General features: G+C 43.8%; 50 protein-coding genes. 37 read left to right on the top strand and 13 right to left on the bottom strand.

The features are described 5' to 3' along the window. The 13 genes from AB4589_RS13840 to AB4589_RS13780 form a co-directional block, all read left to right on the top strand. Positions 1–913 (top strand): chemotaxis protein CheW (locus tag AB4589_RS13840; RefSeq protein ID WP_372100827.1); only part of this gene is annotated, 913 nt, incomplete at its 5' end. 70 nt (positions 914–983) lie between these two features. Beyond that, positions 984–1,478 (top strand): chemotaxis protein CheW, encoded by a 495-nt coding sequence (locus tag AB4589_RS13835; RefSeq protein WP_372100825.1) that lies wholly within the window; start codon positions 984–986, stop codon positions 1,476–1,478. Then, positions 1,478–1,990, top strand: a complete 513-nt coding sequence (locus tag AB4589_RS13830) for a DUF2802 domain-containing protein (protein ID WP_009848529.1) — start codon at positions 1,478–1,480, stop codon at positions 1,988–1,990. The genes AB4589_RS13835 and AB4589_RS13830 overlap by 1 nt, the downstream gene beginning before the upstream one ends. 278 nt (positions 1,991–2,268) lie before the next feature. Next, positions 2,269–2,886: a cytochrome c biogenesis heme-transporting ATPase CcmA gene (gene ccmA, locus AB4589_RS13825; RefSeq protein WP_012603450.1), complete on the top strand. Its 618-nt coding sequence runs from the start codon at positions 2,269–2,271 to the stop codon at positions 2,884–2,886. 1 nt (position 2,887) lies between these two features. Next, positions 2,888–3,556 (top strand): heme exporter protein CcmB, encoded by a 669-nt coding sequence (gene ccmB, locus AB4589_RS13820; RefSeq protein ID WP_009848527.1) that lies wholly within the window; start codon positions 2,888–2,890, stop codon positions 3,554–3,556. Positions 3,557–3,730: 174 nt separating this feature from the next. After that, positions 3,731–4,471 carry a heme ABC transporter permease gene (locus AB4589_RS13815; RefSeq protein ID WP_009848526.1) on the top strand — a complete coding sequence of 247 codons (741 nt, stop codon included), beginning with the start codon at positions 3,731–3,733 and terminating at the stop codon, positions 4,469–4,471. A 14-nt stretch (positions 4,472–4,485) separates the two neighbouring features. Next, positions 4,486–4,692 (top strand): heme exporter protein CcmD, encoded by a 207-nt coding sequence (gene ccmD, locus AB4589_RS13810; protein ID WP_009848525.1) that lies wholly within the window; start codon positions 4,486–4,488, stop codon positions 4,690–4,692. Then, positions 4,689–5,171: a cytochrome c maturation protein CcmE gene (ccmE, locus tag AB4589_RS13805; protein WP_009848524.1), complete on the top strand. Its 483-nt coding sequence runs from the start codon at positions 4,689–4,691 to the stop codon at positions 5,169–5,171. Before ccmD ends, ccmE begins: the two co-directional genes overlap by 4 nt. Next, positions 5,168–7,138, top strand: a complete 1,971-nt coding sequence (locus tag AB4589_RS13800) for a heme lyase CcmF/NrfE family subunit (RefSeq protein WP_009848523.1) — start codon at positions 5,168–5,170, stop codon at positions 7,136–7,138. Before ccmE ends, AB4589_RS13800 begins: the two co-directional genes overlap by 4 nt. Positions 7,139–7,143: 5 nt before the next feature. Then, positions 7,144–7,695: a DsbE family thiol:disulfide interchange protein gene (locus AB4589_RS13795; protein ID WP_009848522.1), complete on the top strand. Its 552-nt coding sequence runs from the start codon at positions 7,144–7,146 to the stop codon at positions 7,693–7,695. Next, positions 7,692–8,180, top strand: coding sequence for a cytochrome c-type biogenesis protein (locus AB4589_RS13790; RefSeq protein ID WP_009848521.1), 489 nt, complete (start codon positions 7,692–7,694; stop codon positions 8,178–8,180). Before AB4589_RS13795 ends, AB4589_RS13790 begins: the two co-directional genes overlap by 4 nt. Next, positions 8,180–9,400, top strand: coding sequence for a c-type cytochrome biogenesis protein CcmI (gene ccmI / locus AB4589_RS13785; RefSeq protein WP_012603452.1), 1,221 nt, complete (start codon positions 8,180–8,182; stop codon positions 9,398–9,400). The genes AB4589_RS13790 and ccmI overlap by 1 nt, the downstream gene beginning before the upstream one ends. Before the next feature lie 118 nt (positions 9,401–9,518). Then, positions 9,519–10,304 carry a VacJ family lipoprotein gene (locus AB4589_RS13780; protein WP_009848519.1) on the top strand — a complete coding sequence of 262 codons (786 nt, stop codon included), beginning with the start codon at positions 9,519–9,521 and terminating at the stop codon, positions 10,302–10,304. A gap of 114 nt (positions 10,305–10,418) precedes the next feature. Here AB4589_RS13780 and AB4589_RS13775 read toward each other — a convergent pair whose 3' ends face one another. The 4 genes from AB4589_RS13775 to AB4589_RS13760 form a co-directional block, all read right to left on the bottom strand. After that, positions 10,419–11,699, bottom strand: a complete 1,281-nt coding sequence (locus AB4589_RS13775) for an outer membrane protein transport protein (RefSeq protein ID WP_135381269.1) — start codon at positions 11,697–11,699, stop codon at positions 10,419–10,421. 296 nt (positions 11,700–11,995) lie between these two features. Continuing rightward, entirely contained in the window at positions 11,996–13,249 is a 1,254-nt protein-coding gene (locus AB4589_RS13770) for an outer membrane protein transport protein (RefSeq protein ID WP_135384028.1), read from the bottom strand. 297 nt (positions 13,250–13,546) lie between these two features. Further along, the gene (locus AB4589_RS13765) at positions 13,547–14,275 is read right to left on the bottom strand and encodes a DUF3379 domain-containing protein (RefSeq protein ID WP_371707236.1); all 729 of its coding nucleotides are present in this window, start codon (positions 14,273–14,275) and stop codon (positions 13,547–13,549) included. Further along, on the bottom strand, positions 14,268–14,816 hold the full coding sequence (locus AB4589_RS13760) for a sigma-70 family RNA polymerase sigma factor (RefSeq protein WP_009848515.1): 549 nt from the start codon (positions 14,814–14,816) through the stop codon (positions 14,268–14,270). Before AB4589_RS13760 ends, AB4589_RS13765 begins: the two co-directional genes overlap by 8 nt. A gap of 559 nt (positions 14,817–15,375) precedes the next feature. Between AB4589_RS13760 and fadI the strand changes: the two genes are divergently transcribed. Then, the gene (fadI, locus tag AB4589_RS13755; protein WP_372100822.1) at positions 15,376–16,683 is read left to right on the top strand and encodes an acetyl-CoA C-acyltransferase FadI; all 1,308 of its coding nucleotides are present in this window, start codon (positions 15,376–15,378) and stop codon (positions 16,681–16,683) included. After that, positions 16,683–18,929, top strand: a complete 2,247-nt coding sequence (gene fadJ, locus AB4589_RS13750; protein WP_269337136.1) for a fatty acid oxidation complex subunit alpha FadJ — start codon at positions 16,683–16,685, stop codon at positions 18,927–18,929. Before fadI ends, fadJ begins: the two co-directional genes overlap by 1 nt. A 317-nt stretch (positions 18,930–19,246) precedes the next feature. Here the strand turns inward: fadJ and AB4589_RS13745 are convergent, their stop codons facing one another. Continuing rightward, positions 19,247–22,024, bottom strand: a complete 2,778-nt coding sequence (locus tag AB4589_RS13745; RefSeq protein WP_372100820.1) for an insulinase family protein — start codon at positions 22,022–22,024, stop codon at positions 19,247–19,249. Positions 22,025–22,328: 304 nt separating this feature from the next. On the opposite strand from AB4589_RS13745, the gene sixA reads away from it, so the two are divergent. Then, positions 22,329–22,793: a phosphohistidine phosphatase SixA gene (gene sixA, locus AB4589_RS13740; RefSeq protein WP_012603460.1), complete on the top strand. Its 465-nt coding sequence runs from the start codon at positions 22,329–22,331 to the stop codon at positions 22,791–22,793. 135 nt (positions 22,794–22,928) lie between these two features. On the opposite strand, the gene smrB is transcribed toward sixA, so the two are convergent. Then, entirely contained in the window at positions 22,929–23,459 is a 531-nt protein-coding gene (smrB, locus tag AB4589_RS13735) for an endonuclease SmrB (RefSeq protein ID WP_009848510.1), read from the bottom strand. A gap of 62 nt (positions 23,460–23,521) precedes the next feature. On the opposite strand from smrB, the gene prmB reads away from it, so the two are divergent. The 10 genes from prmB (at position 23,522) to hflX (ending at position 35,845) form a co-directional block, all read left to right on the top strand. Then, positions 23,522–24,454: a 50S ribosomal protein L3 N(5)-glutamine methyltransferase gene (prmB, locus tag AB4589_RS13730; RefSeq protein WP_009848509.1), complete on the top strand. Its 933-nt coding sequence runs from the start codon at positions 23,522–23,524 to the stop codon at positions 24,452–24,454. Between the two features lie 274 nt (positions 24,455–24,728). Beyond that, a complete protein-coding gene (locus tag AB4589_RS13725) occupies positions 24,729–25,370 on the top strand; it encodes a LysE family translocator (protein WP_102582668.1) in 642 nt (213 codons plus the stop codon). 515 nt (positions 25,371–25,885) lie between these two features. Continuing rightward, positions 25,886–27,343 carry a protein adenylyltransferase SelO gene (locus tag AB4589_RS13720; RefSeq protein ID WP_372100817.1) on the top strand — a complete coding sequence of 486 codons (1,458 nt, stop codon included), beginning with the start codon at positions 25,886–25,888 and terminating at the stop codon, positions 27,341–27,343. 157 nt (positions 27,344–27,500) lie between these two features. Next, complete coding sequence (locus AB4589_RS13715; RefSeq protein ID WP_009848506.1) at positions 27,501–28,229, top strand: response regulator; 729 nt, start codon at positions 27,501–27,503, stop codon at positions 28,227–28,229. Between the two features lie 72 nt (positions 28,230–28,301). After that, positions 28,302–29,747 (top strand): ATP-binding protein, encoded by a 1,446-nt coding sequence (locus AB4589_RS13710; RefSeq protein ID WP_372100816.1) that lies wholly within the window; start codon positions 28,302–28,304, stop codon positions 29,745–29,747. A gap of 110 nt (positions 29,748–29,857) precedes the next feature. Then, entirely contained in the window at positions 29,858–31,105 is a 1,248-nt protein-coding gene (locus AB4589_RS13705; protein WP_009848504.1) for an ABC transporter substrate-binding protein, read from the top strand. A gap of 181 nt (positions 31,106–31,286) precedes the next feature. After that, entirely contained in the window at positions 31,287–32,225 is a 939-nt protein-coding gene (locus AB4589_RS13700; protein WP_009848503.1) for a carbohydrate ABC transporter permease, read from the top strand. Further along, positions 32,222–33,079 (top strand): carbohydrate ABC transporter permease, encoded by an 858-nt coding sequence (locus AB4589_RS13695; protein ID WP_009848502.1) that lies wholly within the window; start codon positions 32,222–32,224, stop codon positions 33,077–33,079. The genes AB4589_RS13700 and AB4589_RS13695 overlap by 4 nt, the downstream gene beginning before the upstream one ends. Before the next feature lie 6 nt (positions 33,080–33,085). Next, positions 33,086–34,198: an ABC transporter ATP-binding protein gene (locus tag AB4589_RS13690; RefSeq protein WP_009848501.1), complete on the top strand. Its 1,113-nt coding sequence runs from the start codon at positions 33,086–33,088 to the stop codon at positions 34,196–34,198. Between the two features lie 279 nt (positions 34,199–34,477). Next, positions 34,478–35,845, top strand: coding sequence for a GTPase HflX (hflX, locus tag AB4589_RS13685; RefSeq protein WP_009848500.1), 1,368 nt, complete (start codon positions 34,478–34,480; stop codon positions 35,843–35,845). A 95-nt stretch (positions 35,846–35,940) separates the two neighbouring features. On the opposite strand, the gene minE is transcribed toward hflX, so the two are convergent. Genes minE through minC form a run of 3 tightly spaced genes read right to left on the bottom strand, consistent with a single transcriptional unit; the run spans position 35,941 to position 37,708 of the window. Continuing rightward, complete coding sequence (minE, locus tag AB4589_RS13680) at positions 35,941–36,204, bottom strand: cell division topological specificity factor MinE (protein ID WP_009848499.1); 264 nt, start codon at positions 36,202–36,204, stop codon at positions 35,941–35,943. A gap of 6 nt (positions 36,205–36,210) precedes the next feature. Continuing rightward, positions 36,211–37,023 (bottom strand): septum site-determining protein MinD, encoded by an 813-nt coding sequence (minD, locus tag AB4589_RS13675; RefSeq protein WP_009848498.1) that lies wholly within the window; start codon positions 37,021–37,023, stop codon positions 36,211–36,213. A 22-nt stretch (positions 37,024–37,045) separates the two neighbouring features. After that, the gene (gene minC, locus AB4589_RS13670; protein ID WP_371710316.1) at positions 37,046–37,708 is read right to left on the bottom strand and encodes a septum site-determining protein MinC; all 663 of its coding nucleotides are present in this window, start codon (positions 37,706–37,708) and stop codon (positions 37,046–37,048) included. A 219-nt stretch (positions 37,709–37,927) separates the two neighbouring features. Between minC and AB4589_RS13665 the strand changes: the two genes are divergently transcribed. The 5 genes from AB4589_RS13665 to AB4589_RS13645 all read left to right on the top strand — a co-directional run bounded on the left by AB4589_RS13665 (position 37,928) and on the right by AB4589_RS13645 (position 43,761). After that, positions 37,928–38,218, top strand: coding sequence for a YcgL domain-containing protein (locus AB4589_RS13665; RefSeq protein WP_009848496.1), 291 nt, complete (start codon positions 37,928–37,930; stop codon positions 38,216–38,218). A 30-nt stretch (positions 38,219–38,248) separates the two neighbouring features. Then, positions 38,249–39,247 (top strand): lytic transglycosylase domain-containing protein, encoded by a 999-nt coding sequence (locus AB4589_RS13660; RefSeq protein WP_009848495.1) that lies wholly within the window; start codon positions 38,249–38,251, stop codon positions 39,245–39,247. 188 nt (positions 39,248–39,435) lie between these two features. Then, entirely contained in the window at positions 39,436–40,356 is a 921-nt protein-coding gene (locus tag AB4589_RS13655) for a LysR family transcriptional regulator (protein WP_371710327.1), read from the top strand. Positions 40,357–40,561: 205 nt separating this feature from the next. Beyond that, on the top strand, positions 40,562–41,761 hold the full coding sequence (locus tag AB4589_RS13650; protein WP_009848493.1) for a NupC/NupG family nucleoside CNT transporter: 1,200 nt from the start codon (positions 40,562–40,564) through the stop codon (positions 41,759–41,761). A 185-nt stretch (positions 41,762–41,946) separates the two neighbouring features. Further along, a complete protein-coding gene (locus AB4589_RS13645; RefSeq protein WP_372100813.1) occupies positions 41,947–43,761 on the top strand; it encodes a cation:proton antiporter in 1,815 nt (604 codons plus the stop codon). Between the two features lie 135 nt (positions 43,762–43,896). On the opposite strand, the gene folD is transcribed toward AB4589_RS13645, so the two are convergent. After that, complete coding sequence (folD, locus tag AB4589_RS13640) at positions 43,897–44,754, bottom strand: bifunctional methylenetetrahydrofolate dehydrogenase/methenyltetrahydrofolate cyclohydrolase FolD (RefSeq protein ID WP_012603477.1); 858 nt, start codon at positions 44,752–44,754, stop codon at positions 43,897–43,899. A gap of 651 nt (positions 44,755–45,405) precedes the next feature. On the opposite strand from folD, the gene AB4589_RS13635 reads away from it, so the two are divergent. The 6 genes from AB4589_RS13635 (at position 45,406) to AB4589_RS13610 (ending at position 54,374) form a co-directional block, all read left to right on the top strand. Next, entirely contained in the window at positions 45,406–46,827 is a 1,422-nt protein-coding gene (locus tag AB4589_RS13635; protein WP_372100811.1) for a tyrosine-type recombinase/integrase, read from the top strand. 217 nt (positions 46,828–47,044) lie between these two features. Next, positions 47,045–50,206 carry a hypothetical protein gene (locus tag AB4589_RS13630; RefSeq protein WP_372100809.1) on the top strand — a complete coding sequence of 1,054 codons (3,162 nt, stop codon included), beginning with the start codon at positions 47,045–47,047 and terminating at the stop codon, positions 50,204–50,206. Continuing rightward, positions 50,199–50,843 carry a hypothetical protein gene (locus tag AB4589_RS13625; protein WP_102542934.1) on the top strand — a complete coding sequence of 215 codons (645 nt, stop codon included), beginning with the start codon at positions 50,199–50,201 and terminating at the stop codon, positions 50,841–50,843. The genes AB4589_RS13630 and AB4589_RS13625 overlap by 8 nt, the downstream gene beginning before the upstream one ends. A 5-nt stretch (positions 50,844–50,848) precedes the next feature. Further along, positions 50,849–51,382: a hypothetical protein gene (locus tag AB4589_RS13620; RefSeq protein WP_102542936.1), complete on the top strand. Its 534-nt coding sequence runs from the start codon at positions 50,849–50,851 to the stop codon at positions 51,380–51,382. Beyond that, positions 51,315–53,549, top strand: a complete 2,235-nt coding sequence (locus tag AB4589_RS13615; RefSeq protein ID WP_372100806.1) for an AAA family ATPase — start codon at positions 51,315–51,317, stop codon at positions 53,547–53,549. The genes AB4589_RS13620 and AB4589_RS13615 overlap by 68 nt, the downstream gene beginning before the upstream one ends. 327 nt (positions 53,550–53,876) lie before the next feature. Continuing rightward, the gene (locus AB4589_RS13610; RefSeq protein ID WP_102542940.1) at positions 53,877–54,374 is read left to right on the top strand and encodes a hypothetical protein; all 498 of its coding nucleotides are present in this window, start codon (positions 53,877–53,879) and stop codon (positions 54,372–54,374) included. Positions 54,375–54,961: 587 nt separating this feature from the next. Here the strand turns inward: AB4589_RS13610 and AB4589_RS13605 are convergent. The 3 genes from AB4589_RS13605 to AB4589_RS13595 all read right to left on the bottom strand — a co-directional run. Next, positions 54,962–55,870, bottom strand: a complete 909-nt coding sequence (locus AB4589_RS13605) for an IS5 family transposase (protein ID WP_017065109.1) — start codon at positions 55,868–55,870, stop codon at positions 54,962–54,964. A 130-nt stretch (positions 55,871–56,000) separates the two neighbouring features. After that, complete coding sequence (locus AB4589_RS13600) at positions 56,001–56,264, bottom strand: helix-turn-helix transcriptional regulator (protein WP_372100805.1); 264 nt, start codon at positions 56,262–56,264, stop codon at positions 56,001–56,003. A gap of 222 nt (positions 56,265–56,486) precedes the next feature. After that, positions 56,487–56,937 (bottom strand): hypothetical protein (locus tag AB4589_RS13595; RefSeq protein ID WP_372100803.1); only part of this gene is annotated, 451 nt, incomplete at its 5' end.

The raw sequence follows: 56,937 nt of genomic DNA, 5'->3' as shown, positions 1-56,937 counted from the left end.
AGAGCCAGAGCCAGAGCCACAATTAACGACAAGTCATTATTCAAGCTACGCCGAAATACGCGCTGCAGAATTTGAAGTGCCGAATCTTGAGGATGTTCAGAAACTTCTGAGTCGTTTAGAAGCGACTAATGTTGTCGATGAGCTGAATCTAGATGAGTTGATGGATCGGAACACACAGCAAATTGCTCAGCAGGCAGACATGCAAATGTTTGACGCTGCAGTAGAGTCTGTAGATCCTGAAATTCAAGATTGGGATCTTCCAGAACCTGATTTATCAATTGCTGTAGAGCCACCTGTTGAATCGCAGCAAATTGAAGAGTTACAAGCTGAATCGCTGGAGACGGAGCAAGTAGAAGTTAAGGCTACTGAACCCGATCTTGAATCTCCTCAAATTGAGCCATTTACCGAACTTGAAACTCAAGCTGGTGGAGCCGGTCAGTTTACATCATGGGAAACGACGGCTAGAACTGAAGATTTTCAAGTGCTGTATTTTGATGTGAACGGTGTGACGTTTGCTGTGCCACTTGATGAGCTCGGGGGTATTCATCGCCTTGAAGAGTTAAGTCATATTATTGGCAAACCTGCTTGGTATTTGGGGTTGCAAACTAATCGAGATAGTAAGCTAGACGTGGTTGATACCGCCAAATGGGTGATGCCTGAAAAGCTATTATGTGATGATTATAAAGAAAATTATCAATATATAGTCATGCTTGGCGAAAGCTTGTGGGGGCTTGCGAGCACAGAGCTTAAAGGTACCGAGCTGCTTAATACAGATAAAGTACGCTGGCGAGAAACGGCAGGGAAACGGCCATGGCTCGCTGGTATGGTAAAAGAAAAAATGTGTGCTTTGATCCATGTTGAAGCATTAACCGCCATGCTAAATGCAGGGCTAGACGTAAAAGCATTGGGCTAGTACTACGATTGGTACAATATAAGCATCAAGTTAACAACAGTGGTCGGTAACGACGGCAAGAGGATTATCTATGTCTCATATAAGTGAAGTTGAAGTAAGAAAAGATCAAACAAATGATGAAGTACTTCAATGGGTGACATTTCAACTAGAAGAAGAAACTTACGGCATCAATGTAATGCAAGTACGTGAAGTATTGCGTTACAGCGAGATTGCTCCAGTACCGGGTGCTCCAGACTACGTTTTAGGTATTATCAACCTGCGTGGTAACGTTGTTACTGTTATTGACACTCGTTCTCGTTTTGGTTTGATGCAAGGTGAAATCACAGATAACACACGCATTATCGTTATTGAGTCTGAGCGTCAAGTTATTGGCATTTTAGTAGATAGTGTTGCTGAAGTTGTTTACCTGCGTTCTTCTGAGATCGACACGACACCAAGTGTTGGTACTGATGAAAGTGCTAAGTTCATCCAAGGTGTTAGTAACCGTGATGGCAAGCTTCTTATCTTAGTCGATCTGAACAAGCTGTTAAGTGAAGACGAATGGGATGAGATGGCTCACCTGTAATGTTTGAAGCGCTTCCTTTAAACCCTATTGCTCTGATAGTCGGAGTTGGGGTTTTTACGTTATTCATCGTGATTTTGATTAGCAAAGTAAAAAGTGCGATTCAAAAGCAGATCGATACGTCACGCCTGCAAGTTCGTAACTTGGATAAAGAGCTTCAAAAATCGAGTAAGCAATTACTTGAAGTTCGCTCTGTTGTGGTTGGCCTTGGTCAGAAAGTGACGGAACAGCAAGATCTGATAAAACACTTGAATGAACGTATTGTTGAGTTGGAACATGCGGACACCGATGGGCGTTTGTATACACGTGCAACTAAAATGGTTCAGCTTGGTGCTGGGATAAACGAACTGATCGAAGAGTGTGAATTACCTAAGGCAGAAGCTGAGCTGATGATGTCTCTGCAGAATAAGCTCGCAGGTAAGGAAAAAATCCCTTCGTTAAGAAGTAACCCTTCATCGTATGATGAACAACCTGCATCCTCTCGTGATCGCAGAGACCCGACTCGACGTCGTTAAATTTAGCGCTTACTGCGTAATGAGCAATTGATGTTCATCACGCACACCTCTTAAAAGAAGCTTCGGCTTCTTTTTTTGTGCCTGTTATACCTATATAGAACGATGTTTATAAGTGTTTGTATCTAATGCAATATCTTGTTTGTTGATGAAAATGTGTAAATTGTGATGCGGTGGTAACAGTTTCTTACGGAGTTTGTTCTTTCGAAAACGCCTAGTCCTGTTTTGTCACCTTATTGGTGTGCTACTATAGCCCTCTCATTACTTGACTAAATTTACCTATGCTAGAAGTCTCAAATTTAACTGCTATTCGTGACGACAGGGTTCTGTTTGAATCGTTGTCTTTTCAATTGAAACCCGGTGAGCTGGTTCAAGTTGAAGGTCGTAACGGTACTGGGAAAACGACACTCCTTAGGATTATCACCGGCTTAGGTGATCGTGATGAAGGCACTATCTCTTGGGATGGTGAGTCCATTGAAACGAGTCGAGATGTGTATCACCAAAATTTGCTTTTTCTTGGTCACCAAACTGGCGTAAAACGCGAGCTTAGTGCCTATGAAAACCTGAGCTTCTATCAATCGATTCACAGCAGTGGAACGAGTAAGGAAGAACTTTACAATGCATTGGCTCAAGTCGGCCTTGCTGGACGAGAAGATGTGCCTGCAGGTCAACTTTCGGCGGGTCAACAGCGCCGTGTAGCATTGGCTCGTCTGTGGTTAAGTAAGCAAATGTTATGGATTCTAGACGAACCGCTGACTGCAATAGACAAGCAGGGTGTTAAGGTTTTGGAGTCTCTTTTTTCTCAGCATGCAGATAACGGTGGCATTGTGTTATTAACCACACACCAAGATATGTTTGCTGATAGCCCGAAACTAAGAAAAATAAAGTTGGGTGAGTAATATGATCTCTTCAATGACAACGATCATCCGACGTGAGCTATTGATCGCATTTCGTCGCCAAGCCGATATCTTTAACCCTCTGTGGTTTTTTATTATTGTCATCACCCTTTTCCCATTGAGTATCGGCCCTGAGCCAAACCTACTTGCACGTATTGCTGCAGGTATTGTTTGGGTAGCGGCTTTGCTTTCTGCATTGCTCTCTTTAGAGCGTTTGTTTCGTGATGATTTTCAAGATGGCGCGCTTGAGCAGATGATGTTGATGCCCATCCCGTTGCAGTTGGTAGTCTTGTCCAAGGTCATAGCGCACTGGTTATTGACAGGGTTACCATTAATATTGATCAGTCCGTTGTTGGCGGTACTGCTGTCCTTGGATTTCGATACTTGGTTATCGGTAGTCTTAACGTTATCGGTCGGTACGCCTGCATTAAGCTTTATTGGTGCGATTGGTGTGGCTTTAACGGTTGGGTTACAAAAAGGTGGTGTGCTGTTAAGTCTGCTTATTTTGCCGTTGTATATCCCAATTCTTATATTTGCTACATCAGCGATTGATGCCGCAGCGTTAGGCGTTGCGTATAACGGACAATTAGCGGTGTTAGGGGCAATGTTAATGGGCGCGATGACGCTCACCCCATTTGCCATCAGTGCAGCACTGAGAGTGAGTGTTAACTAGTTAATGACCTGGTTAAGATTAACTACGCACTCACCAGCACTTTGCATGTTCAAAGTGAACTATTTAAAGCCTTCAAACTCCTAGAGTCACTGAAAGAAGCTGTAAGCCAAATAAATTATAATAATTATAGCTGTGATAGCTGTAAGCAATATGAAGTAAGAGTGAGATTACAACATGTGGAAATGGCTCCATCCCTACGCCAAAGCAGAAACCTCTTATCAGCTTGCTGGTAAACTTCTGCCATGGTTTTCGATCCTAGCGCTATTGTGTCTATCCGCCGGTACTGTATGGGGGCTTGCATTTGCCCCTTCTGATTACCAGCAAGGCGATAGCTTCCGAATTATCTATATCCATGTTCCGTCTGCAATTTGGTCTATGGGTGTATACATGTCGATGGCAATTGCCGCCTTTATCGGTTTGGTATGGCAGGTAAGGCTGTCAGACATGGCTGCGTTGGCTATGGCGCCTATCGGTGCTGTATTTACCTTTATTGCGTTACTAACTGGCGCTGTTTGGGGTAAACCAATGTGGGGTGCTTGGTGGGTTTGGGATGCACGTTTAACCTCAGAGCTGATTCTTCTATTCCTATATTTAGGTGTTATTGCACTGCACCATGCGTTTGACGACCAAAAAACCGCAGCAAAAGCAGCCGGTATTTTGGCCATCGTTGGTGTCATCAACCTACCTATCATTCACTTTTCAGTAGAGTGGTGGAACACACTCCACCAAGGCGCAACAATTACTAAGTTTGATAAGCCTTCTATTTCAAGTGACATGCTATGGCCGCTTCTTCTTAACATCTTCGGTTTTGCCTTTTTCTTTGGTGCTGTGACTATGGTTCGTTTTAGAAACGAAATCATCAGTAAAGAGAGTCACCGTCCATGGGTTCGCAAGCTAGCGGCTAATAAAGCGTAGTAGGGTAGGTAATTATGTATTTTGAATCTCTGAGTGATTTCTTTGCCATGGGTGGCTACGCCTCATATGTATGGAGTGCATTTGGAATCACATTCCTCGCGATGATCATTTTACTGGTCGTAAGCGTTCGTCGTGGTAAGCAATTATTAAATGAAGTACAAGCTAAGATTGACCGTCAAGCTCGTATTGATGCAGCAAAAAATATGGAGAACACTCTATGAACCCAAGACGCAAAAAGAGGCTAGGCATTATCTTAGCGATCTTTTTTGGTATCAGTGCAACTGTTGGATTGATGGTTTATGCACTTAACCAGAACATGGATCTGTTCTACACGCCAACTGAGCTCGTCAACGGCAAAGATGGTAAAAAACCTGAAGTGGGTCAACGCTTACGTATTGGTGGCATGGTTGTAGTCGGCTCTGTAAGCCGTGACAATGAATCATTGCGTGTAAGCTTCGATTTGGCTGATGTAGGCCCTAAAGTGACGATTCTATATGATGGCATCCTTCCTGATCTTTTCCGTGAAGGCCAAGGTATTGTTGCTCAAGGTGTCCTTAAGGATGCAACGACAATTGAAGCGTTTGAGGTGTTGGCAAAGCACGATGAAGAATATATGCCTTCTGAAGTTGCTGAAGCAATGAAGAAAACTCATGAGCCTTTGCAATACACGACTGAACAAAAAGAAGGAAATGCTCAATGATAGCCGAGATCGGCCATTTTGCGATGATCCTGTCTTTGGGACTTGCACTGCTGCTAAGCGTGCTCCCACTGTATGGAGCCGCTCGAAATAACACATTATTGATGAACAGTGCACGACCGCTGTCGTGGGGTATGTTCGGATTCCTAGCGATTTCGTTCTTTATCTTGTGTTACGCGTTCTACACAAATGATTTTACGATTCAATACGTAGCAAGTAACTCGAATAGCCAACTGCCTTGGTACTACCGAATTACCGCGGTTTGGGGGGCTCATGAAGGCTCACTACTGCTTTGGGTTCTAATCCAAGCGGGTTGGACGGTAGCAGTTGCAACGTTTAGTCGTGGTATGCCTCAAGAGTCTGTGGCTCGCGTACTGGCGATTATGGGTTTAATTACTGTCGGCTTCTTGCTGTTCATTATCGTAACGTCTAACCCGTTTTTACGTACATTGCCTTTCTTCCCTGTTGATGGCCGTGACTTGAACCCACTACTGCAAGATCCGGGTTTGATTATTCACCCGCCAATGCTTTACATGGGTTATGTAGGTTTCTCGGTAGCGTTCTCTTTTGCAATCGCTTCTCTAATGAGCGGTCGTTTAGATACGGCATGGGCTCGTTGGTCTCGTCCTTGGACAATCGCTGCTTGGTTATTCCTAACAGTAGGTATCGCACTTGGTTCATGGTGGGCTTACTACGAACTTGGCTGGGGTGGCTGGTGGTTCTGGGATCCAGTAGAAAACGCTTCATTCATGCCTTGGTTAGCTGGTACTGCTCTAATGCACTCACTAGCGGTAACCGAAAAGCGTGGCACATTTAAAGCTTGGACAGTCTTGCTGGCTATCTCTGCATTCTCACTAAGCTTACTAGGTACATTCTTAGTTCGTTCGGGCATCTTGGTATCGGTTCACGCATTCGCGTCGGATCCTGCCCGTGGTATGTTTATTCTAGGTTTCTTAGTGTTCGTTATCGGTGGTTCACTGTTGTTGTTTGCTGTTAAAGGCGCATCGGTTCGTGTACGTGGTAACTTCGATTTGGTTTCTCGTGAAAACGCGCTACTCGGCAACAACATCCTATTGATTGCTGCACTTGTGGTTGTGTTAGTTGGTACCTTGCTGCCATTAGTTCATAAACAGTTAGGCTTGGGCTCGGTATCTATCGGTGCACCATTCTTTGATATGTTGTTCTTCTGGTTAATGATCCCGTTCTCGTTCCTATTAGGTATCGGTCCACTGATCCGTTGGAAACGTGACAACCTATCTAAGCTCGTTAAACCTATGCTGATCTCAGGTGTATTCTCACTGGGCTTAAGTGCGCTAATGGTTACGATTTTGGCTGACCGTTTCAGCGGTACCGCTTTTGCCGGTTGGGTAATGGCATTCTGGATTATCTTCATGCATGGCTTTGAGCTTCATGAACGTGCGACACACCGTCATACATTCCTGAAAGGCCTGACTAAGCTACCTCGTAGCCACTGGGCGATGATGTGTGGTCACATTGGTTTGGCCGTGACAGTGATTGGTATTGCGATGGTGCAAAACTACAGCATCGAACGTGACGTACGCTTAGCGCCAGGTGAAAGCTACCAACTTGAAGAGTACAGCTTCCTGTTTACAGGAGTTCGTGACAAAGATGGCCCTAACTACGATGGTTACATTGCTGACTTTGAAATTACCAAAGAAGGCAAATACATCAACACGCTTCACGCTGAAAAACGTTTCTACACAACCGCTAAGTCGATGATGACAGAAGCGGCGATTGATCGTGGCGTAACGCGCGACCTTTACATCGCAATGGGTGAGCGTTTAGACGACAATAAATCTTGGGCTGTGCGTATCTACTACAAACCATTTGTACGTTGGATCTGGGCTGGTTCTCTGATTATGTCGATTGGTGGTGTTATTGCTATCAGTGACCGTCGTTACCGCTTCCGTAAGCCAACGAAAAAGTCTACTAAAGAGCAGGAGGCTTAATTCGAATGAACAAGAAGATTTTATTCATTCCATTGATTGCGTTCATGGTTCTAGCTGGAATCTTTGCGACTCAATTGATGCGTAACCAGTCGGGTGATGACCCGACTAAACTTGAATCGGTATTGATTGGTAAGCCAGTACCTGAGTTCGGTTTAGAAGACTTAGAGCAACCGGGTAAGTTCCATGATCAAGCTATCTTTAAAGGTGAGCCACTGCTTCTAAATGTGTGGGCGACTTGGTGTCCTACTTGTTATGCAGAGCACTCTTACTTGAATAAGTTAGCGGGTCAAGGCGTTAAGATTATTGGCCTTAACTACAAAGATGATCGCAATAAAGCGGTAGGTTGGTTAAAAGAGCTGGGCAATCCATACTTGATCAGCCTGTTCGATGGTAACGGCATGCTAGGTCTTGACCTTGGTGTGTATGGCGCTCCAGAGACTTTCCTCATTGATGCTAACGGCGTAGTTCGTTATCGCCATGTTGGTGACGTGAACCCAACTAACTGGGCATCGACGCTTGAGCCGATGTACCAAGAGTTGTTGGAGGAAGCGAAATGATTAAGAAGACACTGATTGCTCTATTCGCTACATTTGCTATTTCGGCGACTGTTTCTGCTGCGCCTATCGAATTTCATGAATTTGATACCGTTGATCAAGAGCAGCAGTTCAAAGAGCTAAGCAACACGCTGCGTTGCCCTAAATGTCAGAACAACACCATTGGTGATTCGAACGCAGAGCTTGCGGTTGATTTACGCCAAAAAGTGTATGAAATGACAAAAGATGGCAAGTCGAAGCAAGACATCATTGATTACATGATTGCTCGCTACGGTAACTTTGTTACTTACAACCCACCACTCACATTAGCCACATCAATCCTTTGGGTTGGTCCGTTTGCGGTAGTCGTGTTTGGTTTCGGTTTGATCATTTTACGAAGCCGAAAGTCAAAGTCGAAAGCAGTAGAGTCAGATAAAGACTGGGATGCAGACAAAGAAGCTCGTTTAAAAGCGTTACTCGATGAAGAGAACGACGGAGATAAGAAGTAATGACTCTATTTTGGATTTCTACCATTATCCTTTCGCTAGCAGCTATTTTCTTAATTGTTCTGCCCTTCATAAATAAGAAGGCGAACAATGATGAAATGCTTCGCGACGAGTTGAACAAAGCATTCTATAAAGATCGTCTCGTTGAGCTCGAAGTAGAAGCAGAAGAAGGCCTTGTTGATAACCAACAAGAGCTGATCGCTGATTTGAAACAGTCTCTACTTGATGATGTACCTGCGCAGAAAGAGATGAAGAAGACCCAAATCTCAACATTGGGCGTCGTAGTACCATCTATTGTCCTAGTCGTGGTTGTTACATATGGTATGTACTTTCAGTTTGGTGCTCTGGATAAAGTCCAACACTGGCAAGAAGTGAGTTCAAACCTTCCTGAGTTGTCTAAAAAGCTAATGTCATCGGAAGGTGGTGCATTAACGGATGATGAACTAGAAGATTTGACTCTGGCACTTCGTACTCGTCTGCACTATCAACCAAAAGATTCGACAGGTTGGTTACTATTAGGTCGTATTGCATTGGCTAACCGCGACGCGGAAACTGCGAAAGATTCGATGCAAAGAGCTTACAAGCTTGAGCCAAAGAATGAAGATGTTCAGCTAGGTTATGCACAAGCATTGATGCTTTCACCTGATGATGCGGATCAAAACCAAGCTCGTTTAATTTTGAGCCGTTTGATTCAAAACGACTATGTTGATCTTCGTGTGTTCTCGTTGCTAGCGTTTGATGCGTTTGAGCGTCAAGACTACCCAGGTGCTGTTAAGTACTGGAGCATCATGCAACAGATGATTGGTCCACAAGACAGTCGCTATGAAATGTTATCGCGCAGTATCGAAAGTGCACAGAAGAAAATGGGCAATGCTATGGGCGTTGACCAAGGTAAAACTGTTGCTGTAACGCTTGAGTTATCTGGTGATGTAAATGCTGCCCCTAGTTCAGTGTTAGTTGTATCAGTGCACAGAGCAGACGGCTCACCAATGCCGATTGCTGCGGCTCGTTATCCGCTAGGAACTTTCCCTCGTACTGTCGTTCTTGATGATGGCAACAGCATGTTGGAAGGACAGAAACTGTCCAGCCTTGAAACTCTAATGGTTAGAGCTAGGCTTGATACAGATGGTAACGTTTCAACTCGAGACGGTGATTGGTACGGTGAAAGTGAAGTGGTTGAACTGGGTGCCCCAGTTACCATTGATATCAATAAGCAATATTAATCATTACTTTGCATAGGTGTTAGCTATTCCGATTTATTAAAAAACGGTATAGACTTACGCAACCAATTGAGGCCAGCGATTGCTGGCCTTTTTTATTATTCCTTATGGAAAAGGTGATATGTCTATCAGTGTTTTAAGACTTTCGAGTTTACTCTTCATCGCAAGCTTAACGGTAGGTTGTTCGAGCGTACCAGATGAAAGCAATGGCGGTGATAACCTCGAAACCTCTGAATATGTCGAAGAGTCCCATCCGAACGACCCTTTTGAAGGTTTCAACCGAGCGATGTGGGATATCAACTACGAGTATCTCGACCCTTATTTGGTTCGACCTGTTTCTCTTGCCTATGTTGACTATACCCCTGTACCAATTCGATCTGGTATTTCCAATTTTTTAGCCAACTTAGATGAGCCATCAAGTATGCTCAACAATCTCATTATGGGTAATGGTGGGAAAGCGCTTGATCATTTCAATCGTTTTTGGATTAACTCTACCTTTGGTCTTCTTGGTCTGATTGATATTGCTAGCGAAGCGGGGATCACCAAATATGACGAAAAGTCGTTTTCTGATGCGATTGGTCATTATGGGGTTGGGAATGGACCGTATTTTATGCTGCCGGGATATGGCCCTGTGACGACTCGACAAGTAACAGAGCAAGTGGATAGCTTATACGTACCTTTGTCTCTGTTTACCTTCTGGGCAAAGTTAGGCAAGTGGGCCTTTGAAGGTATGGAAACACGCGCTCAGTTGGCCTCGCAAGAAGCCTTATTAGATGACTCTCCAGATCCATATGCTTTGACTCGTGATATTTACATCCAACGTCAAGATTTTAAAGCTGAGATCGAGCCAGAAGAGGTTGATCTTGAGGAAGAAGATTTCATTGATGAGTATCTCGAAGATTACTAGAGACAAAGCTTAGATAAGCAGATAAGAGAAAGGCTCGATGTTAATTCAACATCGAGCCTTTTTAATGCTTTCTACTTTTCTACCTTTCGGTAAGTAGATAATTAGGTAACTAGCCTAGAAGCGGTAGTTAGCTTGGATACCGACTAACCAGATGCTGCCTGAAACCTCGCCGTCGAAACGGCCACCAAAGGCATCCGCTCCAGGTTTTTGTTGTGTTCCTGGATCTGATTCATGCATTTTCGCGTCTTTCGCTAGAATGTAAGTGAAGCCAGCATCCAGAGTTAGCTGCTCAGACCATTGGTAGCCCGCACCGATACTTAACCAAGTACGGTCTGTTTCTGGAATCGTCGCAGTGCGGTGTTCTGTACTTACCGCTGATGTGTCATATGCGATACCAGAACGTAGTGCTAGCTTAGGCGTCATTTGGTAAGTGGTACCGATAGCAAAACGGTAGTTGTCTTCCCAGTTCTCTTGCTTGATCTCTACGCTTTTTTCGCCAGGGAAATCAGCAACAAGCTCTTTAAAGCTGCTCCAGTTTGTCCAGTTAATACTCGCGTGAACCGCTACTGTGTCTGTCAGTTGATGGAAACTTGCAAGTTCTGCTGTTGCCGGAAGAGCGAGATCCATTGAACCACTCTTGTGCGCTACTGGGTTTGTTGGGTTGAAGCCAATACCCTTAGCGTAACCTTCTAAAGTCAGGTCAACTTCTGATTTGTAGGTAAAGCCAAGGCGGTTGTCTTCATTAATATCCCAAGCGGTACCAACTTGCCAACCCCATGCTGTATCATCACCTTCCATGTATTTCAGAGTTGTTCCCACAGGTAAAGTAGAAGCAGCAGTCGCACCAAAGCTACCTTCAGCCATGATGTAACGTACACCACCACCAATAGAAACACTCTCTAGCACTTGGTATGCAGCATTCAGGTTCAGCTCCATAGTAGTCACACTTGCTTCGTTACCATGGTTTGCACCGCCGAAGTCTTTACCTAGGTCCGTTGCCATACCGTAGTTTGTGCCTGCAGCAAAACCCAACGCAAATTTTTCGTTGTACTTATGAGAAGCATAAAAGTTTGGAATAAAAGCACTGTGCGCGAAGTCACTAGAGTTTGATGCTGTTGTACCACTGCGAGTTGTAGAAGTCCCTTCAATATCAATATTTGGGTCAACGTAGATACCACCAACAGAAACCTGTGTGCCTTCTAGGTAAGTCAGCATAGCAGGGTTACGCCATTGCGCGTCTGCACCGTCAGCCATTGCTGCTTCACCAGCGTAAGCACGGCCTAAGCCTGTTGCTGAGTATTCTGCTAGTTGAAAACCTGCCGCGTTAGTTACGGTAGAAGTCGAAAGTAATCCAACTGCCACTGCAGCAGATAGAAGAGTTTTATTCATTTTCATTATTATGTTCACTGAATCATAAGTATTTAGTGGCGTGATTCTACTTTTAGAGTTATTACTTTAAAAATGAAATTCGAATAAAACAGTGTTTTAGGGATTAAATGAGCAAATGTGTTTAATTATTAGAGAAATCATCTAAATGTTTCGGCTGTGTTGCGAAGTTTGAGCGTACACCTGTAGCTGTATATTTGCTCTGCAGGCTACAGTTGTAAGCTTAAATTTAGGTTGGTCAGTGGTTTAGGAAAACAAAAAAGGGTCGCATAATGCGACCCTTTGGGATTATAGCTAACTTTATATTAGAAGCTGCGGCTGTACTGAAGACCTAATAGGATTGCATCAGCATGTGTCGTCGCTGTTAGTGGCGTACCTGAAGAGGTTTCTGAAACCTTCACATCGTCACCTAACAAGTATGTAAAGCCGAAGTCTACGTTTGAAGCGGTATCAATGTGGTAAGTGAAACCAGCAGAGAACCACTGACGGTCTGAATCCGGAACAGAGATAGATGTCAGTTCGTCTTGCGCACTGGTGTCATACATGTAACCGGTACGTAGTGTCCACGTATCGTTTAGGTAGTAAGTACCACCAATTGCGTAGTGCCAACCATCTTGCCATTTGTATTCCTTATTGTAAGCGCCTTTGATCGCACCTTGAGATAGGTTTTGGAATTCGATCTGGTCGAAATCACCCCAGCCGATCCACTGTACAGAGTAGTGAACTGCGAACTTAGTATCTTCAATTTTGTGGAAACCAGAGAATTCAGCGATGTCTGGTAGTGGTAGCGTGATTTCTTGGCCCTTGTCATCTTTAGCGGTGATTTCAGGGCTGTAACGGTAAGATAGACCAAAACGGTTGTTTTCATCTAGCTCATAAACAGTACCAACGTTAAAGCCAACAGCCCAACCATCAGCTTTGTCGACGTTTAATAAAGGAGTGCCTGCCGGTGGAATTCCCTTAGATGCATCTCCAGGGCCAAAACCAGCGCCAGCGGTACGTTTCATCGTACCTTGACCATAAATAAGGTCTAAACCTGCACCGAAGCTCCATTGGTCGTCTAGTCGGTAAGAACCAGCAAGACCAAAGTTAACGCTCTTAACATCAGTTAAGCCGCCGTACTCAGCTGCCGGATAGTTGTCGTCAAACTCTGTTTTAGTACCGAAGTTTGAGTAGGCATTGATACCCCAAGCAAATTTATCATTTACTGGAACGATAAGGTGGATGTTAGGCGCGATTGATGTGTCACCTACATCATCAGTATTATTTACCGGAACTTTGCCACCAACGTAGTTAACGTCGTTGACTTCAATCATTGAAGTGATGCTTTCAAAACCAAGAGATAGCTCAGTTTTATCAAATAGTGCCATTGCTGCAGGGTTACGTGCCATTACTGACGCGTTATCTGCGATTACTGCATCACCAGCAAAAGCACGGCCGATGCCGGTTGCTGATTGTGCGTTAAGTTGGAAACCTGCTGCCATCGCTTGCGAAGACGCCAGTGTAATTGTTACTGCTAAAAGAGACTTTTTAAACAGACGCGTGTTGTTGGTAGTCATTCATTTATTCCTTTATATATCCGCCTCTACAGGGCGATTAATTTGAGCAATTGCTCAATGGTGGCTGATCCTATTCGGAAGTATACGATATACAAATCCGACCATTGGAAATTTTGAGGGTAAAATTATGGAAATGACGCCTATCTGGCACGAAAATGGAGAGAAATGCTGTTTTTTAGAGTTTTAACTCTAGAGGTGTTGGCGTGGTGAATGGTTTTATGGATTATTGATAAGCAAAGCCCAGCAATATCAGTAGTATACTTGCTGGGCCTTTTGTTACGGGGCTTTGAGAGCAAATTAGCTCATTGGTTTGATCATTTTTGTCAGCTTTTCGGCGATTTTAGAGACATCCTCGCCATCTTCCCCTACAAGGATCAAACTGCTGCCATCGATCGGTGTTACCGAGCCTGACATGCCTTTTTCATCAAAGTCGATAGACTTGTCAGTCGGAATGCCAGTTAAAAACAGCGTGACTTTGCCTTTTTCGCCTTGGAAAACCATGTGCATTGCGTTGGATTTGCCAAAACCACAGTGGTTCAGGTAATAGACGTGGTAAGGGAAAGCATCATCAAACTGAAAAGCAAATGGATTCATTTTTGCATTGATCTGCTGCGATGTGACCTGTTCATCGATGTTACTAACAAAGCTCTTCTCATCAACAACATGCTTCATCGCCGTATCAACTAAACTAGCTTGCGCAGGTGAAACGAATGCATTTCCCCAATTCACTTGGCCAACTAATAAACCAGCAACAAATGCCACCGAGGCAGCCATTGCCATTGCTCGTCTCGCAAACGTAGGCCTTACTACTTTGCTTTCTTCGCTTGAGGTCTGATTGAACAGAATACGATCAGCAAGATCGTCTGGCACATCCACATTCAATGCTGAATGGATTTGCTTATCAAGTGATAGTACATCGTCTAAGAAATTACTATTGGCTTCACTATTCGCTGCTGCATCAATAATGTCTTGTGTACGTTGCTTAGGTTCCGACAATACACGACGACGAAATTCCAAATCATCCATTATGTTGCCCCCTCTCTGCCTCTTCTGTATCCAGCATCTCTTTCAACTGATTTCGAGCTCTGAATAAACGTGTCATCACCGTATTTTTGTTAAGATCGAGAATATCGGCGATCTCATCACCACTAAAACCACCAATCACTTGTAAGAAGAGGGGTTCACGGTATTCGATTTCAAGTTTCATGATCTGCGCTTGCAACCATTGGTGTTGATGATGTGGGTCATCACTGATGCTAGCATCGTTACCATGATCGTCGATATCAACCAGATCAAATTGTTTGCGTTCAAAACGTCGAGCATTCTCGCGGCGCAAGATAGTAATCAGCCATGACTTTGCGGCTTTTTCATCTTGTAGGCTATCGAGTGACTTCCATGCACGAAGGCAAGTTTCTTGAACTAAATCTTCGGCAATGCTTTTGTCTTTGCATAGCCAATAGGCATAGCGAAAGAGGTCACGATGATAGGCGCGCACGAGTGCTTCGTATTTTCTTTGTTTGTCCATATCAGAGTTGACCGGACGCTTGGCTGTTTTCTTTCCAAACATTTTTATTATTGACACACGAGCCTCCATAATTGCTCTGCGTATAGCTGTCTTCTATACGTTGTGCTTCGTTATATATGCTGTTTCGTTTTTAGGGCTAACGTCGGCAGGAAGTCGTAAAATCACATTAAAATTGATCTACTTCAAAATTTAAGCCCTCGAAAACGCTATAGTACACCTTGTCGTCTAGTTAGTCATTCGTGGCTAGCATGTTGAGCAAGACGACACTTCCTTTTGAAGGCTGACTTTACTTTCTCCTAATCAGGAAACTGATTATTTCAATTGGCGTTAAGTTAATTGCTTTATATACATTCCGACCACACAGTTTTGTGTGGTTTTTTTTTGCCTTAAGAAAAACATCCCTTACATAGCGATAACAGCTTTGCTTGCAATAGTTTAGTATCTTACGACAACCTTTCCCTCAAAAAGGTTCGCCTGAATGTTCAGTTAGATTTTCAAGCAGTGGGATACTCGTATCACGTTTATTTAAACGCCTGTTTGATTTAATTAACAACTTGTTTACAATGCTTCAGGTCAGACCTCTTAACCTTAAGGAGAAACCATGGGCAAACAGGAAGTCAAAACGCGTTCTGGAGAACGTGTTGCCGTTGTCGCTGGACTACGAACCCCATTCGCTCGTCAGAGCACAGAATTTAGCCAAGTGCCTGCGGTTGACCTAGGCAAAATGGTGGTGAGCGAAATGCTTGCAAGAACTGATGTCGATCCTGCGCTTATCGAACAAGTCGTGTTCGGCCAAGTAGTGCAAATGCCAGAAGCACCGAACATTGCACGTGAAATCGTGCTGGGTACAGGTATGGACATTAATACTGATGCCTACAGTGTGACGCGAGCATGTGCGACTAGCTTCCAAGCTGCAGTCAACGTGACCGAGAGCATTATGGCTGGCACGATTGATGTTGGTATTGCGGGCGGCGCGGATTCTTCTTCTGTATTGCCAATCGGTGTTTCGAAAAAGTTAGCGGCGAATTTATTAGCACTGAGTAAAACGAAAACCATAGGTCAAAAACTGAAGATTCTTAAAACATTTTCAGTCAAAGATTTGATGCCAGTACCACCAGCAGTCGCAGAATACTCGACAGGTTTGTCTATGGGACAAACTGCTGAGCAGATGGCTAAGACACATGGTATTACTCGCGAAGCTCAAGATGCACTTGCTCACCGTTCTCACTCTTTGGCTTCTCAAGCATGGAAAGAAGGCAAGAGTAAAGACGAAGTGATGACGGCATTCCCCGCGCCTTATAAAAAGTACCTAGCAGAAGACAACAACATTCGCCACGACTCGACGGTTGAAGGTTACGCTAAATTGCGCCCTGCATTCGACAGACAATACGGCAGTGTAACAGCAGCCAATGCCACGCCTCTTACCGATGGCGGTGCCGCAGTGATGTTGATGCGCGAAGGAAAAGCGAAAGAGCTAGGCTTAGAAGTGCTTGGTTACATTCGTGGTTACGCGTTCTCAGCGATTGGTGTTGAAACGGATATGCTGATGGGGCCGACGTACGCGACCTCTCAAGTATTGAAGAACACAGGACTAGAATTATCAGACCTAACACTTATCGAGATGCATGAAGCGTTTGCAGCTCAAGTTCTGGCTAACGTCAAAATGTTCGCAAGCGATGAATTTGCTCAGAAGAATCTTGGCCGTGACAAAGCGATCGGAGAGATTGATATGGAGAAGTTCAACGTGCTGGGTAGCTCAATTGCTTACGGACACCCGTTTGCAGCGACTGGCGCGCGTATGATGACTCAGACACTGCGTGAACTTAAACGTCGTGGTGGTGGCCTAGCATTGAATACTGCTTGTGCGGCTGGTGGCTTAGGTGCAGCAATGATCTTGGAGGTGGAATAATGTCTACGACTCTTGATGTGAAAAAAGAAAAGAAAGCAGTCAAAAAAACGGATTCAAAGCCAGTAACTGTATCTAAAAGTGATAAGACGGTTTCAAACGATGAAGCGGTAAAACCGGCGACCGCGTTTTCTTTAACTATCGATGACCAAGATATTGCATGGCTTGCGATCGATGTACCAAACGAAAAAATGAACACGCTACAAGCGGCGTTTGCCGAAGAAATGAAAGCAATCTTCGAGCAACTCAAAGAAAAGCAAAGCCGAGTTAAAGGCTTAATCGTTCATTCATTGAAGCCAGATAATTTTATTGCTGGTGCTGATGTTCGAATGCTTGATGCCTGCAAAACGGCTGATGAAGCACAATCTCTTGCTCGTCAGGGGCAGGAGATGTTCCAAGCACTTTCTGATTTGCCTTATCCTGTTGTTGCAGCGATTCACGGCCCATGTTTAGGTGGTGGCTTAGAGCTGGCACTATCGTGTGATTACCGCGTATGTACTGATTCAGATAAGACTCGCTTAGGTCTGCCAGAAGTCCAACTTGGTCTGTTACCAGGATCTGGTGGTACGCAACGTCTTCCTCGTCTTATCGGTTTACTGCCTTCTCTTGACCTTATTCTTACGGGTAAACAGCTGCGCGCTAAGAAAGCGAAATCGCTAGGTGTCGTGGATGCTTGTGTGCCAGAAACTATCTTGCTGGAAGTGGCTAAGAGCTTTGTTGAAAAGAACTCAGGCGGGAAAAAAGGTAAGCGCTTGGCGTCTAAAAGCCAAGCTTCGGCCAAAGAAAAACTAATTTCACGTACGGGTCTTGGTCGCAAGGTTATTTTTGAACAGGCTTCAAAGAAGACCAATCAGAAAACACGCGGTAATTACCCAGCCGCTGATGCGATTCTTGATGTGATTCGTTATGGCTTAGAGAACGGCTTTGATAAAGGTCTTCAGTACGAAGCGAAGCGTTTCTCTGAATTGGTGATGACCGCAGAATCCAAAGCCCTTCGTTCGATTTTCTTTGCCACCACTGAAATGAAAAAAGAACATGGCGCAGACGCAGAACCAAAAGCGGTTAAGCGTGTTGGTGTGCTAGGTGGCGGTCTAATGGGCGCTGGTATCAGCCACGTCAGTGTTGCTAAAGCGAAAGTACCGGTTCGTATTAAAGATGTGTCTAATGAAGGTGTGCTCAATGCACTTAACTACAATTACAAGTTGTTCGATAAGCAACGTAAACGTCGTATTCTGAGCCGAGCTGGCCTTGAGAGTAAGATGTTACAACTGTCTGGTGGCATCGACTTTACGAGTTTTAACCACACGGATGTGGTGATTGAAGCGGTATTTGAAGATCTCGACCTTAAGCAATCAATGGTTGCAGACATTGAAGCCAATGCCAAGTCAGAGACTATCTTTGCGACCAACACGTCTTCACTGCCAATCCATAAGATTGCAGAGAAGGCGCAGCGACCAGAAAACGTAGTCGGTCTTCACTACTTCAGCCCAGCAGAAAAAATGCCGCTAGTAGAAGTTATTCCTCATGAAACAACGTCAGAAGAGACGATTTCGACGGTTGTTGCATTAGCGAAGAAGCAAGGTAAAACACCGATTGTTGTTAAAGATACGGCTGGCTTCTACGTAAACCGTATTCTTGCTCCATACATGAATGAAGCTGCGCATCTGTTATTGGCAAATGAGCCGATTGAAAAGCTCGACAGCACGTTGCTGGACTTTGGTTTCCCGGTTGGCCCAATTACTTTGTTAGACGAAGTCGGTGTTGATATCGGTGCGAAGATCATCCCGATTCTAGTTAATGAATTAGGCGAACGTTTCCAAGGCCCTGATGTGTTCGACATTCTTTTGAATGACAACCGTAAAGGCCGTAAGAGTGGCAAAGGTTTCTACACTTACAAAGGTAAAAAGAAGGAAGTCGATAAGTCAGTATACAAACTGCTTAAACTGCAACCTGAACCTAAGCTAAGCGACAACGACATCGCAATGCGTTGTGTGTTACCGATGCTCAACGAAGCGGTTCGTTGTTTGGATGATGGCATTATCCGTAGCCCGCGAGATGGCGATATTGGTGCTATTTTCGGTATCGGCTTCCCGCCATTCCTAGGTGGTCCGTTCCGTTATATGGATCAAATTGGTATTAAGTCACTGGTAGAGATGATGAATGATTTCGCTAAGAAGTACGGTGATCGTTTTGCGCCATGTGATGGCCTACTGACACGTGCTGGGTTGGATGAGTCTTTCTACAAGTAACGCTTTTTATTAGTAATTTTCTAGCACTTTGATTATAAAGCTCGTATCAAGCAATTGATGCGGGCTTCATTTTTATGGGAGTATGCAAAAGAAAGGAGATTCCCGATTCAGTCGTTCCTCCTTCTCGGGAATGACGATTGAGATTTAAAAAGTAAGTTATTGTGTTGATTAGGAAGATGGTCAACACACCTCAATTAAAACTACCGTCATCTCCTAAAGCGACGAAGGAGCGTAATAGGAGATCTGCTCTTGTGCTGCACCCAATAAAAAAGGTTGATGCTTTCACATCAACCTTCTGATCTTTTTACTAACAACGACTAACCAAGCTCACAGTCTTTAGGGCGCAGCTGAAACTCATCAATTGAGCCAATCTCAACACCTGCCGACAACTTCTCTTCTTCATTATGAGCATTGCCGTGCGCATGCATAATCAGACGATTCGCTGTACGAGGTTTTAGTTGGCTAACCACAAAGCGCATCATGTCTGAGCGAGTCAGACCTTTGAGCTCTTCTAACACGCGATCCCTCTGATTGAATTCCAAATCCTTATTGCCTATCGCAACCCATAAGCGTTGAGCACGACCACGCAAGGTGGTATCTGGCGTTGAAATTTGATTCCAAAGACCGCGTTTACTGCTGTGCCATTGATAGTCGTTAAGCTCTAGCAATACCATGTAAAAGGCATTGAGGAACTCGTCTATTGAAGCCAACAGATCTGCTGGGGCTGCATTAGGCGATTGCACATACAACACAATACCTGGGTGTCGGTTAAGCGGCATATTACCAGTGCCGACCATATAACCTAGCTGCTGCTTGGTACGAATCTCGTGGAAGAAAGTGGCTGACATCAAGTGGTTGGCCAATGAATACAGCGCAATATTTGTAGGTGATATATCTGAACATTGGTAGTAAACCACGATGGCTGAATCATCTTGATTACACACCACTTCGCGTTGGAAACTACCGTTATCACCCAGCATGATTAAAGGGCGCAGTGACTCTTCGTAAGCCTGATCTTGAACACGCAATGCATCTTTTAGCGTTTCAGCCATCTTGTTCGCATCGGCTTTTTTCCAGTCACCATACACAAACATTTCGACATGCAGTTCGGCCAAAATAGCTTGAACAAAAGAAGAAAGCTCGTCGACTTCTATTGTTTCCAGCGCTTCAATTAAAACGGAATAGGGCGGGTTGTTTGGCTGTAAGATTCCCGTCATCGCATTGAACAGCTGAGAAATAGGACGGTCTTGCGATGCGTTATTCCAGTTTCTGAGCAATTGATGCTTAATCGTTTCGAATCGTGTTGAACTAAAGTCGCGTGCTTGGAAACGTTCAAGAATCATATTGAGCAGTTGTGGCTGTTTCTCGCTGAATCCAGATAATGTGAGTGTTACACCACCTTGATGGGTATACATGTTGTAGCCCATACCAGCAATCTCAGCTTGATACGTATCTTTTTCAAGCGAGTCTAAGAACATCTCTACACACAAGCGTGTTTTAACGATGTTTCTCGGGGTGGCAACTGAGTGTGGGCTATCTATAGCGATATACACCACACCTTTTGGCACTCGAAATTGATGGTCTTGAAGGTGCCATAACTTAAAGCCGTCCAGCTCTTCTAACAGTTGTGGGTGCTTAGCGTCACCTTCGAGCTCAGCAGGGTCTAAGTCATAGCAAATAAACGGGTTTTTACTTGGGAGCTCAAACTGCCAGCCGGGGTTGATGCATGTAAAGCATTGAATTTGCTCAGCGCTAAATGGTGTGAGCGAATAGGGCGTAAAGTACCATTTCGCTTCTCTGTCATATTCGAATCCTTGAGCAACAACGGTGACCCGCATGTTGTCGACGGTTAAGTAAGGAAGCAGAGAACGTTGTAACTCTTCGTCGAAGTGCGACATTTTGTAATCGCCATACACCACATCTTGCTCTTGGTAATGCTGCATGTTGATAACGAGATGGCTGACGACATCAAGTGGTCTTGAGGGCTCTTGAAAGCGGAAGGCTGATTCCAAAACAGCCCGTTTTTCGAGGTAACGCCACTCTTCAATACCTTGTTGTTCAATCAACTTAATGTACTGGAACACCGCTTGGATGATGTTATCGGTTTTGGTTAAACCTTCGATGGTTAATGAGCAACTGACTGTGAAATCACGATAGTTACTGCCACTTGCGCCGCCACCTGCTGAGAGGGAAGTAATCCAGCCTTTCTCTTTGAGTTGCATCATCAAACTGCCTTCGCCTTCGTAACCGATAAGGTGTGCAAAGAACGATAATGGTTTAATACCGTAGTGTTCATCCATGCTTGGCATTGGGAAGGTTAAGATAAGTTTGCGCACTTCTTTGATCGGTTTAACGTGTACTTGTACACCCGTGCTTAATTCGCCAACAATCGGTACTTCAACCTTCTTGCCTTGTAGTTTGTGGTTGGTGATCGAGCTAAAACGCTCTTCAACCCAGCTTTGCATCTCGTCCAGTGATTGATTGCCAGACAGCGTCAGTGTCATTAAGTCTGAAGAGTACTGCTGCTGGTGGAAAGCTAAGATCTCTTGTCGAATCGTCTCGCCGTTTCGGTCACCCAACGTATCGATATTACCGACAGAAAACTTCGAGAATGGGTGATTGTTATTCACCAACTCTTTGGTCACTTGGTACAATCGTCGCGAGTCGTCGTTGAGTTTCATTTTATACTCTGAATCAACGGCTTGGCGTTCTTTGTCTAAGGCTTCTTCGTTGAACAGGGGGGCGGTAAAAAATTGGCTGAAGCGATCGAGTGCATTTTCAAAGGCATTCAATTCAACATCAAAAAAGAAGCAGGTGTGTTCGGTTCCTGTCCAAGCGTTGTTGCTACCACCATGCTGGCTGATAAAACTTTGGAACTCTCCGACCTTTGGATACTTTTCAGTTCCCAAAAATAGCATATGCTCTAAGTAGTGAGCTAAACCCTCTCGGTCTGTAGGGTCATCAAAATGCCCGACATTAACGGCGAGTGCGGCTGCAGCTTTTTGAGCGTTCTGATCGTGAACTAACAGTACTCTCAACCCGTTATCTAATGTTACGTAACGGTATTGATGTTCATCATTAGGGCTTAAATGCACAGATGCATCTCCAGAGAAGGTGGTTTTTAAATTATGTACGCGATGATTTCAGGTGCAAACCTCGCGATCATATTTTGGGATATGAAGTGCTTTTTGGCGACTTCTAAATCACTTTTATCGATTTTTATCAGTGATTTATTTTCTTTTAATAAGATTGTTAAGAAAGTCGAACTCTTTAGCAAGTGACTTGATATAATTATTTATATAGACTGCGGTTTCTCTAGTTTGAGAGCCAAACGCTAAGTAGCGTATCGCTGATATGGGATATATCGACTTTCGAAATGTTACGTAGACAGGACTGAACATGAAAATATTCATAATGCGCCACGGTGAAGCAGAACATTTTGCTAACTCGGATGCAGAACGTGCGTTAACGAAGCGCGGTAAAATGGCGTCTCTTGCGGTAGCTCAAGCTGCAAATGAGCAAGGGTTTAGCCAGTTCGATAAAGTGCTTGTGAGCCCATACTTGAGGGCACAAGAAACGTGGTTAGAAATCTCTCAAGCGTTTTCTGGAAAGAAAGTAGAAACCTGTGATGACATTACGCCTTACGGAATGTCTGACGATGTGTTTGATTTGACCATAGCAATGGCTGAAGTAGAAAAGCTAGAGACCATTTTATTTGTTTCTCATTTACCTCTAGTGGGCTATTTAACGGCTGAATTTGCGACGGGCATGGCGCCACCTATGTTCCCAACCTCAGGGCTCGCGTGTATTGAATTCGACCTTGAAAAACAAAAAGGCGAGTTGCTTTGGAACATTAATCCATAGCTGAGACCGTTTTCTCAAGATAAATTTAAGGGCACCTCATGATTATTGAGATGCCCTTTGTTGTTTCTAACGGATTATTTCGACCAAACGACAAGGTGCTGGACGTACTTTTTAGAATAAAGAGCAAGTCGATGGCTATTTATCTGGGATAGCAAGTAAAACCAGTAGCGCCCCATGGCCACCGAACTCTAAAGGTGCTTGGTGAAAAGCCATCACATCTGGGTGCTGTGCTAACCACAAAGGCACTTTCTGTTTAAGGATGTGTTTACCAATGCCGTGCTGTACACAGGCACAAGCTACGCTCTCTTTCACGCAGTGCGCAATCATCGCGCCAAGTTCACGTTTGGCTTCTTGTTGAGTCATACCGTGCATATCAAGATACACATCCGGTACATAGACACCACGACGTAAGCGCTTCACCTCATATTTAGAGACATCATCGCGCGCATAACGTGTAGGCCCCTCTTCGCTAAGATGCGGAATGAACTCATCCGAGAAATAAAACTCGCTGTCACTGGCTTGTCTTGCCGTTCGAGTAATTTCTTTTTGCTTGGCATTTCTTTTTGGCTGCTGGACTATGGTATCCTGTTGCAACTTTTTAACGCCCTTTACTGCATCGTTGAACAGGGCGAAATCGTCATCGAAGTCGGTGTCTTTTTTGCTCATCAGGTTATGAATTCTAATTAGAAACGTAATTAGCAGTATTGTAGCGCTTTTCGGAGACAATTTTGGATAAGATTTTTGTAGAAGAAGCGGTATCAGAACTACACACGCTTCAAGATGTGATTCGTTGGACTGTTAGTCGCTTTAACGCAGCGGGCCTATTTTATGGTCACGGCACTGATAACGCGTGGGATGAGGCGGTACAACTAATTTTACCTACTCTTTATCTACCGATTGATGTTCCTTCGCATGTGATGAACTCTCGTCTAACAAGTAGCGAACGTCTGCGTATTGTTGAGCGCGTAATCAAGCGTATCAATGAGCGTACACCAACGGCTTACTTAACTAATAAAGCTTGGTTCTGTGGCCTTGAGTTCTTCGTTGATGAGCGCGTTCTTGTGCCTCGCTCTCCAATTGGTGAGCTGATCGAAGCTCAATTCCAACCTTGGTTAATTGAAGAGCCAACTCGCATCATGGATATGTGTACGGGTAGTGGTTGTATTGCTATTGCTTGTGCTCATGCATTCCCTGACGCAGAAGTAGATGCGATTGATATCTCTACAGACGCACTGCAAGTTGCAGAGCAGAACGTTCAAGATCACGGCATGGAGCAGCAAGTGTTCCCAATCCGTTCAGATCTTTTCCGTGACTTGCCAAAAGAGAAATACAACCTGATCGTATCTAACCCACCTTACGTGGACGAAGAAGATATGAACAGCCTGCCAGATGAGTTTACTCACGAGCCAGAACTTGGCCTAGCAGCGGGTACTGACGGACTTAAATTGGTTCGCCGTATCTTGGCAAACGCACCAGACTACCTAACTGATGATGGTATTCTGATCTGTGAAGTGGGCAACTCAATGGTTCACATGATGGATCAGTACCCAGAGATTCCATTCACTTGGATTGAATTCTCTAACGGTGGTCATGGCGTATTCATGATCACTCGTGAGCAGCTTGTTGCTTGCGCGGATGAGTTCTCTATCTACAAAGACTAGGTTACTGTTAGTCGTTAGCTTAGGGATTTGGCTTAGAGATTTAGCTTAGAGATTAGGCTGGAAACTTAAGGTTAGAACCTGATAAGACGTTCTATTTGAAACGTTTGAATTTAAACGCCATGCAGTAATGCATGGCGTTTTTTATTGCCGAAATTTAATGGATAAGTAAGCAACACAGAGTGAACGTGCTCAATATTTAGTTGCTTAATATGAATAGCTATCACATATTGGTGCTCAATATTTAGTCGTTTTAGTGAGTTAAGGAGAATTCGCGATGACCTTTGATACATGGATTTATTATTTGCTAGCGGTGTTGATCTTAACGGCATCACCAGGGCCAAGCTCTTTGTTGTGTATGACTAAGGGTGTGCAATCTGGCTTTAAGTTATCGATATTTACCGCCTTGGGTAGCGTGACTGCCATTACCGGAATCTTAACGTTATCGTTTACCGGTTTAGGGGTGATTATTGCTTCGTCAGAAGTGGTGTTTAATATCATTAAGTGGACGGGTGCTGCTTACCTTATTTATCTCGGTTGGAAGTCGCTACGGTCGAGTCAGCAAGATTATGACAAGCTATCGAATCAACAAGCAGGCTCTCAACCTGTTAAAGAAAGCGCTGCACAGCATTATGTCAGTGGCTTTATTGTTGGTGCGAGTAACCCAAAAGCTATCCTGTTCTTTACCGCACTTTTTCCTCAGTTTATTGACCCATCGATAGCGCTATTTCCTCAATTTGTGGTGTTCGCTTTGACCTTCGTTGTGATGGAATTATCTTGGTTACTGGTTTATGCCTACCTAGGTGCGAAATCATCAAATTGGTTGTTTGCTAAAGGTAGAGCCAAGGTTTTTAATCGTGTGACTGGTGGTGTCTTTATCGGTGCTGGGGCGCTGCTTTCTACTACAAGCAGAGCGTAATTTTCAATTTATCAAAGGCCTGAATAGTTACAGAAAATTATTCAGGCTGTAATAAAAGGTTAATATTAATATGCTTGCTGATATCGGCATAAAGTCGATATATTGGTGTTACACTATCACATTCTCAGGAGAGATATATGCAGCATCAAGAAATGATTCAACACAGTAATTTTGGCGTAATCAGTCGTACTTGGATTTTCTCTACCCTTTCTCTTCTGGGTATTCTTGCTCTAATGTAGTCAGCTTCATGGCTCTATATTTTCAGTTTTATTATGAATATACTTTTCAAAAAGTCTTCAAAGTTAGAACTCTTACACTCGTAAATGTGGCTTTTCTCATCAGGCTAGCCACTTAACCTTTTCTTAGCTGTACCTTCCTCTCAGTAACCTTTTCTCTGAATAATCTTTTTGTCTCATTACCCCCTTTATCTCAATAGACTCACTGCATAACCTGATCTGAAGTTGTTATCAAACTGTGATAATCTTAAGTTATCTTTTATCTACAGTGTATCTCTCATGTCTGTCTGGGATTCTATTTCATTTAACAATCGATTTACGGCATTACCTCGATTGTTCTATACCCCAATTCAACCTACACCGCTAAACAATGTTCAATGGCTCGCATGGAACCATAACCTTGCGGATGAACTCGGCTTTCCGTCATTTGAATGCACTTCCGAGGAATTGCTTGAGACGTTATCGGGCAATGTTGAACCTGAGCAATTTTCGCCAGTAGCAATGAAATACGCAGGCCACCAGTTTGGCTCTTATAACCCTGATTTAGGTGATGGAAGAGGGCTGTTATTAGCTCAAGTTGTCGCGAAAAGTGGTGAAACGTTCGACTTACACCTTAAAGGTGCGGGTAAAACTCCCTATTCTCGTATGGGCGATGGTCGTGCTGTTATTCGATCAACGGTTCGTGAGTATCTATGTAGCGAAGCGATGGCGGGGCTTAATATCCCAACTACTCGCGCATTGGCGATGATGACTAGCGACACACCCGTTTATCGAGAGAAGCAAGAGTGGGGCGCATTGCTGGTGCGTGCTGCTGAGTCACACATCCGTTTCGGTCACTTTGAACATCTGTTTTATACCAATCAGTTGGCAGAACATAAATTATTGGCCGATAAAGTCATCGAATGGCACTTCCCGGAATGCCTCGATGACGACAAACCCTACGCTGCTATGTTTAATCAGATTGTTGATCGCACTGCGGAAATGGTCGCGCTGTGGCAAGCGAATGGTTTTGCTCATGGGGTGATGAACACCGATAACATGTCGATCATAGGGCAAACCTTCGATTATGGCCCGTTCGCCTTCTTAGATGAATATGACCCTCGCTTGATCTGTAATCACTCGGATTACCAAGGTCGTTATGCTTTCAATCAACAGCCTAGAATTGGATTGTGGAACCTATCGGCACTGGCGCACTCACTTTCGCCGCTGGTGGATAAAGCCGATTTAGAGGTCGCGTTAGAACAGTACGAACCACAAATGAACGGTTATTTCAGTCAGCTGATGCGCCGTAAGTTAGGATTGCTTTCGAAACACGAAGGTGACAGTCGCTTGTTTGAATCGTTGTTCGAACTGATGTCACAAAACAAAGTCGACTACCCAAGATTCTTTAGAACGTTGTCGAACCTAGATACATTGTCGCCGCAAGACGTGATTGATTTGGTTATCGACCGCGAGGCCGCAAAGCTATGGGTGAATAACTACTTGCAACGCTGTGAACTGGAAGAGAGTTCAGTGGCCGATCGCTGTAATAAGATGCGACAAGTAAACCCGAAATACATCCTCAGAAACTACCTAGCCCAGCTTGCGATAGATAAAGCTGAGCGCGGTGATAGCAGCGATATTGATGCACTAATGGTGGTGCTGGCAGACCCTTTTTCGGAACATCCTGACTACGAACATCTTGCTGCCTTGCCGCCTGAGTGGGGCAAAGCCATGGAAATCAGCTGCTCCTCTTAACCTCCTATGATTCTTTGAGTCGCTAAGTACAGGTAGAGGTCACTAAGATGTGATCTTTATCTGTTTGTTTGTCTAACTTTACAAACATGTCAATAATCAAATAATCGGCCAGCCTATACACTATGTGAATAAGTTGTAAATTTAATAGGTTTGGGCGATGCCAACAAATACTCGCATTCTCGTGGTGGATGATGATCAAGAAATCTGCGAGCTGCTGGAAGAGTACCTCACAAAATCAGGTTTCGATGTCTCTTCTGTGGGAGACGGTGTTGAATTAGAAAACCACCTGCAAAACCAAGGTTATCCCGACCTGATTCTGCTCGATGTGATGCTCCCCGGTGACGACGGTTTTACCTTGTGTCAGCGAGTACGAAAGCAATCCAATGTGCCTATCATTATGCTGACAGCGGTATCGGATGAAACCGATCAGATTATCGGCTTAGAAATTGGTGCAGATGATTACATCGCGAAGCCGTTTAGTCCTCGTCAGTTAATGGCTCGAATCAAAGCGCTATTACGCCGTGTACAAGTGGTGGACGACAAGCCAAGTGATGCATTGCCAAAGCAGATTATTTTTGGTGATTGGACGCTCGATACGCTCGCGCACCGAATCTATCACAACGAAAACTCAGAAGAGATGGACTTGTCGGGCAGTGACTTTTCTTTGTTGATGTTGTTCTTAACTCGTCCTAACGAAGTTCTCGACCGTGACACAATATCTTTCGCTACCAGAGGCCGTGAAGCGCTGCCTTTTGAACGTGGCATTGACGTACAGCTTAGCCGCCTGAGAAGCCGATTGGGCGACAGTGGTAAATATCCTCACTACATCAAAACCATGCGCGGTAATGGCTACATTCTTGCTGTGCCGGTTCAGTATGAACACTAAGTATGACCTACTGTTAATCAAGTAACGCTAATAAAGTATTTCCAATGAAGTATTCTGGATGAAATATCTCGTATGAACTGGATGAGTTGGTTGAAACCAAATTCGTTAGTCGCAAGAACCTTATTGTTGACGCTGTTAGCCGTGGTAATAGCTCAAGGCATCGCAACGTCTATATGGTATAGCGAATCAAAACACAAAGAGCTGGAAGGAATTCGTTCTGCCTCGTCGAGCATGGCGAACATGTTTGCTTCAACGGTGACTTTTTTCCAATCTCTACCCGTTAAATATCGTCATATCGTGCTGGATCAAATACGGAATATGGGCGGTACGCGCTTCTTCGTTTCTTTCAATAAAGAGGCTTTGATTGTCGAACCGATCCCCGATACCCGTTTAAAAACAGCCTCGATTGAAGCGATAGAAAGTGTTTTGAGTAGCAAACTCAATAAAGTGGCGTCAGTGCGGGTAGATTTTTCTCGACCTGAACACCTTCGCTTGCTTAAAAACGACATCTACTTAAGCGATCTCCCGCGATCTTGGGCACATCATACTTTAACGTTAGAACCGCTGAATCCACCAATTCTGGTTGTTCAAATAGAATTAACCAGCCACGAATGGGTTTATATCGCTGCGTTGTTGCCAGCGCCATATGTAAAACTCGACGATACGATTCTCGGTCGTGAGCAAGTAATTTTCTTAGTTTCCTCGACACTCATTCTATTGGTTTTGACTTATTTGATGATTCGTCGTCAAGTGCGTCCTCTTAAAAAGTTAGCAAGAGCGGCTAATGAGATGAGCATGGATATTCAGCAGCCTCCGCTTAACGAAGAAGGAGCAACGGAACTGGTCACTGCCACTCGAGCCTTTAATCGCATGCAGCAACGGATTCGTCGCTATGTTGCCGACCGAGAGCACCTTTTCTCTGCGATCTCCCATGACTTAAAGACACCAATCACACGTCTTAGATTGCGTGCAGAGTTGTTGGAGAGTGAAGTAAAGAAAGACAAATTTAATAAAGATCTCGATGAGCTTGAGATGATGGTTAAAGGTGCTTTGCAAGCGGTAAGAGACACCGATCTACACGAGAATAATGCCATTATTGACCTCAACGAAATGGTACTTTCTGTGCTTGAATCTCATAACCAGTATCAGACAAAAGTTGAGTTCGAGCCGGTCGTCATTGAGCCACTAGTCGCGAAACCACTGGCGATTAAGCGTGTACTGACCAACTTAATTGACAACGCGGTTAAGTATGGTTCATCAGCTGTCGTGGAAGTTAGTGGTGATGAGCTTTGGGTTGTCGTGACTATTCAAGACCGTGGGAATGGCATTCCTGAAGACAAGTTAGAGATGGTTTTTGAACCCTATTTTAGGCTAGCAACGGATGATCAAGGACACGGACTTGGCCTCGGGATCTGCCGAAATATCCTGCACGGACACGGTGGAGATCTCATTATTCGCAACTCCTCTCAAGGTGGCTTGGAAGTCAAAGTCTATATCCCAACAGGCTTAGAAGTGTAGTGTAACAATCTTGTTACATTGGGCTTACCTTTTGTTTCAATCTTACCAGTCAGAATAAGTAGACTCTTTAATGAACCGGACGTCGAGTCCGCTAAACATGGAAGATAATAATGAAAATCAATAAAACCCTACTTACTCTATCTCTTCTTGCTGCCTCAACATTTTCTCAAGCTGGTGAAGTGGAAGTGCTCCACTGGTGGACTGCCGGTGGCGAAGCGAAATCCGCTGCCGTACTGAAAGAGATGATTGAACAACAAGGCCATACTTGGAAAGACTTCGCAGTTGCTGGTGGCGGCGGTGAAAGTGCGATGACTGTTTTGAAAACGCGAGCAGTATCGGGCAATCCACCTTCTGCAGCGCAGATTAAAGGTCATGATATTCAGGAGTGGGGTGGTTTAGGTTTTCTAACGTCTCTCGATGCGACTGCTAAACAAGAACAATGGGATGAACTACTTCCAGAAGTAGTGACTAAAGTGATGAAGTGGGATGGTGAATATGTGGCAGTTCCTGTCAACGTTCACCGTGTTAACTGGCTTTGGGCAAACCCTGTTGTTTTAGAAAAATCGGGTGTGACAGTTCCAACAACATTAGATGAGTTCTTTGTTGCTGCAGACAAGATTAAAGCGGCTGGCTTCATTCCATTAGCTCACGGTGGTCAGCCTTGGCAAGACGCGACCGTATTCGAAGCCGTGGCACTTGATGTACTAGGCAGTGAAGACTACAACAAAGCGTTCGTTGATCTTGATATGGACGTATTATCTGGCGACAAAATGGTGGAAGTGTTCACCAAGTTCAAAAAGATGCGTGATTACATCGACAGCAACTCTCCTGGTCGTGATTGGAATGTAGCAACCTCAATGGTTATCAATGGTGAAGCAGCGATGCAGATCATGGGTGACTGGGCGAAAGGTGAATTTACTGCGGCAGGCAAAGTGCCGGGTAAAGATTACATCTGTGCACCAGCTCCAGGTACTGCCGGCCAATTTACTTTCAATATCGATAGCTTTGCGTTCTTTGAGTTAAGCGACCAAGAGAACCAAAAAGCGCAGCAAGACCTAGCGAAAACCATTCTTACCAAAGATTTCCAAGAAGTCTTCAACCTTAACAAAGGTTCTATCCCTGTACGTCTAGATATGGACATGTCTAAATTCGACCAATGTGCGTTGGATTCAATGGCTACCTTCAAAGCGAGTGCTGAATCGGGCGATCTTGTTCCGAGTATGGCTCATGGCCTAGCGACAACAAGCTATGCTCAAGGCGCTATCTATGACGTAGTGACCAACTTCTTCAACGAGAAAGATGCCGATCCTAAACAAGCGGCAGCTAAGTTAGCAAAAGCAGTGAAAGCGGCTATCTAATCTAACTTGATAAGTGACACACAACGCACGTGAGTGACGGGCTGTGTTGCTTTATCGAACCCCCAGGGTGGGTAGGCTCGTAGGGAGCCTATCTGCTCTTCACTCCCAATTCTGATATGCGTGATGCTGATGTGGTGCCGAAAGGTAAGCCATTGGCTCGATTGTGCAACAAGGATAAGTTATGGAGCATGTTTTGACTGAGTCGACTCCAAAACCCACAAGGAGCCAGCCTGCACCGAAACCGAGTTTTGCTGACAGGTTGCAACATTGGTTACCTAAAATTGTACTGGCGCCGACTGCGTTAGTGACCGTGGTGTGTATCTACGGCTACATATTTTGGACGGCAGCGTTGTCGTTCACCAACTCTCGATTTCTGCCGAGCTTTAATTTCGTTGGTTTAACCCAATATGAAAAGCTGATGGATAACGATCGCTGGATTACCTCAATCACCAACCTCGGTGTGTTTGGTTTTCTATTTATGGCGATTGCCATCTTGCTTGGTGTTGGTTTAGCGGTATTGCTTGACCAGAACATCCGTCAAGAAGGGGCGATTCGTACCATCTATCTCTACCCAATGGCGTTGTCATTCATTGTGACGGGTACGGCGTGGAAATGGATTCTTAATCCGGGTCTTGGCATTGAAAAACTGATGCAAGATTGGGGATTTACTGACTTCAAATTTGACTGGCTAGTCGACTCCGAAATGTCGGTGTATACCTTGGTTATCGCGGCACTTTGGCAGTCTTCAGGGTTTGTGATGGCGATGTTCTTAGCAGGTCTGCGTGGCATCGATTCTTCAATCATCAAAGCGGCGCAAATTGATGGGGCAAGCTTACCTACCATCTATCTCAAAATCATTCTGCCTTGTTTGCGCCCTGTGGTCTTCAGTGCGGTGATCATTACTTCTCACATTGCGATTAAGAGCTTCGACCTTGTGACGGCAATGACAGCGGGTGGCCCCGGTTATTCATCGGATCTTCCTGCGCTATTCATGTACGCACACTCTTTTACTCGCGGACAAATTGGCCTTGGTGCTGCCAGTGCCATGATGATGCTTGCTGGTATCTTAGCGATTCTCGTGCCTTATCTTTACTCTGAACTTAGGGAGAAAAAGTCATGATGAATAACATCAATTTTGCTCGAATCTTTATTTATTCAGCACTGCTTTTCTTCTGCTTGGTGTATTTGATGCCATTGTTCGTCATGGCGCTGACGTCATTCAAAACCTTGCCAGACATAAAGGCAGGTAACTTGATGAGCTTACCGAAAGAGTGGGTGTTTGACGCTTGGTATAAAGCGTGGGACACCGCTTGTACGGGCGTGAAATGTGAAGGCATCAAAGGTTACTTCTGGAACTCTTTCCAAATGGTGATTCCTGCGGTTGCGATTTCAACATTACTCGGTGCATTCAATGGTTATGTCGTGACGAAATGGCAATTTAGAGGTTCAAACCTGTTCTTTAGCTTGTTGTTGTTTGGCTGCTTTATTCCATTCCAAGTGGTGTTGCTTCCAATGGCAACCATGTTAGGAAAAATGGGTTTGGCGAACACAACTATCGGCTTGGTGATTGTGCACGTTATCTACGGCATGGCGTTTACTACTCTGTTTTTCCGTAACTTCTACATCTCGATTCCTGATGAATTGATCAAAGCGGCAAAACTGGATGGCGCAGGCTTCTTTACCATTTTCTTTAAGATCTTATTACCGATCTCTACACCTATCATCATGGTGACAGTGATCTGGCAGTTCACCGCAATCTGGAATGATTTCTTATTCGGGGTAGTGTACTCAGGCTCAGAGACACAGCCGATTACCGTGGCATTAAATAACCTAGTCAACACCAGCACTGGCGTTAAAGAATATAACGTCGATATGGCTGCCGCGATCATCGCCGCACTGCCAACGCTGTTGGTGTATGTCTTTGCAGGAAAATATTTTGTTCGTGGCCTAACGGCAGGATCAGTAAAAGGATAATTACTCATGGCAACATTAGATTTAAAACAGATCCGTAAAACCTATCGCAACGCGGACAACGAAACGTTAAAGGGCATCGACATCAGTATCGATTCGGGGGAATTTTTGATACTTGTCGGCCCTTCGGGGTGTGGGAAATCCACCTTGATGAACACCATCGCTGGGCTAGAGAATATTAGCTCGGGTGAGATTGTAATTGATGGCATAGACGTGGCGCAGGTTGAACCTAAAGATCGCGATATCGCGATGGTATTCCAGTCGTACGCGCTTTATCCAAACATGACGGTACGCGGCAATATCGCTTTCGGTTTGAAGATCCGCAAGATGCCGCAGCAAGAGATTGATGCTGAGGTAAATCGAGTGGCAGAAATGCTGCAAATCGAACAACTGCTTGATCGCAAACCGTCGCAACTTTCTGGTGGTCAGCGTCAACGTGTCGCGATGGGACGCGCTCTAGCTCGTCGTCCTAAGCTGTATCTATTTGATGAGCCGCTTTCAAACTTGGATGCCAAGTTGCGTGTTGAGATGCGTCATCAGATAAAGCGTCTGCACCAGAAGCTGAATACCACGATTGTTTATGTAACCCATGATCAGATCGAAGCGATGACTCTCGCTGATCGCATCGCAGTAATGAAAGACGGTGAACTGCAGCAGTTAGGCACACCGCAAGAGATCTATACCAAGCCAAACAATATGTTCGTAGCGGGCTTTATGGGCTCACCATCAATGAACTTCATTAAGACCATGGTGGATTTGGACGACGATCAGAATCCGATCATCAAAGTAACTGGCACGGCGGAGCAAGAACACCACATTCGATTGCCTCAGAGTATGCGTGACCAAGATGGCAAAGAGTTGGTGATTGGGTTGCGTCCAGAACACATCACTGAGCAAGAAGGTGATGATGTGTCGGCAACTACAAAGCTAGATCTGCAATTGGAAGTGTTGGAGCCAACAGGGCCAGATACCATCGCAATGGTTAAAGTGAACGACCAAGAAGTCGCGTGTCGTTTGTCACCAGAGTTTGAAGTGTCGGTTGGGCAAATGGCACCGCTTCATTTTGACTTATCAAAGGCGGTATTCTTCGATGCTCAGACTGAAGCGAGAATCGACTTTTAACTTCTAGTTGCTGAGTTAGTTTAACAATCAAAGTTCATGTCTAAATCAAAGGCAGTATCACCAACTACTAATAAGTAATGTGATGCTGCCTTTTTCGTTGTCTATACTTGCTTTTTATCCCTTATAAAAACAGAGGGATAAACGATATATATGCTTCTACTGCAATAATATCGTGATTTAGTATCCCTTAGCTCTATAAAGCTGACGTAGAAACGCGTAGGATCACACTACTTTAGATCAAATACTAGGTTGCACCTTGGTGCATAAACAGAAGAATACATGAAACTAACAGCAAAACCAGCGGCGAATAACGCTTTACTTATTTCTATTACGACACCGGATTTTAAAGGTGACGAAGCAAAAGAGTCTCTTGCCGAACTTGCTCGCTTAGTGACAACCCTAGGGTTTAAAGTAGTCGGTACGCAATCGCAACACCACAGTTCATCTCAAAGACAGAATGTGCTGGGTGCCGGTAAGCTTGCTGAAATTGCACACCTAACTGGTTATCAAGGCTCTATTGAAGAAGCAGAAGATGAAGATTTTATTGATGAGTCGTTTGATTTTAGTTCTGAAATCGATGAGCTAGATTTTGATGATCTTCCAACGGGCAACTTCCAATACGGTGCCGCTGATGTTGTGGTATTTGACTGTGATTTAAGTCCATCTCAAATGCGTACTGTTGAGGCGAGTTTGGGTGTGGAAGTATTTGACCGTACTGGCATCATCATCGAAATCTTCAGCCGCCACGCTCGTACTCGTACTGCTCGTCTGCAAGTTGATATCGCTCGTCTAAACTACTTAGTGCCACGACTTCGTGAAACGGCTGAGGGCGATAAAGAGCGCCAAATGGGTCAGGGCGCCGGTGAAACTTCACTAGAGCTAGACCGTCGTAACGTACGTGACCAAATTGCTGCGCTTAAGCGTGAGCTAGTAAGCGTACAAGATGAAATGAAGACCCGACGTACAAGGCGCGCGGAGCTTTTCACTGTTGCTTTAGTTGGCTACACCAATGCCGGTAAATCTTCGATGATGCGAGCAATGACCGCAACCGAAGTAGTGGGTGAAGATAAACTGTTCGCAACGCTAGATACGACGGTTCGTGCGCTTCAGCCAATTACTCAACCGCGTATCCTTGTTTCAGATACGGTGGGTTTCATCAAGAAATTGCCACACGATCTGGTTGCTTCATTCCACTCAACGCTAGCAGAAGCGCATGATGCTTCATTGCTGCTTTATGTCGTTGATGCTTCTGACGTTTCATTCCGCGCACAACTTGATGTGGTACACGACGTATTAGCTCAAGTGGGTGTAGAAGGCAGCGAAAAACTATTAGTTCTGAATAAGTGCGATAGATTGACTGAAGAGCAGCAATTAGAGCTGATCGAAGAATTCCCAGATGCGATGCTAACGTCGACTCGAGATCCTCTGGATATCACGAAACTGCACAAGTACATCGTTGGTGTTGCTGAAGAAGGCATGATCGAAGAAGAGATCACGATTCCTTATTCTGGACAAGGCATCATCGGTGAGATTCGCTCAAACATGAGTGTGGTTAAAGAAGAGTACGATTACGAGTGCATTAAGTTGACTGTTCGCTCTAGTGAAATTGACTTAGCTCGACTGAAAAAGCGTATGCAGAATTCTTAATCTTTTATAGCGTTTAGACACAAGTTAAAATACCAAAAAAGAGAGCCTAGGCTCTCTTTTTTATTGAATCGTGATAAGCGCCGCTTGAGCTCTGCTTATCGGTCTTCTTCTGGAAGTTTGACGTTCAGCTCTAATACTGAGATGTCGTCATCTTTGTGTTCGAAAGTCAGATCAACCATTGATGGGTCGACGTCAACGTACTTCGCAATACACTTCAAGATGTCTTCTTTTAGTTGCGGCAGATAAGACGGCGCTGGGTCGTCATGGCTGCGTCGCTCGGCAACAATGATCTGCAAACGCTCTTTAGCTAGGTTTGCGGTTGTCTTTTTTTGTGGTCTAAAAAACTCTAGTAATGACATTGCGAATTAGCCCCCGAACAGTCTTTTGAAGATGCCTTTCTTCTGTTCCGTTAAGAAACGGAAGTCCACTTGGCTACCCAGTAGTCGTTCTACAGTATCATTGTAAGCCATACCTGCATCGGTTGCTTCGTCAAAAATAACTGGAACACCCTTGTTCGACGCGTTCAGTACTGCTTGACTCTCTGGGATGACACCCAGTAGAGAGATGTGAAGAATCTCTTCAACGTCTTCAACACTTAGCATCTCACCTTGAGTTACACGTGCTGGGTTGTAGCGAGTCAGTAAAAGGTGCGTTTTCACTGGTTCTAAGCCATCTTCTGAACGACGAGACTTAGAATCGAGAATACCGAGAATACGGTCTGAATCGCGTACAGAAGAAACTTCTGGGTTAGTTGTAACAATCGCTTCATCAGCAAAGTAAAGCGCCATCAGAGCGCCTTGCTCGATACCTGCAGGAGAATCACAGATGATGAAATCAAAGCCCATTTCATCTAGTTCATCAAATACACGACGAACACCATCTTTTGTTAATGCATCTTTATCACGAGTTTGAGAAGCCGGAAGAATGAATAGATTCTCTGTGCGCTTGTCTTTGATCATCGCTTGGTTCAGTGTCGCTTCGCCATTGATAACGTTAACGAAGTCGTACACAACACGACGCTCACAACCCATGATTAAATCTAGGTTACGCAGACCGATATCAAAGTCGATAACTGCGGTTTTCTTCCCTTTTAAAGCTAAGCCTGAGGCAATAGCTGCACTGGAGGTCGTTTTGCCTACCCCGCCTTTACCTGACGTTACAACGATAATGCGTGCCATTTTGTTTTCCTTTTTATTTCTCTTATATTGCGAGGACATCAACGTGTAATACATCGTTTGCCATACTGAACATGGTTTTCTTCTGCCAGTACTCGCTTTCAATTTGATCGCTGAGCCAGTAATTTCCAGCAATGGAGACCAGCTCGGCTTGTAAATCATTACAAATTATTTTTGCTTCAGTTTGACCACTCGCGCCTGCAATCGCACGACCGCGTAAAGTACCATGGATATGGATGCTGCCATCGGCTATGACTTCTGCGCCAGCACTCACATGGCTGAGGATCAATAGATCGCCATCTTTTGCATACACTTGCTGACCAGAACGAATAGGCGTTCTCGCCACTTTTATCGGAGCCATCTTCGCTGGAGCTTGAGAAGGTGATTTACTGGCTGTCATCACTGCAAAACCAGCTTCTTTCGCTAGGTTCTGCATACGTTTATCCGAACAACCAGCCACACCTACTGGGATCATGCCCGCTTGAGATATACCCTCTTTCAGTTGCACAAAATCGATATCACCCGCGACTTTGCTAATATTGATAACAACAGGCGCAGCAGCGAAAAAATTGGGAGCTTGGTTTACTTTTTCTTGAAGAAAAGACACCGCATTTTCGACTTGATCATCGGATAAGTGCAAAACAGATAGCGTAAAACTGCTACCTTTTAGATCTGGATTACTAGACATCGAAAACTACAGGACCTCAATAGCGGATTGGTACAATTTCTTTATCAATAAAATAAAGGGCGTTGCCTGAAACTTGGTTTATCATGTTATATTCCCAAACCAAGCACAGCAAGTAATCTTGTTGTCAAATGAACGTTTTGTTCCCAATATTTCCCTTAACATAAACTATTGATCTCGTAAGTGAGAGTTTTGTAGTCATAAACAATAAAAAGGTTTGTCATGCTGTGTTCTATATATAAAAGTTCAAAGAAAGAAGGAACATACCTTTATATCCCTAAGAAGGATGATTTCTCACAAGTTCCTGACGCATTGATGCAAATGTTTGGTAAACCTAGTTTTGTAATGGTAATTAAAATGGATGGCCGTAAACTGGCGCAAGTGAACATCGATAAAGTGAGAGAATCACTGAACACCGATGGTTTCTTTTTGCAAGTTCCGCCACCACCGGTTAATGAACTTGAACTTCATAAAGAGCGTAAAGCTCAGCAAAACGTTCAAGACGAAGAGTGATAGCTACCTTAATTCAGGGAGGAGTGATCGTTGAGTAAATTTTCGAAAACCATATTGGCTGTGTCGGCATTACTATTGGGTAATAGCCTGACGATTGGTTCAGTTCAGGCTGAAGAGCTGAGCTTTGAGCAATATGTAGAGAAACTAAAGCAGCAAGGCCGTGCAGAAGGCATCTCTGAAACGATCATTGATCAGGCCTTTGATGGTGTGACGTTTAAGCCAAGAGCGGTGAAAGCCGATAAGAATCAACCTGAGAAAAAACTGACTCTGGATGAATACATTCCACGCGCGGTTCCAGATTGGAAAGTGAAGCAGGCGAGATCGCTTTATAAGAAGCATTATTCAGCGTTGAAGCGCATTGGTGATGAATATGGTGTTCAACCAAGATTCATTGTCGCGCTATGGGGTGTTGAGAGTAACTTTGGTAAGTTCACGGGTAACTACAGTGTTATTGATGCTCTCACAACTATGGCCTATGAAGGACGTAGAGAAGCCTTCTTCCGTAGCGAAGCGATGGCGGCGTTGAAGATTCTTGATCAAGGCCATATTGCACCACAAGAGATGAAAGGCTCTTGGGCTGGTGCGATGGGACAACCTCAGTTTATGCCAAGTTCATTCTTAGCTTATGCCGCTGACGGTAACGGCGATGGCAAGAAAGATATTTGGGGTACTGAAGAAGATGTATTTGCTTCAGCGGCGAATTATCTCAGCCAATCGGGTTGGGATGACAAATATACTTGGGGCCGTCAGGTTCACGTACCGTCGACTGTGTCTATTGAAATGCAAGGCCGAGGCGAAGACAAAGCGAAATACTTAAAAGAGTGGTCTGAACTCGGTATTAAGCGCTTTGACGATCGCCCACTACCAACGCTTGATGAAGATATTAAAGCTTGGCTAATTATGCCAGACGATGAAACTGGCCGTTCTTACCTCATTTACAACAACTACAATGTGTTAATGAAGTGGAATCGTTCTTACTACTTTGCGTTGGCAGTTAGCCACCTAGCAGACAGAATTAAGTTTGATTAATCGACCTAATTTGATTAATGGCCTTAATTTGGTTATTGGAGCTAATTTGGTTAACAGATTTAGGTCGCTTTGAATAGCATTTGGCCTACCATAGGCAGAACGAACTAAAGGACTCTTCGGAGTCCTTTTTCTTTTATATTTCAGAGATTTTTAAAGGTGGCCTTGTGCTAACAGATAGAGCCGCACAGATGGTGATATTCCATGCGTTAATCAAGCATGAAGGCTTTACCAGTGCAGCAAAAAGTTTGAATGTGTCGGTGTCTCACATCAGTAAGCAAGTTGCTTTGCTCGAGGATTCGATAGGTATCAAGCTGGTGCAAAGAACCACACGCAGCCTGACACTAACTGAAGCAGGGGAAGTGTTCTATCAGCATTGTGAGCAGCTGTTCAATACGGTGAAAGCGGCTCAAATGGATATGGATAGCCAGCGTGACGACATTTCTGGAATATTCCGCATAGGCTTGTCTCAGTCATTTGGCACACTGCATATCATTCCAGCGATTGATCAGCTCAGACAGCTCTATCCGCAGCTGAGAATTGAAGTGCATTTGTTCGATTACAAAGTGGATATGATTGAGGAGCGCTTGGATCTTTGGATCACCAATAATGAAGACCTGCCAGAAGGTTATATAGCGCAGCGTTTAGCCGACAGCCAATTTGTGGTAGCCGCATCACCGGATTATCTGATTAAAGCTGGCACTCCTCATGTGCCATCTGATCTGATTGATCATAATTGCCTTATTTATCGCAGCCGTGAGCGTGACTACACGTCATGGGCGTTTGATAACGGGCAAGAAAACCTTAGTGTCAAAGTGGCGGGCGATTACTCGGTGGATTTGGCAGAGGCGGTACGAGACGCAGCTGTATCTGGGTGGGGTGTTGCTTATTTGGCGACTTATTTAGTCAAAGAAGAGTTTAGAACGGGCAAGTTAATCCAAGTATTACCAGAATGGAGAGCCAGTCAGTTGATGCCATTTTATGCCGTCTATCCGAGCCGAAAGAACATGCCAAAGAAGCTTTCAGCAGTGATTGAGTTCATCAAAGAGCATGTTGGTTCGCCGACGTATTGGGACAAAAATCTCAAAACTTGTGTTGAGCTGCATCGTTAATTGTTTCCTAATTCATAAATATAATTTCCATATGGAAAAAGTATGCTTTTTGAACAAGTTAATCCATTAAAATTCAATACGTTAATCTAATCTTGGGCAAGTTACTGATAATCCCAACATTACATTAACAACCGCACCTTGCCGCAAACGATTTCCTCTATACAATGCGTCGCCTTTCCTACCTACAACTTTTAGGTTGACGCATATGGCTTCCCTACTTGGAATTATCACTATTTTAGTAGCCGCTTGGTTACTATCTACGGACAGAAAAAATATCCCGCTAAGAACTGTCTCTTTGGCTTTCTTACTGCAAATCTCATTCGCGCTCTTGGTTCTTTATGTGCCAATGGGTAAAGAAGCGCTGAATGCAGCTACTGGTGCGGTGTCTAGCTTGATCAACTACGGTCAAGAGGGGATTAACTTCCTATTCGGTGGCCTAACGAATAACGGATTTGTTTTCGCTATTAACGTTCTCGGTATCATTATCTTTTTCTCTGCATTGATTTCAGGTTTGTATCACATCGGCTTTATGCCAAAGGTGATCAACATAATCGGCGGTGCTTTACAGAAGTTTCTAGGCACAGGTCGTGCGGAGTCACTGTCTGCGACTGCCAACATCTTTGTCGGCATGATTGAAGCGCCATTAGTGGTTAAGCCTTACCTAAAGCACATGACGGATTCACAACTGTTTGCTGTGATGGTATGCGGTTTGGCTTCTGTAGCTGGTGGTACACTAGTGGGTTATGCATCGCTGGGCGTTGACCTAAACTATCTGATCGCAGCGGCATTCATGTCGGCACCAGCCGGTCTATTGATGGCTAAAATCTTAGTACCTGGCAGCCCAGAGGATGTTCAAGAAAATATTGAATCTGGTGTAGAGATTCCACGAGCAACAAACGTAGTTGAGGCAATGGCAGATGGGGCTATGTCTGGACTTCGTATTGCCGTTGCGGTGGGTGCGACACTTCTAGCCTTTATCAGTGTGATTGCGATGCTGAATGGCTTGTTAGGTATTGTTGGTGGCTGGTTTGGCGTAAACCTAAGCTTCGAACTTATCCTAGGTTATGTGTTCGCACCCGTTGCATGGCTGATCGGTGTACCGTGGTCTGAAGCTGTGGTTGCAGGCTCGCTGATCGGTAACAAAATCGTTGTGAATGAGTTTGTGGCTTTCATCCAGTTAATGGACGTAAAAGATGCACTGAGTGAGCACTCAAAAGCGATCGTTACTTTTGCACTATGTGGTTTTGCTAACATCTCTACCATGGCGATTCTGATTGGCGGTTTGGGTAGCTTAGTTCCAGAGCGTCGCTCTTTCATCTCACAATATGGCTTCAAAGCGATTTGTGCGGGTGTGCTTGCCAACTTAATGAGCGCTGCGATCGCTGGCGTGGTGCTTTCTCTGTAGATAGATGATAAGTACAGAGTGGATGAGTCAGTCACTTTATTTCCCCTATAGTAAAGTGACTGATTAATCACACTAATATTCGGTTAGCATGAAAAAGAGAGCCTATAGTTTAATGACATAGGCTTTCTTGTTTCAGCAAATAGGTTTGTATCACAAGGTGTGGTGCAAATTTTTTAGGGGCACAAATGGATTTGTCGATTACTTCATCCTTGGCGTTAATTGGACTGCTGTCCTTAACGTGTCAATTGTTAGGCTGGCGCTTACGTCTTCCTGCTATTCTTCCTCTTCTTATTGTCGGCCTACTTTTAGGTCCCGGTCTTAACATCCTTAATCCCGATGCCATTTTTGGTGACGTGCTATTTCCGCTGATTTCATTAGGTGTCGCTATTATTCTGTTTGAAGGTGCATTGACCCTGAATTTCAAGGAAATAAGAGGTCATGGTCGTATGGTGACGCACCTCGTGAGTTTCGGCATGCTGATTACTTGGGCGTGTATTGTGGTGGGTGCTTATTACTTTGTGGACTTCAGTTGGCCATTAGCCGCTCTGTTTGCTGCCTTAGTGGTGGTGACGGGTCCAACCGTTATTGTTCCCATGCTGCGCAGCATTCAGCCCAAATCTTCGTTAGGCAGCATCTTGCGCTGGGAAGGGATAGTGATTGATCCGATTGGCGCTCTGTTTGCCGTTCTCGTTTACGAATACATTGTTTCTTCAGCCGATCCTACAAGCCATGTACTGTCGGCTTTGGGGCTGACTCTAGCCATCGGTTTAGGCTTAGGGATCATCGGTGGCTATTTGATTGCCAAGATGCTGAAAGGGCATTGGGTTCCGCATTATTTGCGTAACGTGGCAGTCCTAACGTTGATGTTGGCGGCGTTCTCTTTTTCTAATGATCTGAGTGAAGAGTCTGGCCTATTAACCGTGACCATCATGGGTATCTGGCTCGCCAACGTGAAAGGCTTGGATCTTGAAGACATTATTGAGTTCAAAGAGACCTTAACCGTGTTACTCATTTCTGCGTTGTTTATTCTGTTAGCTAGCAGGCTTGATTCAGGGACTTTTCTCTCAATAGGTTGGGGCGGAATTGGCTTATTAGCGGTCGTCATGCTGGTGGCTCGTCCTCTGAGCGTGTGGATCAGCGGGATCGGCACGGATCTTACTTCAGCAGATAAATGGTTTTTGAGCTGGATGGCACCTCGCGGGATCGTTGCTGCCGCAGTTTCTTCTCTGTTTGCTATCAAACTTCAAGAGAAGCAATTGATTGAAGGGGCTGATCTACTGGTGCCAATGGTGTTCTTGGTCATCATCGGTACGGTTGTGATTCAAAGCCTTACCGCAAGTTGGTGGGCGAGAAGGTTGGGTGTGACTCAAGAGAAAGCGCAAGGGGTTATCTTCTTTGGCGCGACTCATTTTGCAAGACAGTTTGCCAAGGTGCTGGCGACACACAATATCAACAGTGTACTTGCCGATACCAACTGGGAAAGCATTCGTTTGGCGCGTATGGATAACCTGAATGTCTATTTTGGTAACCCAGCCTCAAGCCACGCGGAAAATAATCTGGAATTGGACGGGATAGGGCGCGCGATGATCGTCTCGCCTTATCGTCAAACCAATCCATTAGTCAGCATGCATTATCAAGATGAGTTTGGTGAAAATAAGGTGTTTGAGCTTGAATCGACAGAAACTAAACACGAAAGGCATTCAGTGAGCCGAGATGGTAACAGAAGCCTGTTTTCGGAAGGAATTACCTATTCCAAGCTTAACTCCTTGATGGCTCAAGGCAGCCAAATTAAGAGCACGGGATTGACCGATGCGTTTGACCTTAATGAGTTTAACGCGCTGTATCCTAAAGCGATTCCACTCGGTGTGATGACTGGTGGTGATTTCCGTTTAGTAACACAAGGTTCTGATTTGGAAAAACTCATATCAACGGAGTGTGCGATCATTAGTTTATTGCCGCCTTCGGAGCCAACGGAAAGAGCTGATACTCCAGATAAGTAGTGAGTGCTCTGCATTTAAAGCGAGTCGCTTTGTATCAAAAAAGCCGCAACGTTTTCACGCTGCGGCTTTTTAATTCTATTTTAGTAACAGTCAATTCATGCCTGCGATATTGCTACTGAAACTGCCATTTGTGGGCTATTTCGAGTGAAACTGCTCACAAGCAATCATAGTGTTCTCAATTAGGCTTGCTACAGTCATTGGACCAACACCACCCGGAACTGGTGTGATGAAGCTTGCGCTCTCTTTCGCGACATCGTATTCAACGTCGCCAACGAGTTTGCCAGATTCCAAACGATTGATGCCTACATCGACCACAACAGCACCTTTCTTAATCCAAGCACCAGGAATGAAGTTAGGCTTACCAACTGCTACAACAACAACATCTGCTTGACGTACATGACCCTCAAGGTCTTTGGTGAAGCGGTGACATGTTGTCGTCGTACAACCGGCTAGAAGAAGCTCTAACGTCATTGGGCGGCCTACGATGTTTGATGCGCCAACCACAACCGCGTGTTTGCCACGTAAGTCGATGTTATAACGGTCAAGCAGCGTAATGATGCCTTTAGGCGTACAAGAGCGAAGCTTAGGCATACGCTGAGCCAAACGACCTACGTTGTATGGGTGGAAGCCATCAACGTCTTTTTCCGGCGTGATGCGCTCAAGAACTTGAGTGCTATCAATACCAGCTGGTAGGGGAAGTTGAACAAGAATACCGTCAATCTCCGGGTCTTCGTTCAGTTGGTCTACCAGTGTTAATAATTCGTCTTCTGTAGCAGTGGCTGGCAAGTCGTAAGATTTAGATACGAAGCCAACTTCTTCACATGCTTTACGTTTACTTCCTACGTAAACCTGAGAAGCAGGGTCTTCACCCACTAAAACAACCGCTAGGCCCGGAGCGCGTAATCCAGCTTGAGTGCGAGCTTTTACACGAGCCGCAACTTCAGAGCGAACCGTTTGAGAAATTAGCTTTCCATCAATATTTTGAGCAGTCATGAATTTCCTTAGTATTGATATTCAAGTTAGTGGCTGATGTTTTTGGCGCATTATTCCAGAAAATCTTTTTGATTACCATCAGGCAAACGTTTGCTTTGTTCTATTTTCCAACACTTATAATCCTATTGCACTTTTTTTACTCACTTGGATCAGAATGTTACATAAAGCCGTTGCTTTACTGATTCGAATTCGTATAATCCTTTCCTGTAGCGCGCCCTTAGCTCAGCTGGATAGAGCACGTCCCTTCTAATTGGCTAGTTTACTAGCATTTCAGATTGGGCTCTTACTGGGAAACCTATAAGATGTAAGACGTCAAATTCGGGGAAACCTTACTTTAACGAGTTGGCAATCCCGAGCCAAGCCCAGTAATTCTGGGAAGGTGTAGAGACTAGACGGCGTCTACCTAATGCTTTTTAAGCTATGGTAAAGGGATAGTCCAGCGCACAAAGCCTTTTATAGGTGGTAGCGAAAGCTATAGTGTGATGAAGGATGTGGTCGTAGGTTCGAATCCTACAGGGCGTACCACTTTCGGAAAGCCAGTATCTATTTTTAGATACTGGCTTTTTTTATGTCTGTTATCTTTAATGCACTAGACTTGCACTTGTATATGGTATAAAAAAGTATAAGTGTTTAGTGCATATGTAGGGACAGATGGAATCAGTAAAATTTAGGCTTGCTACAGGCGAAACGTCATATGCTCTTTATGTTGATGGAGAGCCTGTTTTTGCATTCAATTGTTACATGAATGATCTAGCAAGAAGATCTACATTTAACACAGTAAAAAACAAAGCATGTGACCTGAAAACATTCTTTAGGTACTTGGATGCTCTGAATGATCCTGATGCTATTGCAGAGCTAAATATTGGTATAGAGACTGGGACACCACTTCTAACGGAAATGATTTTACAGTTCCCACATTATCTAGCTAAGGGTGGCAAAGCCAAAAAGGATTCATTAGCAGAGCTTGCGGCAAGTACAACTAATCGAAAACCGACTTCGACAGGAACAAATCAAAGAATTATTTCGACGGTGAGAGGCTTCTTGATAGCATCAGCTGAACTTCAGGCCGAGCTTCAAAGCGCCTCTGAACTTGATTTGATTGATCTATCCATTGCTCCTGAGATAATGTTTAGTGAGTCTCTATTTAGGCAGTCAATACCCCTCAGCCAAAGAAAAGCATTGCTTAAAAAGTCTGTTATTGCGGGTGTTTGCCGTCATGGTGCAAGGCTCTCTAACGCGACAATCCTTAAATCAGTTAGAGGTGCTTACACTCCGGCTGCTGAGGGCTCAGCTATAAAAAAAGCTCTTCCACACTCTGATGCTATTGTCGTCCTTAATGCAACTAAGACGCATCGTGATAGGCTTTATTTGTCTCTTCTTATGGGGACAGGGATGAGGGAGATTGAAGCAGCTAACGTGCTGATGCAAGATATTGATGTCAGGAATAAAACCGTTAAATGCGTCAATCCTAAATCTCGGCCTCTGGCATACGGAAACTCTTTTGAGTTATTTAGTGGTCAAACTATTCAAGATTCTGCGTACAAAGGTCGAGCAACTGACGAAACTCTCTTTGTCGAGCCATTCAGATCTATTTTTTTCCAAACATTACGTGATTACCTTGTACTAGAAAGAAAGCCATTAGGTGTTGGACACAAGTACCTATTCGTAGTGCTGAGGAAAGGCGAATATCTTGGGCGACCTTTAGCAATGTCCGCGGATAAAACCCGACAATATGCATTCAAGCAGTGCTTGAAAGATGTCTATGGCAAACGTGGATTACCGACCCCTAGAAGATTAGCTTTGCACTCTTTGAGGCATCTATATGGTGTTCATTGTCTGAACTATTTACTTGTAGGTTTTGATGATAACGAAAAGCCAATTTATGGCCTTCATGAAAGTGTGGTTCAACGACTTATGGGACATGAAGACATCTCATCAACACGTATATACGCAGTTCCTGATGTTACGAGAGTGCTTGATAAAGTAGAGAGAGCGCTCAACTACCTCCAGAACGAAGAAATCCAGCCAGACCAACTGCTAGTACTTAACAATCACTTTGGAGCCGATCTGTAAGATGACATCCAGTTACACTAGCCATTATTTAGAGTCCTTATGTAACTCTATGCTTGAGGACATACGTGAATTTAGCCCTCCAACTCCCCCGTCTGTAAGCCGCAGCCAGAGGATGTGGTGTGTTTGGTGGCTTTCTCAGAATGTTCACTCTTTCTCCAATGTCGCTATTGAAATCCTATTAGATAACGTCAGTGTCTCTGCAACTTGGAATGATGTTATGGATAGGATTATTCCAGAGAATGGTATAGCTAATAATCAGAAAAGGTTTTTCCGTCCTGTGTTCGTAGCGCTAGTGACTAATGCTGCTCGAAAGAAGGTGGTAAAGCTGCCAGCTCATTTAAGGTGGGAAGCCAAAGTGGTAGAGGAGATTAAAGTCCTCACACCACTAAGTTCGTGCTTTCCAAAACTAGGCCTAGAAGTCATGGCTGAATCTTCAGAGAGTCGCTGCGCAATATTTAAAGGTTATTTTGAACCCAAGCTAAATGGCCTGAAAATAAAGCCTAAGTCTATGAGTGCAAATTCCAACCTTATTGCAAGGTATATGTTTACGCGAGGCATAGAGTCATTTGAAGAGATGACTGTTGATAGTTTCGTGGATTTTCGAATCGAGAGTTATATCGATCGTCCTAAAACAGATATGCCATGGAGAATCTTCTGTGAGGCATATGAGCACAATGGTTTCTTACCTAAAGGATGGGTAGATGAATGTGTGGAAAAATATGCTCAACTTAAGTCACTATCAGTCGCGAAAGTTAATATAGATAAAGGTGACATCCCAAGTAATAGAAATGGCTATTTTTCTAACACCTATGGTCAATTTATGTCGATGCCAAAGGCGGCGATCAGACCAGAGTTAGGTGAGTTCTATGGGACAGGTGTAAAGACTCTATACACTCCAGAAACAGGGCTAGATGTTGTCACTTTTGGCGAGTTCTCCATGCCCCGTAAAATTGATATCTACCAAACTGAACACCTGCCGGAAGATAACCCATGGAAATTAGCTCAGACAGGATGGCTATCACTTACAGATATTGAGCGTAACACCGCGAAATATAGGGGTAATGCACTTGCATACTTGAATGCATACTTGTTTGCATACTTACCCTTCTTCTTCAAGGAGCATCCTGAAACTCTGTTTGAATACCCTGAAACTCCAAGTATGTTTATTGGCAGCATTTTTGCTAAAACTGATCCTGTCTTAGATCCGAATTATAAAACGAAAGCTGCAAAGGTAGGTAAGAAAGCTATCTATCCACTATCTTTATTGTCGTTTATCGAGGGGCTGACTAACTCTTCAACTCTAAAACCAACAAAGAAGAATGCTTCTAATGGCCTTCGAGATATTTGTGCTGTTCACCGCAGGTTCTTTGAGTCTGTTAAGGGGAGGTATGGGGATCTTGATGGTTACAATATAAAAAGTAACCCTATCCCGAAATTGAAACACGTTGGCTATAAAGCCGGTAGTCAATCAGTAAAGGCGACTTTCAATCTTGGATACTGGGTGATTTTCCGTATCTTCATTAAGGAACTCGCTAAAGCAGCAACATTTATAGCAGCTAGAGAAGTCGCAAAACATCTAGATTCAGTGGAGTCAAGAAAGTTAACTCAGGTTAATGATGATTTGTGTCAGATTGAGGGGTTCAAGCACCTTAAATCAGTCACGTATGTGCCATCAAAGTCTTCTTTTAATATTCCCAAGTCTATTGATATCGGTGGGAAGGAGCTGGAAATTGGGGAGATTTCTTTTCCTTACTGGTTGCATGGGCGAAGCAAGAAAATTGAAGTTGGTACGTATAAGGCAAAGGTTGATCTTCCAAACTACTTTGACTCTAACCTTGTGACTGTATCAGCATACGCTGGCCAGCGCTCTTCTAATGGCGCGTATTTATGCGCAGATACATTTGATGAAGACTACATTCCTTCAAATGCGAAAGACCCAGCGACAAAACATGTTCCGTTACGAGTAAGAACCGACAAGATCAAGGTTGCTGGATTAGAAAGTCACATCCAAGAAGATGTGATGATGGTGCTTCGCCACGTCAAAGAAATCCGAAAGCATTTTTCCAATAAGGCTTTTGTTGAACCTTTAGCATACCAAGATAATGAACTTTCAGTTCATGGATCATTCAGACCATTACTCCAAAGTACTAACTCGCACAGAGATACACACGTAAATTTATCCCCATATGTATATATGTATGAAAAATGGTTAAAACGCCATGGTATTCCGTTTGAGACGGAATTAACCCTGACCCCAACCAATCTCCAAGTAGATCAGTTTGAGGTGGTAAGAGCGCATAAACTAGATGATATAGCCAAAGTAAAGCTAATTGAGTACGAGGGGATGAACATCCCTATTCCTTTTACACCGCTAAAGCCGAAGACCGGGTTGACGCCCCATAGTCTGCGAGTTCAGCTAGTAACGGTAATAAAGATCATTACAGGTGATAATGAGGCCGTTCGGCTTTTTACTGGGCAAACAGATGGAACAATTGGTTTTTATACAAAGGCAAGTCCACAGGATGCTGCGGCCTTGGCGAAAGTGGGGAAAGAGTTAAACGAAAGCAAGGATGTTGCTTCTGTTGCTGATACTGCAATTACCGAAGATATTCTAATTAAAACCCTGTCCTCAATGGATGAGGGCAACAAAGATCTACCATTTTTCGCAGAAGATGGTGCGGCTCTAACGGCATTAAGAGAGTCGGGAGGGATGGGCTTAGCGATAAATTACACTCACATCTGTCCTTACAACAATAAATGCACCAAAGAAGTTATTGCGCTTCATGGAGATATGAATTGTCACGAGTGTACTCATGCCTGTATCACTAGCCATAACAAAGTTGCCATTGCTGCTGCGGCCATGAAGGCTCTTGATGAGATGAAGGAATATGCAGGGTTAATGACTGTGTCGACAAACGAGAATGAAAGAAAGCAGTTTGAAGCAAAATATATTGAGCAAGTGAACATATTCTCTAACTGGAGCGCTAGGCATAACCATATATTGAATCACCCGGATAAGTTTGTCATTGCGGGCTTCGATGCTTTGCAACAATACAAATACGTACCAGAGAGTCAATTTTCAAACGGGTTACTTGCCAAGATGGAAGCTGTGAAGGGTGCTCCGTCATTGCAAAGTAGCTCATTGAAAGTGGTCGCAAATATGATTGCACACCAGATAAGCCTGAAAGTACAACAACAGACTTTACCTGTACTTCAGGCAGAGACTCAGGCGATGCTGAGATTTAACCCAGTTAATTATGTAGTCAGCAACCTGAAAATGCTGGCTCAACTGAATGACACCACACCCGAAGCGTTGCTTGAGAGTTTCGATTCCATGGACACAAACATTTCATTATTGGAGGAACTTCAAATTGGATAAAAAAGTGAATGCTCACGATGAGATGGTACTACTGAAAAAGAAAGGTGTGGCCGCAAGGAAGAAGGTGATTGAAGAAGATATCTTGAGGTCTATGGATTGCGATTATTACCCTAATATCACCCAGCTCGCTGTCTCTGTTGCCGACAGATACGTACAACTAACAAACGACAAGATCTCTAGTACAACGCTACTGCGAGAAACAGGCCCATACAGAACCTTATTAAACAGGTATTACAAGACGGAGAAGCGAATTCGAGGAGAATATCAAAACCGAGAAGCTGAACTAGAAGAAGACTTATTGATGGCTGAACTTGAACTCAACAAACTCAGAAGCGATTTAGCAGACGCCCGTAAAGCTCTTTCCAAAAGTCATGAAGAGATGGACGTATTAAAGCATGAAAACATTAATGAGCGTACTGCTGAAGGAGTCGTGCCTGAATATTCAGAAAATGAAATCTCTGCTTACATGGCGATGTTTGAATTAGTGAATGCGTCTAATGATTTCGGAATCCAAATTGACGGCTACAACATTACAAAGATGGGCTTTACAGGGGCTTCAACGGTTCTAATAAAAACAGAGAAGTGCCCTGCATTCTTCAAATGGTTCAGAGAAAACAAATTGATTGGTGAAGGTTAGCGTGTATGAGTAAGGAAATCGGTCAATTAAGGCACTGGGAGTTCAGGAAATGGATTTCTGAAATGGTAAATGAGAGCAAGTCACGCAAAAGCTCCATTGAGAAGATTTTGGACACCACAGAGGTGCTGAACATTGATCATGTAATCCTAACAGATACAGGCATTTCAGCTCTCGTGAGCCATATCAGCAACCAGACTAATAGCTTTTCCCCACAAAGCCTAGCTGATGCCCTTGGGTTTCCTAATCGAGAAAACATACGAAAAAGTGGGTCGATTAAAGCAGATCTAAAGGTACTGGAAGACTACTTACTATCACATAACTACATAGCTCCCCCTAAGGAAAGGAAGCAGGGGGCGTCTGGTTCAATGTCACGTCCTGAGAATCGATACAGTGCTGGTAATGGCGCTCTTGAAGCGGAAAATGCGGTTTTGAAAGAGAGAATTACTGAGCTTGAAGGGCAATTGAGAAGCAATGGCAAGGCAAGCAGATTTGCAGATGTTATTGCTAAGCATGGAGTGGTTTTCATTGAGGATCGTTAATGACATCTGGACTATGCGCGTTATCAGCGTATGGGTATCAAATATTAATTTGGTTTTCTCAGCAGAGCTAATTGATGGTAACGAAATTGACCCTGAGGTCCGGAGCGTGAATAAGTCATACCTAGTAAAGGCGCCATTGGAGTCTAATGCTATTCCTGTCTGCAAGGGACAGCTCTGGAAGGTCAATGGGAACTTTGAAGGGAAGCCAGAAGAGCTAAAATTCACATCAGGTAAGACCCGAAAACGCTATACGATTCGTGCAACTAACCTACGCTGCCTTAAGCCAGAAAATGGAAAGGAATTCATCCGCTACGTTTCAGATAGCCCAGACTTTAAAGGAATTGGTAAATTCAAAGCAGAAGAGATCTGGACTAAGTTGGGGAAAGATGTCTTCAGGTATGTCTATGAAGAAGATATATCGAAATTTGATTTCTTGCCCCCGGAAGCAGCAAAAGTATTTATCAAGGCTTGCAAACAGTACTCCACTCTTGAACATGCTGAATGGTTGAGAAAGTATGGATTCAGAACCTCTGTAATAAACAAAATCATTAGCTTCCACGGTGTTGACTCAATTAATGCAATTAAGTCAAACCCATACCTAGCTGTGTCCCTTGGAATGACATTCAATGAGATTGACTCTCTAGCCCAGAATAAAGAAACCTTCAATATCACTGAACCAAGCGACGAAAGGCGTTTGATAGCCGCACTAGAGTACATAGTTCAGAAGGAACTCAACAAGGGGCATACAGTCAGCAGTGAAAAAGAACTATACAAGCCATTAAGAAGCCTTCTTGGTGATCAAAGGTTAGCCTTTAAAGCACTAGGGTTAGCTAATAAATCGTCTCAGGTCAGGAAGTCTGAATTCGGTATACACGCATACGCGCCTTTGATTATGGAGCATTACATTGCAGTAGAGTTGCTCTACCTTAAATCTCAAACGCTAACTTGGTCTCCAGAGATGGAAATGGCGTATAAGGTCGCAAAAATGTCCCTTCCTTTTGAATTAACGGACAAGCAAAAAGAAGCGGTCAAGACGGGAATGAGTAATGGTGTCTTTGTCTTAACTGGAGGCGCAGGAACCGGTAAAACAACAGTACTAAAAACACTCTTCAGTGCTCTCAAGCAAACAGGCTATGAAGTTTACCCTATGGCTTTGGCTGGCAGAGCTGCCGAGTATATTCGTGAAACAACAGGACATATATCACGCACTATTCATAGCACCATATTAAGAGGTGATATGAAGTCAGGTGGGAAGCTGGTAGTCGTTATCGATGAAGTTAGTATGGTTGATATTCCGCTATTGTTTCGCTTACTTAGAAGGGTTCCAGAAAATACAAGGTTCATATTCGTAGGAGATCCTTACCAGTTAGCTCCTGTTGGATATGGGTTAACACTACATGATTTCATCAAGTCTAGATGCTTACCCAATGTTGAATTAGATGTGGTTAAGCGCTCGACTGAGAAAAGCGGTATTCCAGAATACACAGGTTTAATCAGGTATGGGATTACCCCAGAATACTTATCTAAAGGGAACATCACCTTCCATGAAACCCTGCCTCGGCAGTTCTCCAAGAAAGCTGTAGAGCTTTTAGCTAATACAGATTGCAATACCATGGTGGTTGCTGGTAGCAATACTAAGGTGGCTGAGATAAATCGTTCTGCTCAGTTTGTCATCAATCCTGATGGCAAACCCATCTATGATCCTGAAGATGGAGATGTAGTTGATACTTTCAAAGTAATCCTTAGAAAAGATGACCCAGTGGTGTTTACGAAGAACTTCTGGGATGAAGGTGTTCAGAATGGCACTATGGGGCTTCTTGAGGATGTAGCAAGGAGGAGTGATATCTATGGTGATGTAATGCTGTCAGATGGCTCTACAGTGGCAATAACAGAGGCGTTGTTGCAAAACTTATCACTTTCCTATTGCATCACTCTACACAAGGCACAAGGGTCACAATTTGAAAGGGTCGTTGTAATCGTGGATAAATCAAGGGTAATTGACAGGTCTTGGGTGTATACAGCCCTAACAAGGGCGGAAGTAAAAGTAGATATCATTAGTACTAAAGAGATGTTCAACAAGGCAGTTATAGCCCCGCCAGCTTTCCAGAAAAGACGCACCTTTTTATGGCACCTTCTTAATAATCCTGAGTTCAGTACTTCCGCTTAACCTCCTCAAAAAAACAATTTCTCGCACCAGAAATGTAAATTAAACCGTAATAATCAGAATTTTACTTTAGGTTAATTTACTCACATTCCCAAATCTGTCTTAAAAACGCAATCAGAAAATCTATTGGTGATCTAACCTACCTGACTCGGAATACCTATTGAAAAGTGAATAAGATGAAAGTGACTTATGCATGGATTAAAACCCTCTATCTGGAGGAGGGGTTTAAACTAAGTTGTTGTTTTTAAAAACATTTGACTTGAAAATCCTTCTTGCCAAACAGTGTTTTTTAATTTATATAAACACGTTAATTCGCGATGAGGAGGAGCTATGTGTTACGAATGCGATAACCGTACCGAAGGAACTTGTTTTTTACAACTTTCAAAAAAAATAGATTTGGCTATCAATATGAGTTACGCCGAAGATTATCGTCCATTTCAAGGAAATAGGGCTTACCTAACGCTAAGCAAAAAAACTCAATTATTAGATGTTTCTTATCACACGAGACGGCCACATGATTCAGACCTTTTATCGTTTCCTGTTCATGATAAAGAACACCTTAGGGATATTGTTTTTCAAATCATAAAACTGGGTTATCGAAGTCTTTACTGGACGAACTCAGAAGAAGTTGAAGAAGAGTGTCCACTACCACCACCGGGGCTTGAACGATTAAATTATTATTTGGCGTCTATGAGCTATTGGGACGGAAAATGCTGCACTTATAGATACCTCCGTTCTGAAATCAACTCTCTTATGGAGCGGGGCACAATCTCACCAGATTTTAGTACAACGAGACTTTTGGCAGAAATCCCTATAGCTAACGATTAACTCTAAATAAGGAAATCGTCAATGGATGAGGTGTTACTTATTAATACTTATGTTGTTCCTATTTTGGTAGGAGTCATCATCGGTATATTTGTCGGTGCATTTGCTACCGTGAAATATATTAAACGGCGTAAATGATGACTGCTCTTTAGTCGCTCACTTCGCCTATCAATATTGAATGCTAGCCTTTGATAGGCGTAGTGCAAATCAAGTACAGAAAAACATAATAGCATTCGGTGATATCAGCGAGAATTTTATGCTCATATCAATACATTCACAGCGATAAACGTGTGCAGGCTGCGTTCAAAGAGTAGGTAAAATGAACATGTGGAGAAGTGAAATATCGCCCAAGCTCAACTCAGGTATAACAAAAGCAACAACACCAGAAGCCTGAACCGTTGGAGTTGTTAGTTCTTAGAGAAACAACACTTGGTAACAGGTGTCGTCTACTCGACAAGGATGAGTTAGATTTGATATTTATCTGTGATCTCTAACGCGGATGTTCATAAAAATGATTTTTCTTGTCAGTTGTCCACGGCGTTGTTGATCAAATCAGCTTGAAGATCAACGACACCATATGTAGCTAGCCGTTAGCTTCTAACGGGCATACCTAGTCCTATGACTTTGTTAATCGCTTTGACATTCGCCATGATTTCGCCCACTTGAGCGTTGTAACATCTCAAGCTCAATTTATCGCTTGTTAGTCCTTTATATCGGGACATAGCAGTCTCAGATATTGAACGATAGTGATAACCAGACTCTGTTTTCCATTCCGATATTGTTCCATCTCTCAGAGCCATTACCGCTTTGTTTCTGGGATGACCGTCTTCCCAAAGAGCTGCATTCTTTCGAGGCGGTATTAACGGAGTACAGCCTTTATTTTTCAGAGTCTCGTGGCAATTTTTTGTGTCATATGCTCCATCGGCGGATACGGCAGCGACCTTTCTACGTAGTGGGTTGAGTAACGTCGGTAACACTTCACTATCGCCTACATTTACAAGACTGACTTCCGCACTAATCGCTTCGTGAGTATCCACATCCACAGCTAAGTGCAGTTTGCGCCATGTCCTACGTTTTTCTGTACCATGCTTTTTCACTTTCCACTCCCCCTCACCAAAGACTTTGAGGCCAGTAGAATCAATGGCTATATGGCGAATAGCCCCTCTCGATTTATTGCGATATTTGACCTGAACTGTCTTCGAGCGTTTACTGATACAGGTGTAGTCAGGGGACGTTAGTGGAACATCTAATAGCTCAAAGATAGAGTCGATAAAGCCTTGAAGAGCACGTAAAGGAAGAGAGAAGATGCCCTTAATCATCAAGGCGGTTTCAATCGCTGTATCAGAGTACTGAAAGCCTCTCCCACGCTTACCATGATGAGTTTTGCATCGCCATGCATCTACGGCTGAATCATCTATCCAGAATGTAACCGAACCACGTTTACAAAGAGCCTTATTGTACTCCGTCCAGTTAGTTATCTTCTTGTTTGCTTTACCCATATCACCACCATTCCAATCGTTTCAAATGATCAGATCACAGGACTTGGAAAAGGTTCAACTAATTTAGGCAACAACGCCGTTGTCCACCGTTGTCCATCAATGGACAACGTTACTAAGTTAGCTTGTATAGTTAATCATCGTCGTCTTCTGAAAATAGCTCTTCGATTTCATCCCAGTCTGGCAATTGATGTGTTTTTTCTGCTACCTCAAACTGCAAATTAACTGCATTTAACAACCTTTCAAATATATCGAATGAACCTGTAAAACGACCGTTTTCGATTTCGGAAATAGTAGTTTTATTAATTCTAGTAAGTTTTGATACTTGTACCTGCGTCAATCCCATAACATTACGAGCCTGCTTAACTTTTAGTCCAATTTCAGATCTGTCAGCCATAGTTTATTCCCCTCTAATTAGCTATATAGCTAACATATTAGGTTATAGCGGCATTGTTAGCTATATAGCTAACAATAAAGTGTTGCATCTATGGTGGACAATGCTGCCAAGGGTGAAAGCTAATGCAACAACGCTTTTGGACAGAAACGATTCAGTCGTATAACTCTAAACCGTTTCAATCCGATTAGAAAAAGTATCTTGAAACTTTAAATATTATTAGCGTCATTCTGGTAATACGTCTGTAAGTTGCGCGATTGACTCATCTAAATAGTCTGGTCTTGTAACATCAACTCCTAGACTATTTATGTGTTGAGTAAAATCAAACTTCATACTCTCTGGCTCACGATCATTCGCCTTTGCATGCTCTAGCACTTGCTCCATACTAAAGTCCGTAGAGTTGATAACTGTGCACAAAAGGTCAAACTCTTCCAAAGTAATAAAGTACATGTTTTCTAAAGGGATAACTGCCGTAGCATCTAAGTTTTGTGTTATTTCATCAATAGCCTCCTTGGCTACCGCATGATAGAAATCAGCCCCATTGCCTAGATATAGTTCTTTATATGTAACAACTAACAGATAGTTATCTCTTTTAAATTCAACACCTTTGAGTGCATTTTTTCGTAAATAGTCGTTCAGTACATTTGCTTGCTTAATCGTATCCGCCCCATGAACC

This window comes from Vibrio sp. 10N.222.49.A3, from assembly GCF_041475145.1.
In the GTDB taxonomy this organism is placed as follows: domain Bacteria; phylum Pseudomonadota; class Gammaproteobacteria; order Enterobacterales; family Vibrionaceae; genus Vibrio; species Vibrio tasmaniensis_A.
The sequence above is the reverse complement of the archived record's forward strand: the minus strand, read 5'-3'. Positions and strand labels throughout refer to the sequence as shown.

Bases quoted from the DNA above. Each gene is read 5' to 3' on its own strand.
- AB4589_RS13700 (WP_009848503.1), top strand. From the start codon at position 31,287: ATGGAGCATGTTTTGACTGAGTCGACTCCAAAACCCACAAGGAGCCAG.
- AB4589_RS13615 (WP_372100806.1), top strand. From the start codon at position 51,315: ATGGCAAGGCAAGCAGATTTGCAGATGTTATTGCTAAGCATGGAGTGG.
- ccmD (WP_009848525.1), top strand. From the start codon at position 4,486: ATGTATTTTGAATCTCTGAGTGATTTCTTTGCCATGGGTGGCTACGCC.
- AB4589_RS13780 (WP_009848519.1), top strand. From the start codon at position 9,519: ATGTCTATCAGTGTTTTAAGACTTTCGAGTTTACTCTTCATCGCAAGC.
- AB4589_RS13815 (WP_009848526.1), top strand. From the start codon at position 3,731: ATGTGGAAATGGCTCCATCCCTACGCCAAAGCAGAAACCTCTTATCAG.
- ccmB (WP_009848527.1), top strand. From the start codon at position 2,888: ATGATCTCTTCAATGACAACGATCATCCGACGTGAGCTATTGATCGCA.
- fadJ (WP_269337136.1), top strand. From the start codon at position 16,683: ATGTCTACGACTCTTGATGTGAAAAAAGAAAAGAAAGCAGTCAAAAAA.
- AB4589_RS13600 (WP_372100805.1), bottom strand. From the start codon at position 56,264: ATGGCTGACAGATCTGAAATTGGACTAAAAGTTAAGCAGGCTCGTAAT.
- smrB (WP_009848510.1), bottom strand. From the start codon at position 23,459: ATGAGCAAAAAAGACACCGACTTCGATGACGATTTCGCCCTGTTCAAC.
- AB4589_RS13795 (WP_009848522.1), top strand. From the start codon at position 7,144: ATGAACAAGAAGATTTTATTCATTCCATTGATTGCGTTCATGGTTCTA.
- AB4589_RS13705 (WP_009848504.1), top strand. From the start codon at position 29,858: ATGAAAATCAATAAAACCCTACTTACTCTATCTCTTCTTGCTGCCTCA.
- AB4589_RS13610 (WP_102542940.1), top strand. From the start codon at position 53,877: ATGTGTTACGAATGCGATAACCGTACCGAAGGAACTTGTTTTTTACAA.
- ccmA (WP_012603450.1), top strand. From the start codon at position 2,269: ATGCTAGAAGTCTCAAATTTAACTGCTATTCGTGACGACAGGGTTCTG.
- AB4589_RS13765 (WP_371707236.1), bottom strand. From the start codon at position 14,275: ATGGATGATTTGGAATTTCGTCGTCGTGTATTGTCGGAACCTAAGCAA.
- hflX (WP_009848500.1), top strand. From the start codon at position 34,478: ATGAAACTAACAGCAAAACCAGCGGCGAATAACGCTTTACTTATTTCT.
- AB4589_RS13655 (WP_371710327.1), top strand. From the start codon at position 39,436: ATGGTGATATTCCATGCGTTAATCAAGCATGAAGGCTTTACCAGTGCA.
- folD (WP_012603477.1), bottom strand. From the start codon at position 44,754: ATGACTGCTCAAAATATTGATGGAAAGCTAATTTCTCAAACGGTTCGC.
- AB4589_RS13720 (WP_372100817.1), top strand. From the start codon at position 25,886: ATGTCTGTCTGGGATTCTATTTCATTTAACAATCGATTTACGGCATTA.
- AB4589_RS13665 (WP_009848496.1), top strand. From the start codon at position 37,928: ATGCTGTGTTCTATATATAAAAGTTCAAAGAAAGAAGGAACATACCTT.
- ccmI (WP_012603452.1), top strand. From the start codon at position 8,180: ATGACTCTATTTTGGATTTCTACCATTATCCTTTCGCTAGCAGCTATT.
- AB4589_RS13635 (WP_372100811.1), top strand. From the start codon at position 45,406: ATGGAATCAGTAAAATTTAGGCTTGCTACAGGCGAAACGTCATATGCT.
- AB4589_RS13760 (WP_009848515.1), bottom strand. From the start codon at position 14,816: ATGTTTGGAAAGAAAACAGCCAAGCGTCCGGTCAACTCTGATATGGAC.
- AB4589_RS13695 (WP_009848502.1), top strand. From the start codon at position 32,222: ATGATGAATAACATCAATTTTGCTCGAATCTTTATTTATTCAGCACTG.
- minE (WP_009848499.1), bottom strand. From the start codon at position 36,204: ATGTCATTACTAGAGTTTTTTAGACCACAAAAAAAGACAACCGCAAAC.
- AB4589_RS13620 (WP_102542936.1), top strand. From the start codon at position 50,849: ATGAGTAAGGAAATCGGTCAATTAAGGCACTGGGAGTTCAGGAAATGG.
- AB4589_RS13835 (WP_372100825.1), top strand. From the start codon at position 984: ATGTCTCATATAAGTGAAGTTGAAGTAAGAAAAGATCAAACAAATGAT.
- AB4589_RS13650 (WP_009848493.1), top strand. From the start codon at position 40,562: ATGGCTTCCCTACTTGGAATTATCACTATTTTAGTAGCCGCTTGGTTA.
- AB4589_RS13775 (WP_135381269.1), bottom strand. From the start codon at position 11,699: ATGAAAATGAATAAAACTCTTCTATCTGCTGCAGTGGCAGTTGGATTA.
- fadI (WP_372100822.1), top strand. From the start codon at position 15,376: ATGGGCAAACAGGAAGTCAAAACGCGTTCTGGAGAACGTGTTGCCGTT.
- AB4589_RS13790 (WP_009848521.1), top strand. From the start codon at position 7,692: ATGATTAAGAAGACACTGATTGCTCTATTCGCTACATTTGCTATTTCG.
- AB4589_RS13645 (WP_372100813.1), top strand. From the start codon at position 41,947: ATGGATTTGTCGATTACTTCATCCTTGGCGTTAATTGGACTGCTGTCC.
- AB4589_RS13715 (WP_009848506.1), top strand. From the start codon at position 27,501: ATGCCAACAAATACTCGCATTCTCGTGGTGGATGATGATCAAGAAATC.
- AB4589_RS13690 (WP_009848501.1), top strand. From the start codon at position 33,086: ATGGCAACATTAGATTTAAAACAGATCCGTAAAACCTATCGCAACGCG.
- AB4589_RS13770 (WP_135384028.1), bottom strand. From the start codon at position 13,249: ATGACTACCAACAACACGCGTCTGTTTAAAAAGTCTCTTTTAGCAGTA.
- AB4589_RS13830 (WP_009848529.1), top strand. From the start codon at position 1,478: ATGTTTGAAGCGCTTCCTTTAAACCCTATTGCTCTGATAGTCGGAGTT.
- AB4589_RS13710 (WP_372100816.1), top strand. From the start codon at position 28,302: ATGAACTGGATGAGTTGGTTGAAACCAAATTCGTTAGTCGCAAGAACC.
- AB4589_RS13725 (WP_102582668.1), top strand. From the start codon at position 24,729: ATGACCTTTGATACATGGATTTATTATTTGCTAGCGGTGTTGATCTTA.
- AB4589_RS13630 (WP_372100809.1), top strand. From the start codon at position 47,045: ATGGATAGGATTATTCCAGAGAATGGTATAGCTAATAATCAGAAAAGG.
- sixA (WP_012603460.1), top strand. From the start codon at position 22,329: ATGAAAATATTCATAATGCGCCACGGTGAAGCAGAACATTTTGCTAAC.
- minD (WP_009848498.1), bottom strand. From the start codon at position 37,023: ATGGCACGCATTATCGTTGTAACGTCAGGTAAAGGCGGGGTAGGCAAA.
- AB4589_RS13605 (WP_017065109.1), bottom strand. From the start codon at position 55,870: ATGGGTAAAGCAAACAAGAAGATAACTAACTGGACGGAGTACAATAAG.
- AB4589_RS13800 (WP_009848523.1), top strand. From the start codon at position 5,168: ATGATAGCCGAGATCGGCCATTTTGCGATGATCCTGTCTTTGGGACTT.
- minC (WP_371710316.1), bottom strand. From the start codon at position 37,708: ATGTCTAGTAATCCAGATCTAAAAGGTAGCAGTTTTACGCTATCTGTT.
- ccmE (WP_009848524.1), top strand. From the start codon at position 4,689: ATGAACCCAAGACGCAAAAAGAGGCTAGGCATTATCTTAGCGATCTTT.